This is a genomic window from Flexivirga caeni (genome assembly GCF_003724155.1).
Taxonomy (GTDB): domain Bacteria; phylum Actinomycetota; class Actinomycetes; order Actinomycetales; family Dermatophilaceae; genus Flexivirga; species Flexivirga caeni.
Map to the genome: position 1 here is coordinate 172,236 of NZ_RJJQ01000004.1, position 56,349 is coordinate 228,584.

The following is a 56,349-nucleotide window of genomic DNA, read 5'->3' on the forward strand; positions in this document are numbered from 1 at the left end:
GGCCAGTGCCCAGAACATCACCATGATGTCGAGGATCGAGGTCCGTGACATCACGAACTCGGTGCCCTCGAAGCACAGCAGGATCGAGGCGAGCGTTGCCAGCACGGGCGACCGGAAGAGGTGCCACGCCGCCCGGCCGACCAGGTAGATGCCGAGCGTGCCGAACAGCGCGACGGCGAAACGCCAGCCGAACGAGGAGGTGATGCCGAACAGCTTCTCGCCGATGCCGATGAACCACTTGCCGATCGGCGGGTGCACCACGAAGTCGGCCTGGGTGCCGTAAATGTGCGGGTTGCCCATGGTGAACAGCCCGTCCGGGTTGTTCGTGATCAGCGTCGACTTGTCCTGCTTGCGCTCGTAGCCGTAGAGGAACATCGACCAGCCCTCTTTGACGTAGTAGGTCTCGTCAAAGATCAGCTGGTGCGGGCGGCCGACGTTCCAGAAGCGCATGATGCCGCCGACCACCGTGACGATGGCCGGGCCGAGGAAGGCCCACAGCTTCGCCTCCGCGGTCCGCGGTGCGCCGAGCAGCCGGCGCCGCAGCACCGCGCGGCGGTCGGGCAACGGGTCACCCGCGGTGCTGTCGCCGGTTCCCCGCGCCAACGTCACCGTCACGTGCCGCCCTCCTCGCCGATCGCCGGTGCCTACCTGAAGAAAGTCCCAGGCGAGATTAGCTGAGGAACCTCTGTCCCGGCTCACCGGCGGCGTATGCCGGGAGCCCTCCTCGTCATACCGGCGCTGCCGCCCGCGGCACGCGTGCGAGACTGCGGACCATGACCGAGGGCATGCTGGTGCTGGCGGCGACCCCGATCGGCGACCCTGCGGACGCGGCTCCGCGGCTGGCGCGTGAGCTGGCGGGCGCCGACGTCGTGGCCGCCGAGGACACCCGGCGGCTGCGCCGGCTGCTCGACGAGCTCGGCGTCGCGACGCGGGGCAGCGTGGTCAGCTACCACGAACACAACGAACGCAGCCGCACTCCCGAGCTGCTCGACCGCCTGCGGGACGGGGCACGGGTCGTGCTCGTGACCGATGCGGGGATGCCGTCCGTGTCCGACCCGGGCTACCGGCTCACCAACGTCGCCGTCGAGGCCGGTGTGCGGGTGACCTGTGTGCCGGGGCCGTCCGCTGTGCTGATGGCGCTCGCGGTGTCCGGCCTGCCGACCGACCGGTTCTGCTTCGAGGGGTTTCTGCCGCGCAAGCCCGGCGAGCGTGCGCGGCGGCTGGCGGGTCTGGCGCACGAGCAGCGCACGATGGTGTTCTTCGAGGCGCCGCACCGGCTGGCCGAGATGCTGGTCGCGGTGGCCGAGGCGTTCGGCGGCGACCGCGTCGCGACCGTCTGCCGGGAGCTGACCAAGACCTACGAGGAGGTGCGCCGCGACCGGGTGGCCGCGCTCGCGGAGTGGGCGGCCGAGGGAGCGCGCGGCGAGATCACCATCGTGGTGGCCGGTGCCCCCGCGGTGCAGGCGTCGGTCGAGGAGGTGCTGCCCGGCATACGGGCACGTGTCGCGGCCGGTGAGCGGCTGAAGGCCGTGTGTGCGCAGGTTGCCGAGGCGACCGGATTGTCCAAGAAGGCGTTGTATGACGCAGCCGTCCGCGACCGCTGACACCCCGCGCGCGGCGGCGGTGCGGTGGGGCATCGTCGCCGGTGCCGTCGCGACCGTCTTCTATGCGGTGCTGGCGCTCGGCCGCTGGAACGCCGGCGACAGCGCGGACTACGACCTCGGCATCTTCGCGCAGGGCGCGGAAGCCTGGTCGCGCGGGCACTGGCCGCAGTCGGACATTCGCGGGCTGTCGCTGCTCGGCGATCACTTCAGCCCGATCCTGGCGACCTGGGGTGTGCTGTGGCGGTTCTGGCCGACGCCGCCGACCCTGCTGATCACCCAGTCGGTGCTGCTCGGCGCCGCTCTCGGGGTCGTCGTCGGCTACGCGCGGCGGCGCACGGGTGTGCGGGTCGCGCTGCTGATCGCCGTCGTCGGGATCTTCTCGCGGGCGGTACTGACCGCCGCCATGTTCGACGTGCACGAGGTGGCATATGCCGCAATCGCCTTGGCAGTGCTGTGCATTGCGCTGCTGCAGCACCGTTTCGGCTGGGCCGTTGCCGCGTCGGTCTGGCTGGTGCTGACCAAGGAGGACCTCGGGCTGACGGTCTTCGCCGCCGGTTTCTGCTGGTGGTGGATGTATCGCGGCGAGGGCTGGCGACGGCCGCTGATCCTCGCCGGCATCGGGGTCGCCGGGGTGATCGTCGCGATGCTGGTGATCGGGGCGTTCTCGCCCGGCAGCGGCAGCGGATATCTCGCCTACTTCGGCATCGGATCCAGCAACAAGCTGCCCGTCCCCGAGGACCACAGCCTCAGCCCGCAGCGCCTGCTCCCGGTGCTGATGTACGTCGTGCTGGCCCTGATCGTCGGGGTGCGCTCCAAGCTGACCGTGCTCGCCATACCGACCCTGGTATGGCGGGGCGTCTCGTCCAACATCCACTACTGGGCGCTGGACTTCCACTACGACGTGGTCCTCTGGCCGATCGGGATGCTCGCCTTCGTCGACGTCATCGAGCGGTATGGCGTGCCGCGGCTGCGCTCCTGGCAGTCCGGGTGCGTCGGCGTCGCGATGGTCGCGGGTTTCGCGCTCGCTGTCTCCGAGATGGGCGATCGGTCGGTCGCTCCGGGCTCGTTCTTCCACACCGCGCCGGTCGTCGAGAACATCCGCGCGCTGGCCGCGGCGCACCTGCCGCACGACGCACGGGTCGCGACGCAGGCGGACGTGGGTGCCTATCTCGTGCCGGCATACGACGCGTTCTCGCTGCGGCCCGACCAGCATCCGTCGGTCGACTACGTGATGTTCACCAGCAAGCCGAAGTGGACCTATCAGGTGCCGGTGTGCGCGCGGGAGAAACTCGTGCGCGAGGGCGCTCAGGTATGGCGCCGCGGCACCGTCACCCTGGTGAAACTCCCGTACCGGCAACGCGTGACCCCGACCTGCTGACCTCGCCCCACCCATCCGCCGAATGACGGCTTCCTCGCCGAGTGACGGTCCAATTTCGCCGTCATTCGGGCGAACGACCGTCAGTGAGCGTGCGCGAGGTGGCGCGGATGACGGCGGCGCCGGCGGGCGGCGGCGACCAGTTGCAGCGAGAACCCGATCAGCAGCCAGACTGCGGATACGAGCAGTGGCCGGAGCGCGCCATATCCGTCGAAGAACGCCGTCGCGCGCAGCGCGGTGTTGGTCGCGCCCAGCGGCAGCAGTTGGCCGGCTGCGCCCCAGCCGGTCGGCAGCATCTCGGGCGCCGTGGTGGCTCCGGAGAGTGCATTGCCGGCCAGCATCATCAACGCGGACCCGAGGCCGAGACCCGTTGTGCCGATGAGGCTTTCGAACCCGAGCAAGGTCATCGAGACAGCCCCGACGCCGAGCGCGATGACAGTGGCGTTCGCGAAGTAATTGCCGCTGAGCGTGCCGAGCCAGCCCTGCAGCAGTGCCGTGAGGGCGAGCCCGCTGAGCACGGCGAAGGCGGCCACGACCAGCGCGCGGTCGCGGCGCCGCTTGATCAGGAAGGTGGTTGCGGCGGCGACGACGATCGAACCCATCGCGACCGGCAGCATGGACGCGGCGATGCCGGCGCCGTGCGGGTCGTCGACGGGAGCCGGGACGATGTCGGACTGGACGACCGGCAGATGCTGGCGCGCGCCGGCGGCCGTGCCGATCTGCGCCAGCAACTGAGCGACCGTCGCGGACCGGGCGGACGACGTCAGGACCTGGACGCCCTCGGCCGTGTACACGTAGCCGCCGTAGGCCTCGTGGTGCTTGACGCGTTCGGACGCCGCCGCGGCCGAACCGACGGTGGTGATCGAGAAGGCGCCCGGATCCTGTGCGTTGAGAGCGGTTTTCATCGCGCTGGTCGCTGCGACCGGCCCGCTGACGACGATCGGCAGGTGTCGCGGCTTGCTGTTGATCGCCGGCCAGGCGAAGAGCGTAAGCAGGGCGCTGAGCACGACCGTCAGCGCGAGCACGAGCCCGATGCTGCGGCGTAGTTCGGAGGAGGCGGTGCTGGGGCCGGGCTCGGTGAAAGTCCCAGCGCCGGTCCCGGACCCAGCGCCGGTCCCGGACCCAGCGCCGGTCCCGGTCTTGGTCCGGGTGCCGGTCTCGGTCGCAATGCCGGTCGGGTCGATGGTCTCGGTCGCAATGCCGGTCGGGTCGATGGTCTCGGTCGTCATACATCCCTCCAAAGCGAACGTTCCTTCTATTTGTGCCAAGCCTCGCGCCCTGCCCTCGCTATTGTCAAATAGAACGTTCGTTTTTTTGCTATGGTTGCCGTATGCCCCGCATTTCCGACGAGCGCCGCGCCGCGCGACGTGAGCAGATCATCAGTGCCGCGCTGCGGTGCGCCATCCGGTCCGGATTCGACGGAATGACGATGGCGCAGGTGATCGAGGAGTCCGACCTGTCGGCGGGCGCCGTCTACGGCTACTTCTCCGGGAAAGCCGAACTCATTGCCGCAGTGGTGGATTCGCGACTGTATGACGTCATACAGCTACTCAGTGACGCAGCCGACGCACCGCAGGTGCCGCCCATCCCGGAGTTGCTCAAGACGATCACCACCTCGCTGGAAACCGCTGCCCAGAGCGTGGACGGCGACCTGACCGTGCTGCTGCAGTTGTCCTGGGCGGCGGCAGCCAAGGACCCCGCGATCCTCGATCTGGTCCGCCCGCGGCTGCTCGCGGTGCTCGATGCCTGGGCTGCGATCGTGCGGCGGCATCAGGAGGCCGGCACCATCGACCCGGCGGCGGATCCCGATGATCTCGCCCGGGTGCTGCACAGCAGCGTGCCCGGCTACACCATGCTGCGACTGGTGGGACTGTCCTCGGGCCCGGACCGCTTCGCCGCGGCCTGGTTGGCGCTGATGGGTCCGGCGCAGCAACCCGCCGAGTGACACAGGTGCACCTGCGTCACTCGGCGGCACGTGTCAGTCGCCGTCACCGCTGCCCGCAGAGCTCGTCCTCCGGCAGCCGGATGGCCGCGTTGCCCGCATCGCCGGGCCGGTAGCACACCCACGCGACCTTGCCCTGCGCGTCGAATGCTGCGAGATCAACGGGTTTCGTCACTTCGCGGATGTCGGAGCCGACGCGATAGCGGACCGTCAGCTCGGCGACGCCGTCCTTGGCCGGCCCGAGTTTCACCACGGTCCCGGTGGTCATCGCCGGCCGGGCAGGCCCACTGGGCTGCCGGCCGTGCCACCACTGCGACGCCAGGTAGGCGATGAGCACCACCGCGACCAGGGCGGCAATCTGCTGGCTGCGCGTCAGCTGGATGCGCGGACGCGCGGGTGACGTCCTCGGCATACCTCCTCCTTCGGCGAACGACAACCGGTATGACGATACGTGGTCGCGGGTAGCGCCGGGGTCGCCGACCGCGGGCGTCGCCTCCCGCGAAGAACTGCCGCGACGGCGAGCTGCGCTCCCACCTAGGATGACGAACCATGAAGGTTCTGTCCGCTGTCGCCTGGCCGTACACCAACGGCCCACGTCATATTGGCCACGTCGCCGGATTCGGTGTCCCCGCAGACGTTTTCAGCCGTTACATGCGTATGGCGGGCCACGACGTCCTGATGGTCAGCGGCACCGACGAGCACGGCACCCCGATCCTGGTCCTCGCGGACAAGGAGGGACTGTCCGTCGAGGAGATCGTCGACAAGTACAACGCCGTCATCGCGCAGGACCTCACCGATCTCGGCCTGTCCTACGACCTGTTCACCCGCACCACCACCCGCAACCACTACCAGGTCGTGCAGAACCTCTTCACCCAGATCCGCGCCAATGGCTACATGATCGAGCAGACGACCACAACGGCGATCAGCCCGTCGACCGGCCGCACGCTGCCCGACCGCTACCTCGAAGGCACCTGTCCCATCTGCGGATTCGCCGAGGCGCGCGGCGACCAGTGCGACAACTGTGGCAACCAGCTCGACCCGTCCGACCTGATCAACCCGCGGTCCAAGGTCAATGGCGAGGTGCCGGAGTTCATCGAGACGCAGCACTTCTTCCTCGATCTGCCCGCACTGGCCGACGCACTGCAGCGGTGGCTGGACGAGGTCGACACAGCGGGCACGTGGCGTCCTGGGGTGATCAATTTCGCCAAGGGGCTGGCCAAGGACATGCACCCGCGCGCGATGACGCGCGACATCGACTGGGGCATCCCGATCCCGGTCGACGGGTGGGACACCAAACGGTTCTACGTGTGGTTCGACGCGGTCATCGGCTACCTGTCGGCCGCGATCGAGTGGGCCCGCCGGACCGGGGATCCGGAGTGCTGGCGGGAGTGGTGGAACGATCCGGCCGCGAAAAGCTACTACTTCCAAGGGAAGGACAATGTCACCTTCCATGCGCAGATCTGGCCGGCCGAGTTGCTCGGCTACGCAGGTCTTGGCGACAAGGGCGGCGAGCCGGGGGAGTACGGCGAGCTCAACCTGCCCACCGAGGTCGTCGCGTCCGGCTTCCTGAACATCGCGGGCGAGCAGTTCTCCACCTCGCGGGGGCGGGTGATCTATGTGCAGGACATGATCGCCCGGTATGGCGCGGACGCCCTGCGTTACTTCATCTGCGCGGCCGGGCCGGAGACACAGGACAGCGATTTCACCTGGGACGAGTTCGCCACCCGCAACAACAACGAGCTCGTCGCCGGCTGGGGCAACCTGGTCAACCGCACCGCGTCGATGATTGCGAAGAACTTCGGCGCGATCCCGCAGCCGGGGACGCTCGAACCGATCGACGAGGAGCTGCTGGCCGCGGTTCGCGGCGGGTTCGCAACGGTCGGGGGGCTGCTGGAGAGCCAGCGGCAGAAGGCGGCCATCGCCGAGGTGATGCGGCTGGTGCGTGCCTCGAACAAGTACGTCACCGACACCGAGCCCTTCCGGCTCAAGGGTGACGACCAGCGGGAGCGGCTCGCGACCGTGCTGCACACGCTCGCCCAGGCGATCGCCGACCTCAACACGATGATGGCGCCGTTCCTGCCGCACAGCTCCAACAAGGTGGCCGAAACCTTCGGGGGCACAGGCGAATTCATGCCGATGCCGCGGCTGGAGCAAGTGCGTGACCTGGACGACGACAGTCGCGCCTACCCGGTCATCACCGGCGACTACTCCGGCACACCGCGCTGGGAGTCGACGCCGGTGCCGGTCGGTGCGCTGGTCGCCAAGCCGACGCCGATCTTCGCCAAGCTGGACCCGATCGACCCCGACGACCCTTTCGGTCGCGGCGCCGCGTAACCGATCGAGCGGCACACCAATGCATTGAGCGGCACAGAAGACCCGGGTGGCCAAGTGTGCCGTTCGATGCGGAAGTGTCCCGCTCGATCAGAGTAAGGAGGCAAGGAGTGGGCAAGGGCCACCAGAGCGGGTATGACGGGCCGCCCCCGGCGCCGCAGCCGCTGCCGATCGCCGTGGTCGACAACCACACGCACCTGGACATCGCGCGCGACGGCCACCGCGCGCCGGACGTGGATGCCGCTCTGTCGCAAGCGGTTTCGGTTGGTGTCGACCGTGCCGTGCAGATCGGGTGCGACCTGCCCGGCGCGCGGTTCACCGTCGAGCAGATCGACCGGCACCCGCAACTGCTGGGTGGCGTGGCGATCCATCCCAACGAGGCGGCCGTGCTCGCGAATGCCGGCGCATTGCAGGACGCATGGGCGCAGATCGAGCAGCTCGCGGCGCACCCGCGCATTCGTGTGATCGGCGAGACCGGGCTCGACTACTTCCGCACCGGCCCGGAAGGTGTTCAGGCGCAACAGGATTCGTTCCGATGGCACATAGATCTCGCCAAGCGGGCGGGCAAGGCGCTGCAGATCCACGATCGCGACGCCCATGAAGATGTGATGGCGGTCCTGGACGACGAGGGTGCCCCGGAAAGCACGGTGATGCACTGCTTCTCGGGTGACATCCACCTCGCCCGCCGCTGCGTCGCGCGCGGCTACTACCTGTCGTTCTCGGGCACGGTCACCTTCAAGAACGCGCAGGCGCTGCGCAATGCACTCGCGATCGTGCCGCTCGATCGGTTGCTGGTCGAGACCGACGCACCGTTCCTCACCCCCGCGCCCTATCGCGGCGCGGTCAATGCGTCATACCTGATCCCGCTCACCGTGCGGGCGATGGCCGACGTGCTGACGGTCGACGTGCCCACTTTGTGCGCCGCGCTGTCGGCAAACAGCGAACGCGTCTACGGCTCCTGGAGTGACTGACACAAGCGGCAAGCCTGCGCAAGTGTGACGTAGCTTTCGTTACCAAAAGTTGACCTTTGTGGTGCTCGTCGGTCACTCTCGATGAGTTCAACCCGAGAGCAGGCACCCCGAAATCGGTCGCGCACTGCGACCGGCGAGCCAGGCATCGCGCCGCTCGCTGCACCGCTCCGGCAGCTTCTTCAGAGTCGTTGCCGAGGTGCGCCGCGCCGCTCGGCGGGGTAGCACGACATCGGAGAGATCTTGACCTACGCCTGACCAAGACCGCCCTGCTCGGAGCCACTGCAGTGGCAGTCGGCGTCGGAATCACCGCCTGCGGCGGCGGTTCCTCGGCCGGAGCACACAGCGCCCCGCTCGCGTCGACGACCACCAGCACGACCGCGGCACCGAGCGCATCGGCCACGTCGCGGACACCCACGGCCACAGCCACCCTGCTTGCCGCCCACCGCGCGACCGCGCAGAGCGTGTCCCGCGATGAGGCTCGACCGACCGCGGAGACCCGGCTGGTCACCGCGCAGCCGGTCAACCGGATCCTCGTCATCGGCACGAAGCCCGCGTCGCAGCCGACGACGCAGCCGAGCCCGGTCAGCAGCCCCGCCGGCGGGCTCAACCTGGCCAACGCGGCGATGTGGGACCGCATCGCGCAGTGCGAGTCGGGCGGCAACTGGAGCATCAACACCGGCAACGGCTACTATGGCGGCCTGCAGTTCGACATCGGCACCTGGCTGGGCGCCGGTGGCGGCCAGTTCGCGCCGCGGGCCGACCTGGCCAGCCGCGCCGAGCAGATCACCGTCGCCAACCGCATCTACGCGTCCCGCGGCCTGGGCGCGTGGGGCTGCGCCGGGGCGGCCTGACGCGCCTCACCGCCACTGATTCGCCGGCCGGGCCGGGTCCTTCGGGACCCGGCCCGGTTTTGTCGTGCGGGTGGCCACGACGGCCGCAGCGGACTGAAATTACGAGAACTGGATTAATTACTACATGTGGTAGTAATTTATGAGCGTCACGCACACCAGCACCAGCTGCCCGCCAGAACGAAGGTCCAGATGGCCACCACACGCCAATCGCGCTCCCAGTCGGCGAATCCCTGGGTCCAGTTGCTGATGGCAACTGTCGGCTTCGCCCTGAACTTCTGGGCCTGGGCGCTGATCAGCCCGCTCGGTCCGTTGTTCAGCCCGGACAAGGCCAAGCTGAGCGCCGGCGCTTACCAGCACGCGGTGCACTGGCTGCCGTTCGGCAACCACGTTCCGCTGACCGCCAGCCAGGCCAGCCTGATGGTGGCCGTTCCGGTGGTGGTCGGCTCGGTCGGCCGCATCCCGGTCGGTGCGCTGACCGATAGATACGGCGGCCGGATCATGTTCCCGCTGGTCACCGCGGCGACGATCGTCCCGGTGCTGGTTCTGGGCCTGTGGGCACAGCGCTCCTTCGGGGCGATCCTGGTCGTGGGCGTGTTCCTCGGCATCAGCGGCACCTCGTTCGCAGTCGGCGTTCCCTTCGTGAATGGCTGGTTCCCCCCGGAGAAGCGCGGTATGGCGGTCGGCATCTTCGGTGCCGGCATGGGGGGCACCGCGATCAGCGCGCTGACCACCGTCAGCATCTTCAAGTCGCACGGCAGCGCCGCACCATTCGTCCTCGTGGCGATCGTCCTGGCGGCATACGCCGTCGCCGCGTGGTTCGTCCTGCGCGAGCCCGCCCATCGATCGGTGCCGACCACGCCGCTGCTGCGGCGGCTGGCCGGCACGGTCAAGCTGCCGGTCACCTGGCAGGCGTGCGTGCTCTACACCGTCTCGTTCGGCGGGTATGTGGCATTCTCGGTCTTTCTGCCGCTCTACCTGAAGAACGCCTATCAGCTCTCCGCGGTGGACGCGGCGAACAAGATGGCGGGCTTCGTCATCATCGCCGTGATCATGCGGCCGGTCGGCGGCACGCTGTCCGACAAGCTCGGCCCCATCCACGTGCTGGCAACGTGTTTCGCGCTGGTCGCGGTGTGCGCCGCGATCGCGTCGGGCACCCCGCCATTGCACGGCTACGGCACAGTGATCTTCCTGGTGATGGCCGCGGCGCTCGGTGCCGGCTCCGGCGCGACGTTCGCGCTGATCGCCCAGACGACCGAGCCGTCCAGCGTGGGCAGCGTCACCGGGGTGGTCGGCGCGGCTGGTGGTCTCGGTGGATTCGTCCCGCCCCTCGTGATGGCCTACATCTACTCGCAGACCAGGTCCTACGGCATCGGCATGTGGCTGCTGGCCATCTGTGCCGCACTCACCGTGGTCCTGACGCTGACGATCGTCCGGCACACCGCACGGGCTGCCTTGGTTGCGAAGGAACACGCATGAACACAGGACTCGACGACCCCCTGACCGATGCGCTGGTCGGCACCCGCCGGTTCTTCACCCGCGCCGAAGTCTCCGAGGATCACCGCGCCATGTATGTCGAGGGCGGTCGCCAGGGTGACTCCTTCTACCGGGACAGGTGGAGCCACGACAAGGTGGTGCGCTCCACGCACGGCGTCAACTGCACCGGCTCGTGCTCCTGGAAGGTCTACGTCAAGGACGGCATCATCACCTGGGAGGCGCAGCAGACCGACTATCCGAGCACCGGCGCGGATCGGCCGGAGTACGAACCCCGGGGGTGCCCGCGCGGTGCGGCATTCAGTTGGTACACCTACTCGCCGACCCGGGTCCGCTACCCCTATGTGCGCGCGGCGCTGCTGACCATGTTCCAGGAGGCACGGGCCATGTATGGCGACCCGGTGGTCGCCTGGGCGTCGATCGTGCAGGACCCCGAACAGGCGCGTCGCTACAAGCAGGCACGCGGGAAGGGTGGCCTGGTCCGTGCGTCCTGGGCCGATGCCGTCGACCTGATCGCGGCAGCGCACGTCTACACGATCAAGCGCTACGGCCCGGACCGGATCGCCGGATTCTCGCCGATCCCGGCCATGTCCCAGGTGAGCTATGTCTCCGGCGCCCGATTCCACGAGCTGATCGGCGCCCCGATGCTCAGCTTCTACGACTGGTATGCCGACCTGCCGGTCGCCAGCCCGCAGATCTTCGGCGACCAGACCGACGTGCCCGAGTCCGGCGACTGGTGGGACGCGGGCTACCTGATCATGTGGGGCAGCAACGTCCCGATGACGCGGACCCCGGATGCGCACTGGATGACCGAGGCGCGCTATCGCGGCCAGAAGGTCGTGGTGATGAGCCCCGACTATGCCGAGAACGTCAAATTCGCCGATGAGTGGCTCTCGCCCGCGCCCGGAACGGACGCCGCGCTCGCCATGGCGATGGGCCACGTCGTGCTCAAGGAGTTCTTCGTCGACCGGCAGACCGGTTTCTTCGACGACTACGTCACCACGTTCACCGACCTGCCGTTTCTGATCACTCTCCGAAAGGATGCCGACGGAGGGTGGCGACCGGACAAGAACCTGGTGGCTGCCGACTTCGAAAACCCCTGGCGGACAAGCGAGAACGCGCTCTTCAAGCCGGTCGTCTTCGACGAAGTGAGCGGTGCGCCCGCAGTCCCGAATGGCACCCTCGGCCACCGCTTCGGCGACGAGGGGGTCGGCACGTGGAACCTCGACCTGGAGGGGCTGCGTCCCCGGCTGACCTGCTGGTCCGAGGACGCCGAATCCGTGACCGTCCGGCTGCCACGTTTCGACGCCGCCGACGGGCAAGCCGTGTTCGAGGAACGCGGCGTGCCGGTCATGCGCGTCGGGAACCATCTCGTGACAACAGTTTTCGACCTCATGCTGGCGCAGTATGGCGTCGGCCGTCCGGGCCTGCCCGGCCAGTGGCCGACCGGGTATGACGACTCCCGCGCGCCATACACCCCGGCGTGGCAGGAGGGAATCACCTCCGTCCCAGCCGAGGCATGTGCCCGCATCGCCCGCGAGTTCGCTCGGAATTCCGTTGACACGCAAGGGCGTTCGATGATCCTCATGGGCGCCGGAACCAACCACTGGTATCACTCCGACCTGATCTATCGCGCCATGCTGATGCTGACCACGATCACCGGGTGCCAGGGACGCAATGGCGGGGGATGGGCGCACTACGTCGGCCAGGAGAAGGTGCGGCCGCTGACCGGCTTCCAGAACACGGCGTTCGCACTCGACTGGGTGCGGCCACCACGGCACATGAACCAGACGGCGTATTGGTACGTCAACACCGGCCAGTACCGCTACGACACCTTCGTCGCGGACACCGTGGGCGCCGGGATGGGGGCCTTCCCCGGCCAGACCGTGATGGATCTGCTGCTCACGTCGGTGCGCCTGGGCTGGTCACCGTCGTACCCGACGTTCGACAAGAGCTCGATCGAGATTCCGGAACTCGCGGCGCAGGCCGGGATGGACGTCAAGGAATGGGTCGTCGCCGGTCTGAAATCCGGTGAGCTGAAGTTCGCGCTGGAGGATCCGGAGAACCCCGAGAACTTCCCGCGCGTGCTGAGCCTGTGGCGCAGCAACCTGCTGGGCTCCAGCGCCAAGGGCGACGAATATTTCCTCAAGCACCTGCTCGGCGCCGAGGGGTCGGTCACCGCGCACGAGGCGGCGCCCGACCAGCGGCCGCGTGACGTCGTGTGGGCGGACGAGGTGGCCGAGGGGAAGCTGGACCTGCTGACGACCATCGACTTCCGGATGACCAGCTCGACGCTGTTCTCCGACGTCGTGCTGCCGGCCGCGACCTGGTACGAGAAGCACGACATCAACACCACCGACATGCACCCCTTCATCCATTCGTTCAACCCGGCGATCGACCCGCCCTGGCAGAGCAAGACCGACTGGGACGCGTGGAAGGAGATCGCCCGACGCTTCTCCGAGCTGGCGGTCGACCACCTGGGCACCCGCACCGACCTGGTCGCCAAGCCGTTGTGGCACGACACACCCGAGGCGATGGCCACGCCACACGGCATCGTGCGCGACTGGAAACTCGGGGAGTGCGAGCCTGTTCCTGGCGAGACGATGCCCGCCCTGGTGCCGGTGGAGCGTGACTACACCGCGATCTACGACAAGCTGACCTCGGTGGGCCCGTTGCTGGACACCTTGGGAACGTCCTGCAAGGGCGTCACGTATGACGTGTCGGCTGAGATCGCACAGTTGCGGCAGGACCACGGCATGGTCGCGACCGGTCCGGCGGCGGGCCGTCCCCGGCTGGACACCGACGTGCAGGTGGCCGAGACCATCATGATGTTGTCCGGGGCCACGAACGGCCGCCTTGCGACACAGGGTTTCGAGACTCTGGAGCGGCGGACAGGTCGCCAACTGCACGATCTTGCAGCCGAAAGCGAAGGCAGGAGAATCACTTTCGCTGACACGCAGAATGCGCCGCAGCCGGTCATCACCACTCCGGAGTGGTCCGGGTCGGAGACCGGCGGACGTCGTTACAGTCCGTTCACCGTCAACGTCGAGCGACTCAAGCCGTTCCACACGCTCACCGGGCGTCAGCACTTCTACCTCGATCACGACTGGCTGCTGCGGATGGGCGAGGCACTGCCGACGTTCCGTCCGCCGCTGGACATGACCCGGCTGTTCGGTGAGGCCGAGATCGGCGCGACTGGCGAACTCGGCGTCTCCGTGCGCTATCTCACCCCGCACAACAAGTGGTCGATCCACTCCGAATACCAGGACAACCTGTTCATGTTGTCGCTGTCCCGGGGCGGCCAGACGGTGTGGATCTCCGACCGCGACGCGGCGAAGGTCGGCATCCGCGACAACGACTGGGTCGAGATGGTCAACCGCAACGGCGTGGTCGCCTGCCGTGCCGTGGTGTCCCACCGGATGCCCGAAGGCACCGTCTACATGCATCACGCTCAGGACCGGCTGATCGACGTGCCGCTGACGCAACGGGACAAGAAGCGCGGCGGCATCCACAACTCGATGACGCGCATCATGCTCAAGCCCAGTCACCTGGTCGGTGGATATGCCCAATTGACCTACTTCTTCAACTACATCGGGCCGACCGGCAGCAACCGCGACGAGGTCACCATGATCCGCAAGCGGACGACACCCGTGGAATATTAGACAGGGCAAGGTGTTTCGAAGATGCGAGTAATGGCCCAACTGTCGATGGTGATGAACCTCGACAAGTGCATCGGCTGCCACACCTGTTCGGTGACCTGCAAGCAGGCATGGACCAACCGGGCGGGCACGGAGTACGTGTGGTTCAACAACGTCGAGACCCGGCCCGGGCTCGGCTACCCCCGGACCTGGCAGGACCAGGACCGGTGGAGGGGTGGCTGGAAGCGATCGTCCGGCGGGCGGCTGACGCTGCGTTCGGGCAACCGCTTGTGGAAGCTGGCGAACATCTTCAGCAATCCGAAGCTGCCGAGCATTCAGGATTACTACGAGCCGTGGACCTACGACTACGAGACGCTGCTCGACTCACCGGTCACCAAGAACTATCCGGTCGCCCGCCCCTACTCGCTGCTGTCCGGCAAGCCGATGAACGTCGAATGGTCCGGCAACTGGGACGACGACCTCGCGGGCGGACGTGAACACGCCGTCAAGGACCCGATGCTCAAGGGCATCGAGGACAAGGTGAAGTTCGAGTTCGAACAGACCTTCATGTTCTACCTGCCGCGCATCTGCGAGCATTGCCTCAATCCCGCGTGTGCGGCCTCTTGCCCCAGTGGCGCCATCTACAAGCGCACCGAGGACGGAATAGTCCTGGTCGATCAGGACCGCTGCCGCGGCTGGCGCATGTGCATCAGCGGATGCCCTTACAAGAAGGTCTATTTCAACCATAAGACCGGCAAGGCCGAGAAGTGCACGTTCTGCTACCCGCGGGTCGAGGTCGGGATCCCGACGGTGTGCGCCGAGACCTGTGTGGGCCGGCTGCGCTACATCGGGGTCATGCTGTACGACGCGGACCGTGTCCTCGAAGCGGCCTCCGTGGAGAACGACCAGGATCTGTACGAGGCTCAACTCGGCTGCTTTCTGGACCCGTTCGACCCGCAGGTGCAACGCGCCGCGGAGAGCGCCGGCATACCTGGCGACTGGATCACGGCCGCGCAGCGCTCACCCGTCCGCCGGTTGATCACCGACTACCGGGTCGCGTTGCCGCTGCATCCGGAGTTCCGGACCATGCCGATGGTCTGGTACATCCCGCCACTGTCACCGGTGGTCGACGTCATCAAGGACACCGGGTACGACGCCGAGGACCGGCACAACCTCTTCGCCGCGATCGACGCGCTGCGGATCCCCGTCGAGTACCTCGCGAACCTCTTCACCGCCGGCGATGTCGCCACCGTCGAACGGGTGCTGCGGAAGATGGCCGCGATGCGATCATTCATGCGCGACGTCAATCTCGGTGGCGACCCCGACGAGGAGATCGCCGCCTCGGTCGGGATGAGCGCCGAAGACATGTACGAGATGTTCCGGCTGCTGGCAATCGCGAAGTATGACGAGCGCTACGTCATACCGACCGCGCACGCCGAACAGGCCCATGGGCTGGAGGAATTGGCGACGGAGTGCGCAGTCAGCGGCTACGACGATCTCGGGTCGTCCGCAGCTCCGTTCGGCGAAGGCTCCGGGCCCGGTGCGCTGACACCTGTGGCCGTCGAGAACTTCCGGATGCTGCAGGCACGTCAGACCTCCGACGGCGGCGCCGCCGGTCGGGACAGCCCGAGGAGCGGCCGGGTCAACCTGCTCAACTGGGACGGCCGCGGCGTCCCCGATGGGTTGTTCCCGCCGGATGGCCGAGTAGCGAAGGAACGCAGCGGGAGAGCGTATCGAGGCCACGAGAAGGACAGCCGATGAAGAACCTGCGCTGGCAACGTCATCGCCGCACCACACCCGAGTTGCCGGACGAACTCCTTGCGGCGACCTGGCAGCTCGTCTCGCTGCTGCTGGAATATCCCGATGCCCAAGCAGCGCAACGATTTCCGGCGCTCCGCAAGGTCGCCCAGCGCCTGCCGCCGGATGTCGGCCGTCCGCTGGTGGACTTCCTGGACAACGCGTCCGGTCTGCCACTGACCGCGCTGCAGACCGACTACGTCGACACCTTCGACGTGACGCGCAAGTGCAGCCTGCACCTGACCTTCTTCACCAACGGAGACACTCGCCGCCGGGGTGTGGCGCTCGTGGAGTTCAAACAAGCCTACCGGCGCGCCGGGGTCCGGCTGGCCGACGACAGCGCGGAGCTGCCGGACTTCCTGCCGGTGCTGCTGGAGTTCGGCGCGTTCACCGACCGGGAAGCGGCCTGGAAGCTGCTCAACGCCAACCGGGTCGGTATCGAACTCCTGCACGCAGCGCTGGCGCGGCGCGAATCCCGTTGGCTGCCGGTCCTGGACGCGCTCCGGGCGACCTTGTCGTCGCTCGGTGAGGATGATGAGACCGCGCTTGCTGCGCTCATCGCGGCGGGTCCTCCCTCGGAGGAGGTGGGCATCGACAGTTCGCCATACAGTCTCGACCCGCGCATCAATCCGCGACCCGTGCCGATCAAGGTCGGTGTCTCCACCCGAGGAGTGTCCTGATGGCCCTCTTCCTGTGGGTGATCGTGCCGTACGTCTGCCTCGCAATTTTCGTCGCCGGTCACATATGGCGTTACCGCTACGACAAATTCGGCTGGACGACACGCAGCTCGCAACTCTACGAGAACAACCTGCTGCGCTGGGGGAGCCCGATGTTCCACTTCGGCATGCTCGGCGTGATTGCCGGCCATATCATCGGCCTGGTGATCCCGAAGGTGTGGACCGACGCGCTGGGCATCTCCGAGCACGGCTACCACGTGATCGCGCTGGCGGGCGGCATACCGGCCGGGCTGATCGCGCTGGCCGGCATGGTGATCCTGATCTACCGGCGCCGGGTGACCGGCCCGGTCTTCTCTGCGACGACCCGGATGGACAAGGTTATGTATGTCTTCCTCGGCGTCACGATCGTGCTTGGGGTGTGGAACACGTTGGCATCCGGTCTTTTTCATCTTGGTGGCGAATACAACTATCGTGACGGTGTCAGCATCTGGTTCCGTGGCGTCTGGACCTTCCGGCCGAATCCGTCGCTGATGGCGGATGCGCCGTGGAGCTTCCAGGTGCACGCGCTCGTCGCGATGGTGCTCTTCGCACTGTGGCCGTTTACCCGGCTGGTCCACGTCTTCAGCGCGCCACTGGGTTATCTCACCAGGCCGTACATCGTCTACCGGTCGCGGGACGAGCGGTCCGGTCGAGGCACGGGTTCGCGTGCACCGGGGCGTGGTTGGGACAAACCGACGTTGCAGAAGAAATGATCGCGTTCGACGCGGTCGTCCTCGTCGGCGGCGCCGGGTCCAGGCTCGGCGGAGTCGACAAGGCGGCCGTCGAGCTGGCCGGCCGGAGCCTGGTGTCGCGTTCGCTGGACGCGGTGCGCGATGCCCGCACCCTCGTCGTGGTGGGTGACACGTCCGCGCAGGTACCCGCACATGCGATCCGGGTTGTCGAGGACCCGCCCGGCGCTGGTCCGGCCGCTGCGACGGTGGCGGGGTTGCTGGCGATCGAGGAACCGGCTGCGTGGACCTGTCTGGTGGCGTGTGACCAGCCCGGCGCGGAGGACGCCATCCGGCTGCTGGCGACCACGGAGGCGGGTGACGCCGACGGAGTCGTGATCGCCGAGCCGGGCGGACGGATGCAGTGGTTGCTCGGACGCTATCGCTCGTTCGCGCTGTATGACGCCGCGGAGCAACTCGGCGACCCGACCGACCGGTCGATGCGGTCGCTGCTGGACGGTCTCGACCTGCTCGCTGTGCCCGCTCCCGAAGCTGTCTGGCGTGACGTCGACACCTGGGCGGACCACGCGGAGTGGGTGCAGCGGTTGGCGGCTCGGTCGCTCGACGAGTGATGTGCGGTCGCGGGGTGGTCGAGGGCTCAGCTGGCACCGCGAGGCTTGGCGACGGTGAGCAGGACGACGGAGTCCTCGACAGCGTTGAGCGCGTGCCGCGCGGCCGGGATGATCAGGTGATCTCCGGGTGAGCCGTCCCACGTCGCGGCGGCACTGGTGAGCTGGACGTGGCCCTGGAGCACGACCAGGGTCGCTTCGCCAGGGCTCTCGTGCTCGCTCAGTGCGCTACCCGCGGTCAGGGCGATCAGGGTCTGCCGCAGGGTGTGCTCGTGGCCGCCGTAGACCGTGTGCGCGCTGCGCCCGTTGCCGGCTGTTCGTGCCGCCGCCAGTTGCTGCCTGCCAAGAGCGGTCAGCGATCGCTTTTCCATGGGTGGCCCTTTCTCGAGGGGTGACTGAGTCTCAGGACGGTCCGCGACGGTCCGCGCGGACACCGGCTGTCGTGGGCGAATGGTGTCGGAGGAGGTCCACCAGGACGGCTGCCTGACTGATGTCGGCGCTCTTGGTAGCCGTGAGCAGGGTGAGGGTTCCGTGGGTGGCGAGTTCGCGCAGGTGGGCAAGCGCGGCGCCGGATTCGGGCTGGTCGAGTTCGGCGCGGTAGCGGCGCGAGAACTCGGCAAAGCGCTCCGGGTCGTGGCCGTACCAGCGGCGCAGATCGGTGGACGGGGCGACCGCTTTGCACCACTCGTCGAGATGAGCCTGCTCTTTGCGCAGGCCACGGGGCCAGACTCGGTCGACCAGCACGCGGGTGCCGTCCGTGGCGGTTGGCGGATCGTAGACACGGGCGAGCCTGACGGCGTGGGGCCGGGCGGGCATGTCGGAACTCACTGCGCGCGCGTGCCCGCACGAGGGCCGGTGGCAGTCTTGGTGAAACGGGCGACACAGAGGTTCGGCTCGACGAAGGGATCCAGGTGGGTTGCCTGGAGCGGAGCGTCGAGTTCGGCGAGCATGCCGCGCATGAGCCCGAGATGCAGGGTGCAGACCACTTCGCGGTGTTCCTCGGCAATCTCGCGGAACGGGCATTGACGTAGGAGGATCTGCCGCTCGCGCTGGACCGTCACGGCTTCGGGGGCGAACCCCATCTCGTCGAGAAACCCGACCAGGTGGCGGGTCGCCGCGGACGCGTCGACGTGGTGGAACGGCGCCGGCCGGTCGGTGAGGAATCGGCCCCAGGCCTCACCGGCTTCCAGCGCGGCTCGGCCGGGCTGCTTGGTGCGGGTGGCCAGGTAACTGGTCAGGATCTCGGCCAGCAACCGGTAGCTGCGCTGTCCCGATCGAGGGCTGTCAGCGCTCGCGGTGTAGAGAGCCCGTGGCCGGCCCGGCAGTTCGCGTTGCTCGGTCTCGCGGTGGGCAAGGCCTTGCTCGACGAGTCCGTCCAGGTGGAATCGCGCCGTGTTCGGATGCAGCCCCAGTTGGTCGGCGATCTGGCCAACGGTGGCCGGTTCGGCTGCAGCTTGCAGCAGAGCGAGCACCTGGGTTCGCCGGTCACCGAGAACCGGTCCGGTCGGTGGGTCCGGCCGCATCAACTCCTGGCGTTCCATTCGTCGCATATTTCCATATCCCTTTGGTAGAAACAACGAAACCCGAACGGGCTCGTGCAAACGTTCTGTCGGGTTGCCATGCACTCGCGCCGAACCAGTGACGGATGCGGCCGGCATGTGCAACGCTCCGGTTATGGACAGCACGATGCAGCGCACGCCCCTGCTGATCTCGACCCTCCTGCGCTACGGCGCCGAGGCCCACCCCCGCAGCGAGCTGATCACCTGGACCGGGTCCGGCGCGCGGCGGATCACCTACCGCGAGGTGGGCGCCAAGGCAGCTCAGCTCGCGCACGCGTTGCGCGGTATTGGCATCACCGGTGACCAGCGGGTCGGCACCTTCATGTGGAACAACGCCGAGCACGTCATCGCCTATCTCGCGGTGCCGTCGATGGGTGCCGTGCTGCACGCGCTGAACATCAGGCTCTTCCCCGAGCAACTGGCCTACGTCGCCCGGCACGGCGGCTCGGAGGTCGTGATCGTCGACGACTCGCTCGCCGAGTCGTTCAGCAAGCTGCTCCCGGCGCTGACCCGGGTCCGGCATGTCGTCGTCAACGGGCCGGTGCCGGCGGAGGTCCGCGATGCGCTCGCGGCCCCGGCCCACGTGGAGGCGGTCCACGACTGGGCGGAGTTCCTTGACGGGCAACCGGAGACTTTCGAGTGGCCGGATGTCGACGAAAACGACGGCTGCGCAATGTGTTACACCTCGGGCACCACCGGCAGCCCGAAGGGCGTCGTCTACTCGCACCGCAGCAACTACCTGCACTCGCTGACCGCGGTGTCGATGCTGGGGATCGGGCAGCCCGACCGGCTGCTGATCGTGGTGCCGCTCTTCCACGCCAACGCCTGGGGTTATCCCTACTCCGCCATGATCAGCGGGGCGAGCCTGGTGCTGCCCGACCGCTACCTGCAGCCCGAGCCGCTCGCTCGGATGATCGCCGACCTCAAGGTCACCGGCGGCGCCGGTGTGCCGACCGTCTGGAACGGCTTGCTGCAGCAACTGGAGCACGAGCCGGTCGACGTCTCGAGCTGCCGGTTCCTGATGGTCGGCGGTGCTGCCGCCCCGCCGGCGATGCTGCGGGCCTTCCCGGAGAAGTTCGGCATCGAGATGGTGCAGGGCTGGGGTATGACGGAGATGTCTCCGGTCGGCAGCCTCGCTCTCGCGCCGGGAGATGTGGCTCCGGACTCCCCGGACTACTGGCGCTACCGCGAGTCGCAGGGCCGGCTGCTGTGCGGCGTCCAGGGCCGACTGGCCGGGCCGGACGGTTCGCTGCAGCCCGCCGACGGCGAGTCGGTGGGTGAGCTGGAGGTCCGCGGGCCGTGGATCACCGGCTCCTATTATGCGAACGGTTCGGAGAGCGAGGCCGAACTCGCCGACATGGCAAGCAAATTCGACGACGGCTGGTTGCGCACCGGAGATGTGGGGTCGCTGACCGACGACTCCTACCTGGTGCTCACCGACCGGGCGAAGGACGTCATCAAGTCGGGCGGCGAGTGGATCAGCTCGGTCGACCTCGAGAACGCCATCATGGGGCACCCGGACGTGCTCGAGGCGTCGGTCATCGGCATACCGGACGACAAGTGGCAGGAGCGGCCGCTGGCGACGGTGGTGCTGAAGGAGGGCGCGACCGCGACGGCCGGTGACCTGCGCGCATATCTCGCCGGCAAGGTCGCGCGCTGGCAGCTGCCGGACAAGTGGGCGGTGATCGACGAAGTGCCCAAGACCAGCGTCGGCAAGTTCGACAAGAAGACCCTGCGGCAGCGCTTCGCGGACGGTGCGTTGGAGGTTCGCGAGGTGGACTGAGCGTGCCGTTAGAGTCGGCGGGTGACCGAAGACGCCGCCGCCCTGCTGACTGCGCCGCTGGTCCGCGAGCTCGCCGGCAGCCTGGGCGTGCGGCCGACCAAGCAGTGGGGCCAGAACTTCGTCATCGACCCCAACACCGTCCGCAAGATCGTGCGGCTCGCGGGAGTCGGGCGGAGGGACAGCGTCGTGGAGGTCGGCCCGGGCCTGGGCTCGCTGACGCTGCCGCTGCTGGACGCGGCGGCACATGTCACCGCGGTCGAGGTCGACCCGCGCCTTGCCAAGCAACTGCCGCGCACCGTCGGGCAACTCGCGCCGCAGCTGAGCGACCGGTTGCGCGTCATCCAGCAGGACGCGATGGCGGTCACCGAGCTGCCCGACCCGCAGCCGGTCGCCCTCGTTGCCAACCTGCCCTACAACGTCGCGGTCCCGGTCGTGCTGTCCTTCCTCGCGCGGTTTCCGTCGCTGCAGCGCGTGCTGGTGATGGTGCAGTTGGAGGTCGCCGAGCGCCTCGCGGCCGCGCCCGGCAGCAAGGTCTACGGAGTCCCGAGCGTCAAGGCCGCCTGGTATGCCGACGTGCGGCTGGCCGACCGCGTCGGGCGCAGCGTGTTCTGGCCGGCACCCAACGTCGACTCCGGTCTGGTGTCGATGACCCGCCGTGATCCGCCGCAGACCGCGGCGAGCCGGGAGGATGTCTTCGCGTGCGTTGACGCGGCGTTTGCGGCCCGGCGCAAGACGCTGCGCGCGGCGCTCGCACCGTGGGCAGGGTCGCCCCAGGAGTCCGAGCGCATCGTGCGGGCGGCGGGTGTCGACCCGTCGTTGCGCGGGGAGCGGCTGACGATCGGGCAGTTCGCGGCGATTTCGGCGCAGCGCATAGGGTGACGGGCATGGAAGTGACGTCCACGGCCCCGGTGACGGCACGCGTGCCGGCCAAGGTCAACCTCGAGCTACGCGTCGGGCCGCTCGAGGATGACGGATTTCACTCTCTCTCAACGGTTTTCCACGCTGTCGACATCCATGACGAGGTCAGTGTGCGTGCCGCGGACCAGTGGTCGGTCACCACGACCGGGGTGGGTGAGGACCTGGTGCCGGACGACGACACCAACCTCGCGCTGCGCGCGGCGCGGCTCCTGGCCACTCGCGTCGGCACCGACGACTGCCTCGCGATCGAGGTCGTCAAGCGAATCCCGGTCGCCGGCGGTATGGCGGGCGGCTCCGCCGACGCCGCGGCCGCGCTGGTGGCCGTCGACGCCTTCTGGGCGACCGGATTCAGCCCGCGGGAGCTGCAGGACATGGCGGCCCGGCTCGGCAGTGACGTGCCGTTCGCGTTGGAGGGCGGCACCGCGCTCGGGTCCGGTCGCGGCGAGCACCTGGTGCCGGTGCTGACCCGTGGCACGTTCAACTGGGTCTTCGCGCTGCACCATGAGGGACTGTCCACCCCGGCCGTCTATGCCGAATGCGACCGGTTGCGCGGCAACCGGGCCGTGCCGGAGCCGGCTCCGAACGCCGCGCTGATGGCCGCGCTGCGTGCCGGCGACGTCGATGCCCTCGCGGCCAACCTCTACAACGACCTGCAGGACGCCGCCTGCACGCTGATGCCCCGGCTGACCGAGACCATGACGACCGGCCTCGCAAGCGGTGCGCTCGGAGCGATCGTCTCCGGGTCCGGCCCGACGGTCGCCTTCCTGTGCGCCGACCGCACGTCCGCTCTCGATCTGATGGTGACGCTGTCGGCCAGCAACATCTGCGACGAAGTGGTCAGCGCGAGCGGGCCGGTGCACGGCGCGCACCTGATGCACGACCTGCGGCGCCGATGAGTCGGCACCGTCATACCGGAACGAAGACTGTCTGATGCCCAATCTGCTTTCCGCTGAGTCGATTTCGCTTGCCCTCGGCACCAACCAAGTGCTCGACGGGGTCTCGCTCGGTGTCGGCACCGGCGACCGCATCGGGGTCGTCGGACGCAACGGCGGGGGCAAGTCGACACTGCTGCGGGTGCTTGCCGGCACGCAGCTGATCGACTCCGGCCGGGTGACGCGGGTGGGCGGCCTGACAACCGGCATGCTGAGCCAGGACGACCGGCTCGATCCCGAGGCAACCGTCGGTGCGGCAGTGCTGGGCGACCGCGCCGAGCACGAATGGGCGGGCGATCCGCGCATCCGCGATGTCCTCGGCGGGTTGCTGGGTGGCGTGACCTTCGCCGCGATCGGTGGTCCGGACGCGATCGTCGGCACCAAGTCCGGTGGCGAGAGGCGGCGAATCGCGTTGGCGCAGTTGCTGATCGACGACCCAGACTTGTTGCTGCTCGACGAGCCGACCAACCATCTCGACGTCGAGGGCGTGCAGTGGCTGGCCGAGCACCTGGTGCGCCGCCGGGCCCGGCCGGACAATGCGTTCGTCACGATCACCCACGACCGCTGGTTCCTGGACGCGGTCGCCGAGCACACTTGGGAGGTCGTCGACGGGCGGGTCGAGCAGTATGACGGGGGCTACGCGGCATACGTGCTCGCCAAGAGCGAACGTGCCCGCGTCGCCGCGGCCACCGAGGACCGGCGGCAGAATCTGCTGCGCAAGGAGCTCGCCTGGCTGCGGCGGGGCGCTCCGGCGCGCACCTCGAAGCCGCGATTCCGCATCGACGCCGCCAACGAGCTGATCAAGGGCGAGCCGGACCCCCGCGACGAGGTGGCCCTGGTGCGGTTTGCCACGACCCGGCTCGGCAAGGACGTGATCGACCTGATCGACGCGACGGTCGAGGTGGGCGGCCGGCGGATCCTGGACAAGCAGACGTGGCGGCTCGCGCCGGGGGAGCGCACCGGCATCGTCGGCGTCAACGGCGCGGGCAAGTCGACCGTGCTGCGGGCGATCGAGGGCAGCCAGCCGCTGACCGCAGGCAAGCGCAAGCAGGGTCGCACCGTCGAGCTGGCGTTCCTGACCCAGGAAGTGCGCGAGCTGGACGCGTATGACGGGCAGCGTGTCATCGACGCGATCACCGAGGTGAAGAGCTTCATCATGCTGGGCGGCAAGGAGGTCTCCGCGTCGTCCCTCGCGAAGCGGCTGGGCTTCTCGGGTGCCCGGCAGCAGACGCGGGTCGGTGACCTGTCCGGTGGTGAACGACGCCGGTTGCAGCTGCTGCGGCTGCTGATGACCGAGCCCAATGTGCTGCTGCTCGACGAGCCGACCAACGACCTGGACATCGAGACGCTGACCTCGCTGGAGGACGTGCTCGACGGCTGGGCCGGCACGCTGATCGTCGTGTCCCACGACCGTTACCTGCTGGAGCGGATGTGTGACCGGCAGGTCGCGTTGCTGGGTGACGGGCGCATCCGGGAGCTGCCCGGAGGGGTTGAGCAATATCTCGAATTGCGTGCCGCTGCAACGGTTTCTGTGGCTCCGCAACCCGCTGCGACGGTGCCGGCGCCCGAGGCCCGATCGGCGGTCAGCGCCGCGGAACAGCGTGACGCGCGCAAGGAGATGGGGCGCATCGAGCGCACGCTGAGCAAGCTGGCCGACCAGGAGGAGAAGCTGCACGACGCCCTGGTCGAAGCCGCCACCGACCCTGCTCGCGCGACCGAGCTGGACGGCCAGTTGCGCGCCATACATGTGCAGCGCGAGGAGATCGAGGAACGCTGGCTGGAGCTGTCCGAGCTGGTGGAGTGACTGCGACCCCTTCCTCGCCGAATGGTGGCTCGCTCGGGTCGTAGACTGAGCCGTCGGGCAGCGACAGATTGGGGGCTCGTCGGAATGGCGCAGATCTCTCGCCGCGAGGCATTCGGGTGTATGGCGGGTGGCGTCGGTATGGCGCTGCTCACCGGCTACAGTGCATCAGCGCATGCCCGCTCCGCGCCGGTGACGAGGTCGGTGCGCCCGACGGTTACTGACCCGGCAGCAATTGCGGCTGAAAGTGTTCCCGAGACGCCGTCGGCGCGACTGGCTGCGAGCGGGCTGGATCAGGTGGTGCCGCTCGGTGCCGGTATGACCGCGAAGACCGTGGAGAACACAGTAGCGATCGGGAGCCGGCCGGCTGCCGTTGTCGACACCATCGCTTCCTTGGCCGACGAGTTCGGTGCGCAGGCGGCGGGTCTGGTGGGCCGCGCTGAGGCCCACCCAATCCTGATGCTGGTGCCATCGACCGCGCGCGAGTTCCAAGTCTGGCTGGATGCCGGAGCCGCCAGTCTCACGGAGGTTGCGGGCGTCACGGTGACTCCGCTGTCACCGCAGCTGCCGTGGGTCGTGCTCAACCCGAACATCGATGCTGCGACGACCACAGCAGCAGGAGGGCACCATCTGTCGTTCGAGCACACCATCGCGCACGAGGTGTTCCACGCGGTCACTCTGCCCAGCGGTGATCAGACCGCTCCGCGCTGGCTCATCGAAGGTGCTGCCGAGTGGGCGTCCACAGCGCTGACGGGCACAGTGGAGCGGAAGCCGGCCAGGCGCCCTTACCTTCCGACCGAAACGCAGCTGTACGCACCGGCCACGGGGTATGACGCCTACTTCTTCGCTGAATGGTTCGTCGCCTACCTCATGAAGCGGGATCTGGGCGCAGGTATTGATTTCTACAACAAGGCCATCACGTCCCCAGCTCGTGAGACGAGCCCCCTCGCACGGAAATACTTCGGTAGGTCGCTGGAGCAACTGAAGCGACAGTGGCTGGCCGACTATGACGCCGAGACTGCAGGCCTTGACTAGACGTGCGAACGTCGAGAACCGTTGGCGTCAGGACAGTTTCATCCCGACCGTCGCAGGGTTGACGCCGTTGTCGTTCAATGCGGCGGTCCAGATCGTCTTCCCGGCCCGCCCGTTGAGGCAGTGGCAGACGCGGGCGGTTCGTGCGATTCAGCGGCTCGCTGAGGCTGGATTGGCTGGTATATCTTGTTGATGACGCCCCGGTGGAGCGCTGGCCTTGGCGATAGGGCTACATCTCGCCGGGGCTTTGACATTCCTAAAACCGGATTTGTTGAGGAGTGACGTGACCGACCCAGAACGCCGTAACACGGGCGCATGGGTCGAGACCTGGCTCGCCGAGCCGAGGTCCGCTCGCTACCCGACCGAAGCCGCTGGTAAGAAGACCAGCCGTGTCGATGGGGAACGGTCGATGGCTACATAGGCCGCTACTTCAACCACAATCCGCGGTTCATGCGGGTGGGGACGTGCTTCACTGATGACGTGGGAGCGCGGGCGGCCGCGTTGATGGGCCAGGAGCTGGTCAGCTTCGCGATCAACGGCGACGCGGGCTCGACCTACCCGGCCGGCACGGTCTGCACCGAGGCGTGCACGGCCTCGCCTGGTGACATCGTCATCAGCCATATGAACCGTCCCGGTGGGGGCACCGCACCCGGCTATGCGCGCAAGGTTCCTGCACTGAAGGCCCGCGGGTACAAATTCCGCACGCTGAGCCAGGTCATCGGCGCCACAACCAGCCCGCCGACATCCTGGGTCACCATCGAGTACGGCAGCCAGGGCGCCGAGGCCGTCGGGGTGCAGCGGGTGTTGCACCTCACTGCCGACGGCATCTTCGGGCCGATCACCCAAGCCGCTGTCAAGGCATATCAGGGCAGCCACCACTCGGTCCCCGACGGCATCGTCGGTCCGCTCACTGCGCACACCATGGGGTTGGCGTGACCGGAGTCCACACTGACCGGTCGCGGCTCAGTCGCTCGCGGTTTCCACCGCCGAGAGCAGCATGCGCAAGGAGGCGGCGAGCGCCGACCGGTTGCGCTGGGGCAGGTGTTCGAGGATGGCGCGTTCGTGCTCGAGCAGCTCGGTCATCGCCGAGTCGACGGTGTCCCGGCCCGCGGGGGTGAGCCGGACCAACACGCCACGCCGGTCGTTGGGGGCCGGGTGCCGCTCGACGAAGCCGCGCCCGGCCAGCCGGTCGACGCGGTTGGTCATCGTGCCGCTGGTGACCAGCGTCTGCTGCACGAGGGCGCCTGGCGAGAGTTCGTATGGCGGGCCGATGCGCCGCAACGCGGACAAGACGTCGAACTCCCAGCCTTCGAGCCCGTGGTCGGCAAAAGCGCGTCCGCGTGCCTGGTCGAGCAGCCGCGCCAGCCGAGAGACCCGCGAAAGCACTTGCAACGGCTCGACATCCAGATCGGAGCGCTCGCGGCGCCAGGCATCGACGATCTGGTCGACCTCGTCGCGTTCTCCCGCCATACCCACAGTCTACTCGCGAGTTTCTTGACATCGAGACAACCGGATGTATCTTGATATCAAGATAACCAATGATGAGGAGACGCCGTGGCGACCTGGGATCCGCAGCAGTACGAACACTTCTCCGACCTGCGCAATCGGCCGTTCGCGGATCTGGTGGCACGGGTCGGTGCGGAAGCACCGAAGTCGGTCGTCGACCTCGGCTGCGGCAACGGGCCGCTGACGATCTCGCTCGCGCAGCGCTGGCCGGAGGCGACGATCACCGGCATCGACTCCTCGCCGGCGATGCTGGAGCGGGCGCGCGCTCTCGATGCCGCCGGCCGGATCCGGTGGGAGCAGGGCGATGTCGCGGCGTGGCAGCCCTCCCCGGCGCCCGACGTGATCGTCACCAATGCGACGCTGCAGTGGGTTCCCGGGCACGTGGCGCTGATCGAATCCTGGCTGCGCGCGCTGCCTGCCGGAGGCTGGTTCGCGATGCAGGTGCCGGGCAATTTCGACGCGCCATCGCACCGCATCATCCGGGAGGTCGCACGGGCACACCGACGCGCTGACGACCTGGTCGGAGCGCTGCGAGAGGCTCCGGTCGAGACGCCCGAGCGGTATGCCGAGGTGCTCGCTGCCGCCTGCGGCCACGTCGACGTGTGGGAGACGACCTACCTGCAGATCCTGGATCCGCAAGGCGCGCAGCGCAGTCCGGTGCTCGAGTGGGTAAAGGGCACCGCGCTGCGGCCGTTGCTGGACGTGCTGAACGAGAGCGAGCAGGAGGCGTTCCTGGCTGAACTCACGCAGCGCTTCGACGCGGCATACCCGCGCGCGTCATACGGCGTGGCGATGCCGTTCCGGCGCATCTTCGCAGTCGGCAGGAAGGGCTGAAAACCGTGACTTCGCAAGGCTTTACGGTGACCGGTCTGCATCACGTGCAGCTCGCCTGCCCGGCCGGGTCCGAGGACCGGCTGCGAGTGTTCTACTCCGGGCTCCTCGGGCTGCCCGAGATCGCCAAGCCGCCGGTGCTGGCGGCGCGTGGCGGATGCTGGTTCGCAGTGGGTCCGGATCACGAATTGCATTGCGGCATCGAGGAATCCTTCACTCCGGCCCGCAAGGCACACCCGTGTCTGCTGGTGACCGACGTCGACTCGGCAGCGGCTGCCGTCGCCGATGCGGGAGGAGCCGTGCGGTGGGATGACGCCATACCCGGTGTTCGCAGGTTCCACACCGACGATCCTGTCGGCAACCGGGTGGAGGTCCAGCAGGCTGGTTAGAGCGTCTTCAGCGTGGGATCGCGTTCGATGCCGCCGAGCCCGTTCCAGGCAAGGTTGACCATATGGGCGGCGACGGTGTCACGGGAGAGGGACGAGCCGGACTCGATCCACCACTCGCCGGTGAACCCGATCATTCCGACCAGCATCTGCGCATAGATCGGCACGACCGAGACGTCCAGGTCGTTGCGCTCGAACACCTCCACGACGAGCGTTTCGACGTGCCCGGCGACGGTGGACATGATGCTCGCGGCGGACCCGGCGCCGTGGGATGCCGGCGAGTCGCGCAACAGCACCCGGAAGGCCGCGGGCTGCTCCTCGATGTAGCCCAGCAGTGCCGACGCGCTCCGTTCCAGCAACTCCCGCGAACCCCCACCGCCCGTCAGCGAGCCGACGACCCGGTCGAGCAGCTGCCGCATCGCGCGGTCGACGACCACGGCATACAGGCCCTCCTTGCCGCCGAAGTGCTCGTAGATCAGCGGTTTGGTCACGCCCGCAGCGGTGGCGATGTCCTCGACCGTCGTCGGCTGCACGCCGTTCTCGGCGAAGAGCTGCTGGGCCACGGAGATCAGCTGTTCGCGCCGGTCCGCGGCCGTCAGCCGGGAGCGCTTCTTCGGGGGCATGAGGACATTCAACGGGAAACCGCGCGCTCGCGCCGCCGGTTGCCGGGGACCGAGATGCTCCCAGCGCCTCTTGTGGCCTACCCTGGTCGGCGTCCCCGTGGGGGCGATCCCCGGTTGCTCTGCTGGTAGGGGCCGCCTGACTTTGAATCAGGATTAGCGACGTTGGTTCGATTCCAACCCGGGGAGCTCGCGTGTGAAGGGGGTCCGATGGACGACACGACGCTGGAAGCGGTCGGCGGGGAGCCGACGCTGCGGCTGACGCGTGAGCTGACCGCGCCGATCGCCGAGGTGTGGCCCGCCGTGAGCCAGCCAGGTGTCCTCGCTGAGTGGTGTATGCCGATCGCGCCGTTCACGCGCCCGACCGAAGTCGGCCGGGCGCTCGGTGAGGAACAGGGCGCACCAGAGTCCGTCGATCCGCCGACCCGGGCGACCTGGTTGGTGGACGGGGAGGAGTGGACCTTTCGCCTGGCGGAGACGGCGGCCGGCGGCTGCCGGGTCGAGTTGCTGGTCACGTTGGAGGACCGCGACGAGGCGGCTGTCGCGGCGTCGCTGGTGGGCCGGTTCCTCGATCGGCTCGCGCCATACCTCGCCGGAGAGAAGCTGACGTATGCCGCGTTCGGCGATCTCGATGCGGACGCCGCCCGCCTGGAGGAGTATGCCGAGCGCTTCGGCATCGACCCGACCCCGGGCCGTGAGTCCGTCGCGCGCCGCCGGGCGGCGATTGGCACCGCTGAGGCGGCAGAGAACGACGGCCCCCAGCTGAGCCCGGCGAGCCCGGCGGAACTGGCAGATTTCGAGGCGCGGCTGGCGGCATACCTGCGAGAGCACAAGGAGGCACTCGACGCCGCCATGGCCAGGCGCGGCGAGGACGAGATGATGGAGCGGCTCGAGGACTGGCTGCTGCGTGGGTCGACGACCCAGGCGGAGTTTGCCGAGCGCTATTTCTTCCTGCTCGACTGCTTCCGCGCCGACCAGTCGATCGGTCGCGAGGATCTCGACTCCGCCTGGCGCGCAAGCCATCCCGACGACTGAGGCGGCGACCAGATTACGCGCGGAACTGCGGTGGCACGTAGAAGTTCTCCACCGGGATCTCCCGGCCCGAGGTCACGTCGATGATCCGGATGCCTCCCTCGCGTTCGATCGCCAGGTCGCTGCCGACCGGGAAGTCGTAGATGCCGATCAGGGCGGGCTCGATGGCGCACACGTCGTTGAAGGCCATGATCACGAACGGGTCTCCCTGGTTCATGTACTCCTCGGTGTCGAACTCGCTGAAGATGCGCCAGCCGTTGTCCGCGGGCACCTGCGACTTCTCCCGGACCATGAACTTCACCCGGCCGACGCCGTCGCGGACATGCGTGGTGACCAGGCACGCCCCTGCATCCGGGATGAACTCGATCCGCTCGCTGCCAGCCGCCGGCCGGTTCCCGGACGCCTTCTTCTTGCCGAACCCCAATGCCATCCGACGAGTCTGACACTCATGAGACGGTCTGATCGTGCGGGGATTCCGCTGTCTCGATTGACGGACGCCGAGCAATACTTCGACCTATGAGCAGCGACACGCACGACGTGCGACAGATAATCCGCGCACGACTCGCCCGTGCGCAGGAGAGTCGCTGGCCGGTGCGCGTCGGCAGATTCATTCCTGGGGCGGCTGTGCTCGCCGGGTTACGTCGTGGGCGTCGGCCGGAAGTGGACGCTCCTTGCGAGCATCGCCGAGGACCTCGCGCTGGACGGCTACGTGGCGCTCCGTACCCGCGACATCGCCCGGGTCGGTGCGCCAGTGGGTGGCGATGTGTCGACGCGGGTGCTCGCAGCACGACAGCAGTGGCCGCCGTCCGCGCCCAAGTCGGTGCCGCTCGACCGCACGGGTGCTCTGCTTCGCCGGTTCGCTGACGTCGCACCGCTACTCAGCCTCTACACCGAGACGGATGATCCCGACGAGTGTTTCGTCGGGAAGCCGGTTCGGTGGGCGGATACCGAGGTGTGCCTGCGTGAAATCAGTCCTGCGGCGCGCTGGGAGGACACCGTCTCGGTGTGGCGCTACCGCGAGATCACGCGGGTCGAGGTTGGGGACGGGTATGCCGCAGCGCTCGCCGAGGTCGGCGGAGAACCTCCGCCATACGCACCCGACGCTGAGCGGTAGTCGATGCCGGTTCAGGCGGCAGGCGCGAGCTGGCTCTTGCGGTGCCGGTAGGCCCAGCCGGGGGAGCGCAGCAGATAGGAGCAGCGGTCGGTCCAGGTGGTGGCGCGGGAGACCTCGCCGAACATGTCGACCCACTCGTGGCCGACGATCCGCAGCGGGTTGAACGTGTTGATGTTGGTCGTCAATCCGTAGACGGGCTGGGCGTTTTCGGGCTCGAAGGTGCCGAAGAGCTTGTCCCAGACGATCAAGATGCTGCCGTGGTTGCGGTCCAGGTATTCGCTATTGGTGCCGTGGTGCACGCGATGGTGGGACGGCGTGTTGAGCACGCGCTCCAGCCAGCCGATCGAGCGGATCATCTCGGTGTGGATCCAGAACTGGTAGAGCAGGTTGATCGCGCGCGCCTGGATGATGTGCTCCGGCCGCACGCCGATCAGAGCGAGCAGGCTGTAAGGGACGTAGAGGGTGATCGTGTCGCCCCACGGCTGCCGCAGCGCCGTCGACAGGTTGTAGTGCTCGCTGGAGTGATGCACCTCGTGCATCGCCCACATCCAGCGGACCTCGTGGTCGAGGCGGTGGTTCCAGTAGTAGATGAAGTCCCACCCGAGGACCGCCAAGGTCGCGACGACCGCGCTGTCGCCGAGGTCGAGCGGACTGCGTGCGAAGAACTTCTCGCCGGTCGTGCGGGCGCCCCACTCGGTGGCGACGACCAGCGCCGTCGAGGCGACTGCGACCGCGCCGACCTTGCCGGTGATGCGCTGGAGCACCGGCTTCACCTGCGGCGCAGCCGGATCGCTCGAAACCTGCGGTTGTTGCAGGGCACGGGTATCCCAGTCGGCCACGCCCGCCTCGCCGAAGTCGTCACTGCGCAGTTTGCGGACCACGTCGAGCGCGGTGGTCGCCGCCGTCGCGCCGATCGCGACGGTCATCGCGACCTTGGCGAGCTTGCCCGGGCGAGCGACCGGTCCGAGCAGCCGCTGGGAGACGTATGGCGCCACCAGGCTGCCGATCCCCATCGACAGCGACGCCATCGTGTCCTTGAACTCGTAGTCGCCGGCACGGGTGCCCGGATCGACCGGATGCTTGCGTTGCCAGGCATATTCGGCAGCCATCGCCCCCACAAACGCCGGAATCGCCAGCACCGTCAGGTCCAGTTTCATGCTGCTCAGTGTCGCCGAAAACTCGTCGCGTGGCAGGTGTTTGCGGCGTACCTTCGTGACCCGTGAGCAATGTTCTGCCACCCGGGCAACGCACCGACCTCGGGATCCTGCGGTTGCAGGGCGCGCAGGTATCCGACCGTGGCGACCATCTCGTCATACGGTCGCCGGCCAACCCCGAATTCCATTGGGGCAACTTCGTGCTCGTCACCACGGGCGACCCGGAGGACGCCGACCGCTGGCTGACGGTCTTCGCCGCGGAGTTCCCGCAGGCCGGGCACGTCGCGATCGACCTGCCCAGCCTGCCCCGCACGGATCGGTATGCCGCCCACGGCGTTTCGCTCGACACCGACACCGTCCTGACCAGCTCCGCCATACCCCGGCAACGGCCGCTCGCCGAGGGTTACATCGTCCGCGAACTCGTCACGGACGACGACTGGGAGCGGGTGGTGCACCGGGCGGTCGCCGAGAACGACGTCACGGGGGAGCAGGAGCCGGCAGGTTTCGAGCGGTTCTCCCGGGACCAGGCCGCCGCCCGCCGGGCACTCATCGCGACCGGTAACGCCGCGTTCTTCGGGGTGTTCGCCGGCGGTGACCTGGCCGCCGAGCTCGGCATCGTGCTGCTCGGCGACACGGCGCGCTACCAGTCGGTCGGCACCCAGGCCGAGCACCGCCGCAGAGGGCTGGCCGGCCACCTGCTCGGCGTTGCTGCCCGGTGGGCGGCCGATCGCGGGGCGACGGAGTGGGTGATCGTCACCGAGTCGACCAACCCGGCCGCCCGCCTTTACCGGTCAGTCGGTTTCGCTGACGCGGCGCAGACAGTGCAGGCATACCGCACACCCGGGGCCGAGGCGTCATACCGCCGGCCGCATCCGGTGACAGGATGAATCCATGACGGACACATCGAACAAAGAACTCCAGGCCGAGGCCGCGAAGGCGATCCTCAAGCGGATCAAGGGCCTTGCCCCGAAGGCGGATGCCGGCGAGTTGCGCAAGCTCGCCGACGCCTACACCGCGGTGGCGCAGCAGGAAGGGTCCGATTTCGACCCGCGCACGATCTTCGGGCGGGAGTTCAACCCGTTCGCGCGCTTCGCCGAGCGGGACGTCGACTGACGCCAGCCGAGCGTCGAGTGCCCGGTGCCCGGCCGCGGCTTCGCGGTGGCCGACCCCGGCCGGTAACATCGCGCCGGGTACGCATGCGCACGCGTCCCGTCGTCGCCATCGCCAGGAGTCGGATCCCGTGACTGCTACGCCCGCCGCCGTCATCGTCCTGTCCGCGGGGGACGGCACCCGGATGAAGTCGCGGCGCAACAAGGCCCTCCACTCGATCGGCGGCCGCACCCTGGTCGGGCACGCGGTGAGCGCCGCCGTCGGCACCGGCGCACCGCACGTCGCCGTGGTGGTGCGCGCCCAGAAGGAAGCCGTCGCCGCTGCAGCACGCGAGATCTCCGCCGACATCGTGATCGCCGAGCAGGACGACGTCTACGGCACCGGGCGGGCAGCCGAGTGTGCGCTGCTCGCGCTGCCGGACTCGCTGGCCGGCACCGTGGTCGTGACACTGGGCGACACCCCGCTGCTGACCGCCGAGACTCTGCTCGGGCTGACCGCGGAGCACGAGGCGTCGGGCGCCGCCGTCACCGTGCTGACCGGTGTGCTCGCCGACGCCAGCGGCTACGGCCGCATCGTGCGCGACGCGCGCGGCTCCGTGCGGGCGATCGTGGAGCACAAGCAGGCGACGCCGGAACAGCTGCAGATCGGCGAATTCAACTCTGGCGTCTTCGCATTCGACGTCGCGGTGCTGCGTGATGCGCTGACCGAGATCGGCATCAACGCGCAGGCCGGGGAGAAGTACCTCACCGACGTCGTCGAGGTGGTCGCCGGGCGCGGACTGCTCGTCAACGGCTACGTCCTGGACGACCTGTGGCAGACCGAGGGCGTCAACGACAAGTCCCAGCTGGCCCGGCTCGGCAAGGAGCTCAACCGCCGCGTGCTCGACGCGCTGATGCGCGAAAGCGGCGCGATCGTCATCGACCCCGACAGCACCTGGGTGGACGTCGGCGTGAGCGTGGGCGCCGACACCGTCATACATCCGGGGTGTCAGTTGCACGGCGCCACCACCATCGGCGCCGACTGCGAGATCGGCCCGGACACCACACTCACCGACACCGAGGTGCAGGACGGCGCCAGCGTGATCCGCACGGTGGCGAACGTCGCCCTCATCGGCCCAGGCGCGACCGTCGGGCCGTTCTCCTACCTGCGCCCCGGCACCGAGCTGGGCAGGGAGGGCAAGATCGGCGGCTTCGTCGAGACCAAGAATGCGCAGATCGGCGACGGCGCGAAGGTGCCGCACCTGACCTACTGCGGCGACGCGACCATCGGCGAGGGCAGCAACATCGGCGCCGGCACCATCTTCGCCAACTACGACGGCGTCACCAAGAGCCACACGAGCGTCGGCAAGCATAGCTTCGTCGGCAGCAACTCGGTCATCGTCGCGCCGGTCACGATTGCCGACGGCGTGTATGTCGGCGCCGGCTCCGCAGTCGTCAAGAGCGTCGGCCCCGGCGAACTCGCCGTCACCCGCGCACAGCAGCGCAACATCCCCGGGTGGGTCGCGCGGCGCCGGGCGGGCACCGACTCGGCGGCAGCAGCAGCCGCTGCGCTCGCCGCAGACCACCCGGACGACACCGCATCGGGCATGTCCCAGCAGGAAGGCACCGACGTATGACGACTGGCATGAAGCGCACCACGGAGAAGAACCTGATGGTGTTCTCCGGCCGGGGTCACCCGGAACTCGCCGAGGCGGTGGCGGCGGACCTGGGCACCGGCTTGGTGCCCACGGAGTTGCGCGACTTCGCCAACACCGAGATGTATGTGCGTTTCGAGGAGTCGGTCCGCGGCTGCGACGCCTTCGTCATCCAGAGCCACACCGCGCCGATCAACAAGTGGATCATGGAGCACTTGATCATGGTCGACGCGCTGAAACGGGCCAGCGCCAAGCGGATCACCGTGGTGACACCGTTCTACGGATACGCCCGGCAGGACAAGAAGTCGCGCGGTCGCGAGCCGATCAGTGCCCGGCTGATGGCGGATCTGTTCAAGACCGCCGGCGCCGACCGGCTGATGGCGGTGGATCTGCACACCGACCAGATCCAGGGCTTCTTCGACGGCCCGGTCGACCATCTGCAGGCGCTGCCGATCCTCACCGACTACGTGGCCGGCAAGTACGGCACCGAGGAGCTCACGGTCGTCTCACCGGACGCCGGCCGGATCAAGGTTGCCGAACAGTGGTCCCGGCGGCTGGGCGGCGCACCACTGGCCTTCATTCACAAGACGCGTGACGTGACCCGCGCGAACACGAGTGTCGCCAACCGGGTGATCGGCCGGGTCGAGGGCCGGACCTGCGTGCTGGTCGACGACATGATCGACTCCGGCGGCACGATCTGTCACGCGGCGGACGCGTTGCTGAACGACGGCGCCGGTAGCGTCGTCATCGCCGCGACGCACGCAATTTTCTCCGAGCCGGCCGTGCAGCGGCTGCGCGACTCGGTCGCCCGCGAGGTCGTGGTCACCGACACGCTCCCGATCACCGCGGAGAAGAAGTTCGAGAAGCTGACCGCGCTGTCGATCGCGCCGCTGCTGGGCCAGGCGATCCGCGAGGTGTTCGAGGACGGCTCGGTCACCTCGATGTTCACTCCCTGACGGCTCGCTGGTGTCCCGGAGTCGCGACCGTCGCGCTTTGGGGACGGGTTTGGTGTGGTTTGGTGTCCCGGAGTCGCGACCGTCGCGCTTTGGGGACAGTTTTCGCGAAGCTGCTGCGGGAGTATGCCCAGCGCGCGGTGGGGCGCGCGCTCGGCATACTGGGCGGGGCGCCACCACCGCTACCCCACCGCGCCGACACCGCGCCCCGCACGCCGCTCGATTTGAGTGCTGAGCGGCTCCCGGCATACCATCGACGGCGCCAGCCTCGGCGAGGGACGTTGCACGAACGTCCGTGATCGACAAGGTGTGCACCGCGGCAGTCGTTGCCGCTTCCTGCGCATGTATGTCGGCCGCTCGCGCCGCGTCCCACGTCGAGGCGACTACCTATCAGTTGCTCGACGAAGCGAGGAAAACCCATGGCACAGATCGAACTCCGCCTCAACGCGGAGCTGCGCACCGAGTTCGGCAAGGGCGCTGCCCGCCGCATCCGCCGCGACCACAAGATCCCGGCAGTGCTCTACGGGCACGGTACTGAGCCAGTGCACCTGACCCTGCCGGGCCACGACACGATGCTGGCGCTCAAGCACGTCAACGCCATCCTGACGCTCGACTTCGACGGCAAGGAGGAGCTCGCGCTGGCCAAGGACGTGCAGCGCGACCCGATCAAGCCGGTCATCGAGCATGTCGACCTGGTGATCGTCAAGCGCGGCGAGAAGGTCACCGTCGACGTGCCGGTGCACGTCGAGGGCGAGGCCGGCCCGGACACCAACGTCATCGTCGAGAACGGCACCCTGGCCGTCGAGGCTGACGTCCTGTCCATCCCGGAGCTGCTCACCGTGTCGGTCGAGGGCCTCGAGGCAGGCAGCCAGATCCTGGCCAAGGACGTCCAGCTGCCGGCCGGCGCCACCCTGGCCGCCGACGAGGACCTGCTCGTCGTGAACATCAGCCAGCAGGTCGCTGCCGAGGAGCTCGAGGACGAGCTCGCCGAGGCCGAGGAAGAAGCCGGTATCGAGAAGGACGAACCCGCCGCTGAGTCCGGCGACGAGGCCTGAGCCACCTGCCAGCACCACGCACTGCGGCCCCGCTCCGGACTTCCGGAGCGGGGCCGCAGTGCATTCGGCGCCGAGAGTCAGCTGCGCGAGATCGTCACCGACGCCCCTGCTGTGCCCAGCACGATGATCTTCGCTGTGCCGCTCTTCTTCGGGGTGAACGTGACCGTCTGCATGCCGTCATCGTCCATGTCCGGGCCGGACAGCGCGGAGTAATCCTCGGAGCCATCGGTCGAGAAGTCCGTCGGGAAATCGGTCGACGAGCCGGAGCCCAAACCGGTGGCCGAGCCGGACGGTGCGTCGTCGGTCGGGTAGCCCGACGGGTAGGCCGTTGCGTCGGTCGGAACGCCGCCATACCCCTCACCGCTGTCCTCGTAGCTCCCGGCATAGGCGAAGGAGCCGAACGACCCGTCGTCCGCCCATCCGTCCGGGGTGGCGACCGTCATCCCCACGACATCGTCGTCGCGTGCGGTCTTCGCCATCAGCGTGACCTTCTGCCCGGCCTTCACCTGCAGCCCCACGACCGCCGTGCTGTCCGCGCGCAGCTTGACCGTCACCGAGTTGCCGGAGAGCGTCGCGTCGGGCGTGAGGTTCTGCGCCACCTGCAATACGTGGAAGTAGGCGCCGACCGTGCGGTTGAACTGGTTGTCGCTGAGCTTCGCGGTCGAGATCCGCAACGACTGCAAGAGCGTCTGCTCCGGGTCGACGTGCCACCCGGCGGCGTCCTTCGTCGTGACGACACCCGGTGCGTCGATCACGTCGCCGAACGGGCCGACGGCGTCGTTCAGCGCCTGCTCCGAGCACTGCTTGGCGCGATCGGAGAGCTGCACGCAGTTGCCGTCGATCGTGCCGGACAGGTGCTCCCCGTTTGTGCCGTCAGTAGCGGTGAACGTCAAGTGCTTGATCTCCACCAGCGTCGTGCCGTCGACCACCCGGGTGCCGCACCGGGAGCGGCCCGTTCATCGTGTCGTCTTTCCGACCAGCCGTCGGTAGAGGTCGCCGATCCCGTTCCGAGCGTGTACGCCGATGCCGCCCGCAGTGAGTGCGGCGAACAGCTCGTCGAGGGTGGCGTCGCCGAGTTCGACGTCCACGGTCACGTGCCCGGCCGCGTCCGCGCCGGGTCGAGCCCGTTGGCCGGTTCGTCGAGGATCAGCAGGTCGGGCAGCCCGAGCAGCGCGCCGGCGATCGCCAGCCGCTGCTTCATGCCCTGGCTGTAGTCGCGCGCCCGCCGGTCCAGGTATGGCGTGAGCCCCGCCAGCTGTGCCGCCAGGTCGAGTTGCGCCTCGTCCGCCGGCCGGCCGCTCACTCGCCACAGCGTCTCCAGGTTGGCGCGGCCGGTCAAGTGCGGCGCGAAGCCGGGTTCCTCCAGCGCGATGCCTGCCCGGCGCAGCACCGCCGAGCCCGGCGCGACGCGCTCACCGAGCACGTATGCCGCACCGGCACTGGGCAGCGCCAGGCCCGAAATCAATTGCAGCAGAGTCGTTTTACCCGCACCGTTCGGGCCCATAAGCGCAAGCACCGCGCCACGCGGCAGGGCGAAGGTCACGTCGTCCAGCGCGACGCGCTCGCCATACCGCTTGGTGAGGCCGTGGACCCGCAGCACCGCGTCGTCGGCGACCGTCGTGACCGGTGCCCGGCGCAGCCGGTAGGCGACGATCGTTACCGTCCAGGCGACGACGAGGATCGCGGCACCGGCCAGCGGAAGTGCCGCGTCGTGCAACTAACCCCCGACGAACATGCTGCTGGACACCACCTGTCCGCCCGCTGGTCGCGGGTGAGCCGTCCGCATTCGGCCGTGTCCGTCCGGCAGGGATCTTCCGGAATGCGTTATCTTCGATGGCGATTCCGGCACCACGTGAATGGACGAGAAGTGACTGGCGAGGCACCCTGGCTGATCGTCGGTCTCGGCAACCCCGGGCCCCAGTACGCCGGCAACCGGCACAACGTGGGTGCGATGGTGATCGATCGTATGGCGCGCGATGCCGGCACCTCGTTGCGCGCGCACAAGGCGGGTGCGCTGGCAGCGTCGATCCGCCTCGCCGGGCAGCCGGTCGTCATCGCGACGCCGACGAGCTACATGAACGAGTCCGGCGGGCCAGTCGCCGGGCTGATGCGCTTCTTCAAGGCGCCGCTCGAGCGGCTGATCGTCGTCCATGACGAGCTGGACATCGAGTTCGCGACGCTGCGGCTGAAGCGCAGCGGCGGCGAAGGCGGGCACAACGGACTGAAGTCGATCAGCAAATCCGTGGGCAGCAAGGACTATCTGCGGGTGCGGGTCGGCATCGGGCGGCCGCCGGGCCGGATGGACCCCGCGGCATACGTGCTGAAGAACTTCACCGCGACCGAGCGGGCGGAGCTGGAGTTCCTCGTGCCGGAAGCCGCCGAGGCTGCGGAGCTGTTGACCGTCAAGCCGCTGAACGACGTACAGAACGTCGTGCACGCGCGGTAGGCGGCCGGTACAACTACAGTGACCGCGTGCGCCGGGTAGCTGTCGGATTGCTCTGGGTCGTGGTCGTGCTCGGCGTCCTGATCGGCGTCGGTATGGCGATCGGCGGACTGGTTTCCGGCGTGGCAGCGTCTCACCGCGCACCGCACGAGACCGCGACGGCCACGGGCATGGTCACCACTGCCGGCAAGTGCGCGGGCCGTGCCACGTCCTACGGTCGGGCCGTCTTCACCGCGGGCGGCTCGCCCTACACCGCGACGGTCGCCTGCAACACCCACAAGGGGGAGCGGGTTGCCGTGAAGTACAACCCGGCGGATCCGGCTCACAACAACGACAGGGAGAACTCCGTGCACCACTTCGTGATCGCGGGGATCGGCGCTCTGCTCGCGCTGGTCGTAGCGGGCAGGGCCGCTCCCGCACTGCTGCGCGAGCGGCGCCGCAGCATGTCGGGCAAGCGCCGGTCGCCGCGGCACGGCCGCGCATGAATGTCACGGGCACCACTTAGGCTGGCCGTATGACCGAGAGCCCTGCGCTGGGGCGCATTCACATCGAGGGGTTTGCGTCCATCGCTGACCTCACCCTCGACGTGTCCTCCCCGGTCACGGTCCTCATCGGGCCGAACGGCAGCGGCAAGTCGAACATCGTGACGGCAATCGAGCTGATCGCCAAAGTGGTCGACGGCGGTTTGCAAGATCACGTGGCGCGCAGGGGCGGGCTGGACCGGATGCTGCACGAGTCCGCGGCGGGCACCGCGAGCCAGATCGTCCTCGAGATCCGCAATGCGCCGGTGAGTGGCGAGCTGGAAAGCGGCTACCGCGCGGTCGTCTGGCCGGACGACACCGGAGAAGCTCTCCTCAGGGAGCAACTGCTCACCCGTGATGCAGCCAAGTTCGCCGTGGACCACCCGTACGACAAGGTGCTGGCAACCGCGGCGCGCGAGAGCCGCCTTGCGCAGACTTCTCGAACGGGCGGGGACCCCAGGCTGCGCGCGTTCGCCAGACACGTACTGGATGTCGTGGGGTCCTGCCGTGTCTATCACTTCGACGACGTGAGTTCGGATGCTCCACCCAAGCGGGCTTCGACGATCGGCGATGATGTCCAGTTGCGGTCGGATGCCGGCAACATTGCCGCCTATCTCCATCACGTTCGGGACTCGGATCCCTACGCGTACGACCGGATCGTGGGCGCGATACGCACCGTCACTCCGTTCTTCGGCGATTTCGTCCTCGAACCAACTGTCCCTCGTGGGGATTCGATCCGCCTCCGGTGGAGGCAGCGTGGACTCGAACGTGTCTTCACGGCGGACGAAATCAGCGATGGGACACTGCGATTCATCTGCTTGGCGACGCTGTTGCTCGGACCGGAGAGACCCGCAACGATCATCCTGGACGAGCCGGAGCTCGGCTTGCATCCCTTTGCGATCCATCAACTTGCGGCGATGGTGCGCAGCGCCTCGATCGACCGGCATCGTGTCATCCTTGCGACGCAATCGGTGACGCTGCTTTCACAGTTCACGATCGAGGAGACCGCCGTCGTCCAGCGCGGGGACGACGGGACGACTGCTGAGCGCGTCGATCCGGACTCCTTGGCCGCCTTTCTCGACGATTTCTCTCTCGGTGCGATGTGGGAGATGAATCTGCTGGGAGGGCGACCCCGACTCGGGGAGCCATCGGCATGAGGCAGACCGTCATCGTTGTCGAGGGCCAGTCGGAAGAAGCATTCGTCACCCAGGTTCTTGCTCCCCGCGCGGCGGACGCGGGGGTCTATCTGACGCCGATCGTGGTCAAGCACCTTCATGGTGGAGCTGTCGTGGGGAGGGGCGGTGGGAGCTGGAAGCACTACGAGAAGCTGCTGGCTCCGTTGATCCACCAGACCCACTGGGATCGGGTTGGTCTGATGTGCGACTTCTATGGCTATCCACCAGCAGCCCCGGGGGCGGATTGCCCAGGGGCGACGCCGCATGCTCGCAGGGAAGCCATCCACGCGTCATTGCGGCAGGCCTTCCCCGACCCGCGCTTTCGTCCATGCGTGGTCCTGCACGAATTTGAGACGCTTGTCCTGGCTGCGCTGCGAGCCGATCGAGCGCTGTTCCCCCAGACGCCCGAACTCGATCAGCTCGTCACAGACCTTGATGGATTCGATGACCTCGAGCTGGTGAACGACTCGGTAGCGACGAGCCCGTCGCATCGGATTGCCACGGCATGGCCGGAGTACCAGAAGGCGATTGATGGCATCCGCATCCTGACCCGAGCGCCCTTGTCAAGGGTGCTTTCCGAGTGCGCTACCTTCCACGGGTGGTGGGCGGAACTGGTCAGAACCGCCCCGTAACTCCGGGGCCGTACGGCTCTCAGCGACGGCGACTAGAATCAGCTGTGTCAACCCCGTCTCGCCTGCGAACGGGGCCCTTTTGCGTGTCCGCCCCGGCGGTCCCGATGCCCGAGGAGCTCACCGGTGAGCCTGCAACCCATGCTCGACCTGCTCGCGCGTGACGACGCCGTCGCGCGGTTGCTGTCGCACGTCGGCACGGCGAACGTCGTCGACATCGCATGCGCGCCCGGCGCTCGCGGTCCGGTGACGGCGCTTGTCGCGCAAGGTGGTCCGGACCGCCCGGCGCGCACCGTGCTCGCCGTCACCGCGACCGGCCGGGAAGCGCAGGACCTGGCCGCGTGCCTGCGGGGCTTCCTGCCGGCCGAGCAGGTCGTGGAGTTCCCGAGCTGGGAGACGCTGCCGCACGAGCGGCTGAGCCCACGCAGTGACACCGTCGGCCGGCGGCTCGCGGTGTTGCGCCGGCTGGCGCACCCGGACACCGAGGACGAGGCGTACGGCGAGATCGCGGTCGTCGTCGCCAGCGTGCGCGCACTGATGCAGCCGATCGCCAAGGGGCTCGGCGATCTCGCTCCGGTGTCATTGCGGGTCGGCGACGAGGCAGCGCTGCCGGATGTGGTTGCGGCGCTCGCCGGAGCGGCATACACCCGCACCGACCTGGTAGAGCGACGTGGCGAATTCGCAGTGCGCGGAGGCATTCTCGATGTCTTCCCGCCGACCGAGGAGCACCCGGTCCGCGTGGAGTTCTGGGGTGACACGGTCGAGGAGATCCGCTGGTTCAAGGTCGCCGACCAGCGCAGCCTCGACGTCGCCGAGCACGGCCTGTGGGCCCCGCCCTGCCGTGAGCTGCTGCTGACCGACGACGTGCGCGCCCGCGCGGCCACGCTGGCGACCCAGCTGCCCGGCGTGCAGGACATGCTGCTCAAGGTCGCCGAGGACATCGCCGTCGAGGGCATGGAGTCCCTCGCGCCGATCCTGCTGGCCGGGGACACCTCGGGCGGGATGGAGACCCTGCTCGACGTTCTGCCGGGCGGCACCCACATCGTGGTCAGCGACCCCGAGCGGGTCCGCCGCAGGGCACACGACCTGGTCGCGACCAGTGCCGAGTTCCTCGATGCCAGCTGGGCAAACGCCGCAGCGGGCAATGCCGTCCCGGTCGACCTGCAATCCGTGCTCGGGGCGGCGTCCTACTGGTCGATCGCCGAGCTGCGCGATCACGCACTCACCAAAGGCCTTGCCTGGTGGTCCTTTTCGTCATTCTCCAGTGACGCCGAGCTGGCGGAGTTCCAGGAGGACGACGCCCTGTCCGGCGAGCAGGTCACCATCGGCACGGCAGAGGTGCCGCTCTATCGCGGCAACACCGAGGATGCCGTCGGCGACATTCGCGACTGGGTCGCGGGCGGCAACCGTGTGCTGATCGTCACCGCCGGCCCCGGTCTGGGTCATCGCATCGGCGAGGTCCTGCGCGACCACGACATCGCGTCGCACCGCATCGACCACCTCGCGTCCGGCGCGGTCGAACTCGCCACTGGTGCCCTCGGCAGCGGATTTGCGCTGGCATCAAGTGAATTCGTGCTGCTCACGGAGAACGACCTGACCGGCTCGTCGGCGCACGGCGGCAGCACCAAGGACATGCGGCGGATGCCGTCCCGCCGGCGGAACGTCGTCGACCCCTTGCAACTGCACCCCGGCGACTACGTGGTGCACGAGCAGCACGGCGTCGGCCGTTTCGCGAAGATGATGCAGCGCACCGTCGGCGGCGCGACCCGCGAATACCTCGTCATCGACTATGCGCCAGCCAAGAAGGGTCAGCCCGCCGACCAGCTCTTCGTCCCCACCGACCAGCTCGACCAGGTCACCAGGTATGTCGGCGGGGAGCAGCCGAGCCTGAACAGGATGGGCGGATCCGACTGGCAGACAACGAAATCCCGCGCTCGACGGCATGTGCGTCAGATCGCTGCCGAGCTGATCCAGCTCTACTCCGCGCGGATGGCGACGCAGGGGCACGCCTTCGGCCCGGACACGCCGTGGCAGCGCGAGCTCGAGGACGCCTTCGCGTATGTCGAGACGCCCGACCAGGCCAGCAGCATTGACGAAGTGAAGGCCGACATGGAGAAGTCGGTGCCGATGGACCGGCTCATCTGCGGCGACGTCGGCTACGGCAAGACCGAGATCGCCATCCGGGCCGCGTTCAAGGCGATCCAGGAGGGCAAGCAGGTCGCCGTGCTGGTGCCGACGACCCTGCTGGTCAAGCAGCACCACCAGACGTTCACCGAGCGGTATGCCGGCTTCCCGGTCGTCGTGAAAGCGCTGTCCCGCTTCCAGAGCGACCGTGAAGCGCGGGAGATCATCGACGGATTGCGTTCCGGCGCAGTCGATTTGGTGATCGGCACGCACCGGCTGCTGTCGAACGAAGTGAAGTTCAAGGATCTCGGCCTGGTCGTGATCGACGAGGAACAGCGCTTCGGTGTCGAGCACAAGGAGCAGCTCAAGCAGATGCGCACAGCCGTCGACGTGCTCGCCATGTCGGCGACGCCGATCCCGCGCACGCTGGAGATGGCGGTCACCGGCATTCGCGAAATGTCCACTCTCGCAACGCCCCCCGAAGAACGCCACCCAGTGCTGACATTCGTCGGTGCCTACGAGGAGAAGCAGATCGCGGCCGCCATACGCCGTGAACTGATGCGTGAAGGGCAAGTCTTCTTCGTGCACAACAAGGTCGGCACCATCGAGAAGGCGGCGTCGCGGCTGCGCGAGCTGGTGCCGGAGGCACGCATCGCGACGGCCCACGGGAAGATGTCCGAGCACCGGCTGGAGGACGTCGTCACCGGTTTCTGGGACCGCGAGTTCGATGTGCTGGTCTGCACGACGATCATCGAGACCGGGCTGGACATCTCCAACGCCAACACGCTGATCGTGGACCGCGCCGACCAGCTCGGGCTCTCCCAGCTGCACCAGTTGCGGGGGCGCGTGGGCCGCGGCCGGGAGCGTGCCTACTCCTACTTCCTGTTCCCGCCGGAGAAGCCGCTCACCGACACCGCACACGACCGGCTGCAGACGATCGCCAGCCACACCGACCTCGGTGCGGGCATGCAGGTCGCGATGAAGGACCTGGAGATCCGTGGCGCCGGCAACCTGCTCGGCGGCGAACAGTCCGGGCACATCGCGGGTGTCGGCTTCGACCTCTACGTCCGCATGGTCGGCGAGGCCGTCGCCGATTTCCGCGGCGACGGCACCTCGGCGGCACCGACCGAGGTCAAGATCGAGCTCCCCGTGGACGCGCACCTGCCGCACGATTACGTGCCGGGGGAGCGGCTGCGGCTCGAGGCATACAAGAAGCTCGCCACGGTCGAGGACGAGGCGGCGCTGGGCGAGATCGAGGCCGAGCTGCGCGATCGGTATGGCGCCCCGCCCGAGCCGGTGCAGCACCTTTTCGAGGTGGCCAGGCTGCGCACCATCGCCCGGCAGGCCGGGATCGGCGACATCGGGGTGCAGGGCCGGATGGTGCGCTTCGGCCCGGTCGACCTGCGCGAGAGCCAGCAGCTGCGGCTGGAGCGCATCTACCGGGGCACGATGATCAAACCCGCGGTGCGTCAGATTCTGGTGCCGCAGCCGAAGACGGCGCCGGTCGGAGGCCAGCCGCTGCGCAATACCGAGGTGCTGCGCTGGGCGGCGCAGCTGATCAAGGCGATCCTGCTGGACGACATCGCCGCAGCCGGCCGGGCCTCCTGAGCGCACGGGTGGCCCAACGCGGCCACCCCCACCCAGGCACCGCCCGGCACAGTCGGTGCTGGCATGATGCAGGGTGCGCGCCGGACTCCGGCGCCGGTCAGGACATCGCAGAACGAAAGGCCGTCTCCATGCCCAGCTTCCACCGCGGACGGTTCGCCGTGGGCGCCGCAGTCGCGCTCAGCACCCTCGCACTCGCAGGTTGCGGCGCCGGCGGTGTGATGCACGACGGCTCCACCGCGCTGAAGTATGACGGCCAGACGGTGACCAGCGCACAGTTGCAGACGGCGACAGACGAGATCAACAAGGCCACCGGTTTCGGCATCGACCCGGCGAACGTGGCGCAGGTGCTTTCGATCGGGCCCGAGATCGTCAAGGTCGGCCAGGAGCACGGGGTCGTCTTTTCGGACGGCTACCTGCGCGCGAAGTACAGCAAGGCGACGCTGTCCGCAGTCGCGCTCCAAGCGCTGCGGGTCAATGACGTCTCGCAGAGTCTCCACAATGCCGGCAACCTCACCACGGCCGACACCAAGTTGATCGCTGACCAGGAAGCCACCCTGAACCCGCGCTACGGCAAATGGGTCAAGGGCGCCGGACCGGTGCAGGCGCCCGAACCCTGGATCAGCCCGACCCCGACCGGCAATGCCGCCGCCCCGGGCAACGGGCACCCCGCCGAGTGAGTGATCCGCGGCCGCTGCTGACGGTGCTGGTCACCAGCCCTCGGGTCGCCGCGGGTCTGCTGTCCCGGGATGCGTGGGACGCGCTGGCAGCGGCCGATCAGGTGCTGGCCGCCGACCCCGAAGACCCGGTGCCCGCAGCGGTCTCTGCGTCCGGCATCACGGTGACGGCTGCGCCATACGACGTGGCGGCGGAGGCCGCACGCACCCTGGTCGAGGCTGCCGGCGCCGGCCCGGTGGTCTGGATCGGCTCGCCCGACGCCGACCCCGGCCTCACCGATGCGCTCGCCGAAGAACTCACCCGGCTGGACGAGCCGCCGCAGATCGAGGTGCTCGTCGGCTCGTGGGACCTGCCGGGTGCGCGGCTGCTGGACGCCGTTGCCGTGATGGACGCGTTGCGGTCGCCGGGCGGCTGCCCGTGGGATGCGCAGCAGACGCACGAGTCGCTGGCGAAGTATCTGATCGAGGAAGCCCACGAGACGGTCGAAGCGATCGAGACCGGGGACGCCGACCACGTCGCCGAAGAACTCGGCGACGTGCTGTTGCAGGTGCTCTTCCACGCACGGATCGCCGCCGACGAGGATCCCGGCTACACCGTCGACGACGTTGCAGGACTGTTGGTGGAGAAGCTGATTCGCCGTCACCCGCACGTCTTCGGCGACGGCGACGCGAGCACGCCCGAGGAAGTCGAGCAGTCCTGGGAGCAGATCAAGGCCGCGGAGAAGTCCGACCGGGACTCCGATGACCTGCTGGCCGGCATCCCCCCGTCGTTGTCGCCGCTGCTCGTCGCCGAGAAGGTGCTCTCGCGGGCGCGACGGCGCGGCATACAGCTGTCGTATGACGCGAGCGCGGACGTCGGCGCGCAACTGCTGGCTCTGGTGGAGCGGGCCCAGGCGGAGGACGTCTCGGCGGATGCCGCGCTACGGGCGACCCTGCGCGACGTGGCGCGGAAGCGCTCGATCGCCGAGTGACGCACCTCGCACCGAGTGACGCAGGTGCTTGCCTGGAGGCCGCCGGCTACGCCGCGGTGCCGGTCTCACTCCGCTTCGTTCCGCTAGCGCTCCACTTCGCTGCATAGGCCCGGCCCGACGACGCACCCGGCGCCTGGTCGGCTCACCCTGGTCCATTGCTGGGCGGGTCGTCAGTGGTCGCCATGTCGTCGTGACCCTGGGTCGCGATCAACGCGTGGGGTCCAGCCGTCCCAGTCGCCCCACCAGCGGGTGCCATCGATCAGGAGTTGCTCCACATCGGCCGCCGCTGCGAGGAGGTCCAGCACGGTCTGCGCGTCGATGCGTCCCTGGGCCCGCTGATGGTGCAGGTCCGCGATGTCCTTCCATCGCCAGCTCCCGTCTGGCGCGATGACGATGTCGAGGCCGTGGTCGTCGGTGTCGACGCCTGCCTTCGTGCGGATGACCGGTGCCTCGAAGTTGACGTACCAGTGCCGGAAGTCGCCCTCCGGGCCGAAGAACTTCCAGACGGAGTAGCGCAGCCGCGGCCGGTAGAGCTGCAGGACGGTCGTCTCACCCCATGCGGTGCGCGGCGCCCACGGGTGCGTTCCGAACGGGTGCTCCGGGTAGGTCATCGGCATCCCGGGGTCGACACGCACGGCGAGGGTGGCACCGGTGTCGCCGACGATGGTCACCGGAGAGGTCAGCCAGGTGCGACCGTGCAGCACTTCTCGGCGCTCGATGACGGCGCCGGTTTCGAAGAGCGGCATGATGCGAGGTTACGCGGCAGGTAAGGCCCGTCGCCTTCGCCCGGGGGGAGGGGCGGCTGTCGCTGCGGGTCGCTCTGCCAAGCTCGGGGGTATGACGACGAAACCCTCGCTCGCACAAGCAATCGACGCTCGTTGCCGGCTGGCAGGTGAGTTCACCCTCCGGTCCGGGCAAGTGGCGACGGAGTACTTCGACAAGTACCTTTTCGAAGCCGACCCGCAGCTGCTGCGCCGCGTCGCGGAGGCGATGCTGCCGCTCGTGCCGCAGGACGCGAACGTCCTCGGCGGGCTCGAGCTCGGCGGGGTGCCCATCGCGACAGTCCTGAGCCAGCTCGCCGACAGGCCAACAGTTTTCGTCCGCAAGAAGGCGAAGGAGTACGGGACGTGCAAACTCGCCGAAGGCGGTTCGGTGGAGGGTAAGTATGTCGTGCTCGTCGAGGATGTCTTGACGACCGGTGGCGCGGTGCTCGCGGCGACCGATGCGCTGCGGCAGCTCGGCGCCCGAGTCGACCTGGTGCTGTGCGCCATCGATCGACGACCGCCGGCAGCGCTGGGCCTCGCGGACGCCGGGATCGAGGTCCGCTCGGTGCTCACCCGAGCTGACCTGGACGCCGTGCGTGTGCCGTCGAAAGGTCAGTAGTTGTCGCTAGAAGCCGGGTTTCGCAGCAACTACTGACCTTTCGGCGAATCGGAACCGAGTGCACCCACGCCTCAGCCCGCGAATGACGGCCTCCTCGGCGAATGACGGGGTAATCTCGCCGTCGCTCGGCGAAGAAGCCGTCACTCACGGAATTCCGGTGGCGAAGCAGCGTCGCCCCCTGCCGATCGGCGAAGGGAAACGGCGCGCTGACCCACGGCGCGACGTGCGACCATGGCCAGATGGTCTACCTGCCTGCCCACGACGCCGCGCCGGGCGCTGCGGAAGTCGCGGACCTGATCGACGCCGTACCGCTCGCGACGCTCGTGACGTCGGACGGAAATGCGTTGAGCGCCAACCATATTCCGCTGTTGCTGGAGCTGGGCGAGGGTGGCGACCGGCTGGTGGGTCACGTCGCGCGTGCCAATGAGGTATGGCGCGAGGGCAATCACGAGGGCGAGACACTGGTGGTCTTCAGCGGCGCCGAGCACTACGTGTCGCCGACCTGGTACCCGTCGAAACAAGAGCACCACCAGGTGGTGCCGACCTGGAACTATCTGGTGGCTCACGTGTATGGCGAGCTCGTCATCCACGACGACGTGCGGTGGACACGTGCCGTCGTGGCGAAGCTGACACAGCGGATGGAGCGCGGGCGGCCCGACGCCTGGCACATGGGCCAGGCACCTGCGGACTACCTGGCCGGTCAGCTGGACAAGATCGTCGGCGTCGAGCTGCGAATCTCGAGGATCGTCGGCAAGTTCAAGGTGAGTGCGGGCCGCAGCGCGGCAGATCGCGGTGGTGCCGCCGACGGCATCGAAGCGGACGCCGGTCGCTCACCGCTGGTCGACGCGATGCGCGCGGTCGAACAGCGCGGCTGAGCAAGCCCGAGCCGCAGCCTCAGCCCTGCCGCATCGCCGCAAGCCGGTGCTGCTCGAGCGCGAACTCGGTCACCCGCACCAGCGCGGCCTTCGCCGACGCCCGGTCGCGTGCGTCCACCCGCATCAGCGGAATGTGCGGCGGCAGCGCGAGCGCGTCGGCAATCTCGGCCTCGGAATGCACTCGGGTGCCGTCGAACTGGTTGACGGCGACGATGAACGGCAAGCCCTTCGCCTCGAAGTAGTCAATGGCCGAGAACGCGTCGCCGAGTCGCGCGGTGTCGACCAGCACGATCGCGCCGATGGCGCCGCGGACCAGGTCGTCCCACATGAACCAGAAACGCCGCTGGCCCGGCGTGCCGAAGAGATAGAGCACCAGGTCGTTGGCGAGCGTGATGCGCCCGAAGTCCATCGCCACGGTGGTGGTGTTCTTGTTCGGTGTCGACATGAGGTGGTCGGTGCCCTCGGACAACTGCGTCACGGTCGCCTCGGTTCGCAGCGGGATGATCTCCGAAACTGCGCCGACGAGCGTCGTCTTGCCGACGCCGAAGCCACCGGCGACAACGATCTTCGTCGACGTCGTATGACGGTGCTGGCTAGAGGTCGCGGAGTCCACGCAAGGTCCTTTCGATCAGGCTGATGCGCTCGTCGTTCGACGTGCTGTCGGTCATGGTCTGCTGCAGTTGCACGCTGCCCTCTGCGGCGAGATCGCCGACGAGGACACGCGCGACACCGAGCGCAAGGTCCGCACGGGCTGCGATCTCGGCCACGGAGAGCAGTTCGCCGGAGCACAGGTCGATGATGCGGCTGTTGGGGTCGTGCGCCGGCCAGTGCCGTGCACGCCCTTCCTCGGTGAGTTCGACGGTAGCTTCGAGCGGGACGTCCACCCGGGAGGTCGTGCGGCCTGCCGTGAACGTGTAGGGGCGGACCACACTTGCGACCGGTTCGTCGGTGTCGTCCCACTCGGGAGGATCCTCAGTCATTGGTCCGCAACCGCGCTCGGCTCGGTGCCTGCTCCCGGGGCTCGGTCATCTCATCCGGGGGGCCGCGTCCACGGCGCGTCCGACGCGCTCGACCATGATCGCCATCTCGTATCCGATCTGTCCGATGTCCGCGGACGGGCCGGTCAGCACGGCGAGGTGCGAGCCGTCGCCGACGCTCATCAGCAGCACGAACCCGTGCTGCATCTCGATGATCGACTGCAGCACCGCGCCGCCGTCGAAGAGGCCGGCTGCGCCCGCGGCCAGGCTCGCCAGACCGGACGACACCGCTGCCATCTGCTCGGCGCGGTCGATCGGCAACTCGGCGTTGCGGGCGATCACGAGTCCGTCGACCGACACCAGCACGGCGTGGGCGACTCCGGTCGTCTCATGCACGAATCTGGAGACCAGCCAGTCGTATTGGCCGTTCGGGCCGGCAGGGGTGGAGTGGTCGGTCACCATGACCTCGATCCGTTGTCGTCGTGGGATTGGTCGGGAGCGCCCGTGGCGGCTCGCCGCGCACGTTCGACGCCCTGCTTGTAGCGGCTCAGTTTCGCGCGCAGCGCCTCCGGATCGCGCAGGGGGGCGCCTTCCGGCTGCGGGCTGTGCGGTGCGGTTGCGGCGCCCGTCGGCTCGATGCTGCCCGGCACGATGTACCGGCCCGGCTGGCGGCCCGGCAACGGGCTGTCGCTGTCGCCTCCGCTCCGCGAGTGCTCGTCGGTCGCAGCCTGCGCGGCCCGCCACGCCCGGTCGGTGGGCTCGGACGACCACGGCAGGTCGCCGTCGGTCCGCAGCCAGCGCGAGCTGATCGACTGGAAGATCGGGGTGTCCTCGACACGTGGCGGGGCGGGTGCTGGGTCCGCGGCCGGTGGATGGCGCTGGACGGGAATCTCGACAGTTGCGGGCCGCGCCTCGCGAGTCCCGGTGAAGAACGCCACCGCGCCCAGCGAGCGTTCCGGCGCCGATGCCGACCCGGCGATCGGCGAGACCCACTCCTCGCCCGTGGACCGGTCGGCATCGGGTGACGGGGGTCCTCCCGCCGGCGAACCCGCAGCCGGCGGGCGTGCGGCGGCAGCGCCGCTGAACGAGCCACCGAACGAACCGCCCAGCGACGCCGCGCCGGTCTGTGTGGTGACCCCGGTCGCGCCGGGGCGCCGCCGTGGCAGGCCGGCCTCGGTCTGCTCGAACTGCTGCTGCGGCTCGGCGCCGGCCACAGCAGTGGCCGGCTGCGCTGCGGGTGCTGGCTCAACCGCTGGTTGTCCGGCCGGAGCCGGCCCGGCCTCCGGAGTCGGCTCAACTGCGGCAGGCGCACGCCATACCGGAGCCGACGTGGTGTCCGGGGCGCGCAGCACCTCGGCCGGCACGTGCACCGCGGCGACGGTGCCAGTGGCTCCGGCAGCGGTCTTCCGGCCGGATTTCCCGCTCGCGGTCGAGCGCAGCCGCACCCGTATGCCGTGGCTCTGACTCAGCCGGCCGACCACGAAAAGGCCCATGTGGCGCGTGGTTTCGACTCCGAAGCGGCCGCCGGCCTGGAGGTCTTCGTTCAGCTTCTCCAGTGCGGCAGCCTCGATGCCGAGCCCACTGTCCTCGATCTCCAGCAACACCCCGCCGTCGATGGCGCGGGCGCCGCTGACCTGCACCCGAGTGTGCGGTGGCGAGTAGCCCAGCGCGTTGTCCACGAGTTCGGCGACGATGTGGACCAGGTCGGTGGCGACGTCCGGATCGACGATCTGGTCGGGGACCTGGCCAACATCCACCCGCTGGTAGTCCTGCACTTCGGAGATGGCGGCGCCGATGACCTGTGCGGCAGCGAGTGCCTCGTTGCGGTGCCGCCCCTCGTTGCCGGCGAGCACCATCAGGCTCTGTCCGTTGCGGCGCATCCGGGCCGCCAGGTGGTCGAGCCGGAAGAGGCTGTCCAGGCGGGCCGAGTCGTCTTCGCTGCGTTCCAGCTGCTCCAGCAGGTTGAGCTGCTGGTTGACCAGCGAGGTGTTGCGCCGTGACAGGGTCTCGAACATGTCGGTCATCTGGCGGCGCAGGCTGGCTTGCTCGGAGGCGAGCCGGATCGCCCGGTGCTGCATGCCGTCGATTGCGCGGGACAGCTGGCCGATCTCCTCGCGGTTCGGCAGCGCGACACTCTGGATGCGGCCCAGCCCCTGGCCCGACTGCACCCGCTCGATCGCGGCCGGCAGGTGTTCCTCGGCGACGTCGATCGTGCTGCGGCGCAGTTGCGCGATGGGCCGCACGAGCAGCCGTCGCGAGATCCACAGCGCGAACAGCACGGTGAGCAGCAGCAGCGCCAGGATCAGGGCGATCTGCAGCAGCGCCGATCGCCGTGCGGTGTCGGTCTGCCGGGAGACGTGAGCGGACGCCTCCTTGACCGCTGCCTGGTAGATGGGCCGGTAGGACTGGGTCACCGGCGGGGTGATGTTCTTGACGTCCTGGAGCGTGCCGTAGCTGCTGAGCGTGAGCCGGGACGATGTCGCCGACTGCTGCGTCGTGATGTCCACGTCGGGCAGGTCGGCCTGAACCCGGTCCAGCGAGTCCCGTTCACCACCGACGTCTGCGGACAACTGGATGCGCAGATCGTTGGTGAAGCTGTCGGCCGTCGCCAGGTCCATGCGTTCGCCGGCCAGGTGGCTCTGTGCGGTGACGACGTCGTGCAGCGCGCTCAGCTTCGGGTCCGAGCGGATCGCATTGAGGTCGTCGACGACCGCAAGCACGTCGGAACTGACTGCACCGGGCGCGATGCTGGCCGTGTTCGCGCTGGGGGAAGATGAGTCGAGCGGCCCTGCGGTGCCGAGCGCGCCGTCCAGCAGGCTGCGCTGGTGGGCGGTGAGCTGGGAGGAGCCGATGGCGTCCTGCAACGCGCTGCGGGCCGTGCGGAAGCGCGCGCGATCGGCCTGGATGGCTTCGGCGTCGGACGGTGTGCGCACGATCTCCGTCGCCAGGTCCTGAGTCGCGGCGAGAAAGTCGATCGCCGGTTCGAGGACGTGGTAGCGGGTTTTCGCCTGTGACGCGGACTCTGCCTGCGACCTGGCGTTGACCGCCCGCAGTCCGACCAGCACGGTCGCGAAGATCAGCGGCAGTGCGAGCGCGGCGACGACCTTGCGCCGCAGCGACCAGTCCATCGGTGGCCAGAAGGTTCTGGTCGGTGCGTTGGCAGGGGTGGACGCAGACGCCGTCGCCTCGGGGGGTGGTTCGGGCATGTGTCGTTCGTCTCTTCCGATCGGGTGGCGCACCGGAGCACTCCGTCTCCGGGAGCGCGCGACGAATCTCACCGCAGCGGATGCGCCGCAGCTCGAATGCGTATGCCGACAGAGGGGTCGCCTCGGCAAACCTTCGATGAAGGCCCGGAACGGCGCACGCGTCCACCAGCATGCACCACAACGCAGGCGCGCGGGGCGGAATGGTGCAGAACGCCTCGGCCGAGGCTTCAGGCACTCGGCAGGGCCACGGCCCGTGCCGCCGCCGCGAGCGTGGCCGCGACCGCATCCACCGCGCGTGGTCGCGGCGGGGCGCCATACGTCACCACGTGCACCTGCCGGGTGGCCGGCAGCCGCGTGACGCGGACCCCCGGATGCTGGTGTACGGACAGTGCGAGGCCGGGCAGGATGCTGACCAGCGATCCGTGGGCGACGAGCGCCTGCACCGCGAGGTAGTCGTCGGTCGCGAAGCTGATCTCGGGTTCGAAACCGGCGTCGGCGCACAGTTGCACGAGCTGGGCCCGGCACCGTTCGCACCCCGCGACCCAGGAGGTATGACGGTGCGCTCGCAGCGCACGCCGTGCCGTGCGGATGGGCAGGTCACCTGGTTCGACGAGGTACAGATGGTCGGCGAGCACGGTCTCGGTGCGCAGCAGCTCGCTCTCACCCGACTCGTAGGTAAAGGTGACCGCGAGGTCGACGCGTCCGGCGCGCACCAGTTCGATCGCGTCCGGCGGCTCGGCTTCGACCAGTTCGATCGCGACGCCCGGTGCGCTGGTGCGCAGGTCGGCGAGCGCCGCGGGGACCAGGGTGGCTGCGGCGGACGGGAAGGCGGCCAGGCGGACCAGGCCCGATCGCAGCCCGGCGGCGAGCAGCAGCTCGTCCTCCGCGCGCTGGCTGAGCGCGAGGATCTCCTCGGCCCGGCGGGCCAGGGCAAGGCCGTCCGGCGTGAGCCGCACACCGCGCCCGGCGCGCTGCACCAGAACCGTGCGCGTCTCGGCCTCCAGCCGCCGCAGGTGATGGGAGATGGTCGGCTGGCCGTAGTGCAGTTCTCCGGCGGCGGCGGACACCGAGCCGGTGCGGGCGACCGCGACGAGTGCTTGGAGGCGGCGCAGGTCCAGCATTCCGGCAATATATCGACATCATCGTGGAAATATCACTAAAAGATCTATTGGACCGATGTGACATCCGGGCTGCACACTCGAGTGCGTGAGCAACCTGAGCTTTGCCGGAGTCCTGCATGCTGCCGACGTGATCGGCGCCGAACTGCCGCCGACACCGTCCTGGAACTATCCGGCGCTGGACGCCGCGACCGGCTGCCAGGTCGTGGTGAAACACGAAAACGTCCAGCCGACAGGCGCGTTCAAGGTTCGGGGTGGCGTCTCACTGAGTGCTGGACTCACAGCCGAGGAGCGGCGTGCCGGCTTGGTCAGCGCGTCGACCGGTAATCACGCACAGAGCGTGGCGTATGCCGCGCGCCTTGCCGGAGCGCCGGCGGTGCTGGTGATGCCGGTCACCGCGCCCGAGGCGAAGGCACACGCGACCCGGCTGCTGGGCGCCGAGGTGGTCCGGCACGGCGCGACCATGGGCGAGGCGTGCGACTTCGCGGTGTCCCTCGCGGCCGAGCGTGGCATGCGGTACGTCAGTCCCGGTGACGAACCGGCGGTCGTCCACGGGCACGCCACGATCTATCTCGAGCTGCTGCAACGTCATCCGGACCTGGAGGCGATCTACGTGCCGGTCGGCAGTGGTTCGGGTGCGGCGGGCGCGTGCCTGGTGCGTGACGAACTCGCGCCGTCGTGCCGGGTCGTGGGGGTGCAGAGTGCGGCGGCGCCGGCGGCATACAACTCCTGGCGCAGTGGCCGCGTCGAGCAGGCGGAGTGCCGGACTCGCTTCAGCGGGGTGGCCACCTCCCGTGGTTCGCAGTTGCCGCTGGCCGTCATGCACGAGCGCCTCGACGACTTCCTGCTGGTGGACGACGACGAAATCCTCTCTGCCATGAGACTTTTCAGCACAGCGGCGCACACGCTCGCAGAGGGTGCGGGTGCGGCGGCGCTCGCCGGACTCCTCGCTGACACGCGCCGGCCGCAGCGCTGCGCGGTCGTGTGCACCGGCGGCAACGCCGATGCTGGTGAGATCGCCGACATCGGCGCGCTCGCGGCCGTCGGCTGAGCTCCGTCCACTGGGCGGGTCGTGCGGGGCCGGCGGGCGTTTCGGCGATAGTCTGACGGGCAGAGTGCGGGCGGTGACTGGCCTCCCGCAGGCCCCGACGAAGTGCCAGGAGACTGCCAAGTGGCCACGATTGACGCCCTGCTCGCCCGCGAGATCCTCGAC

57 protein-coding genes and 1 tRNA gene (2 of these 58 running past the window's edge) are annotated in these 56,349 nt (G+C 68.6%); 39 read left to right on the top strand and 19 right to left on the bottom strand.

Annotated elements, in window-relative coordinates:
* Nucleotides 1-615 carry the 5' portion of a dolichyl-phosphate-mannose--protein mannosyltransferase gene (locus EFY87_RS06455; protein WP_123270644.1) on the bottom strand. It extends 1,041 nt beyond the left edge of the window, so the window shows 615 of its 1,656 coding nt (coding positions 1-615); it begins with the start codon at nt 613-615; the stop codon falls past the left edge of the window.
* 158 nt (nt 616-773) lie between these two features.
* Here EFY87_RS06455 and rsmI point away from each other — a divergent pair, with 158 nt between their 5' ends.
* A complete protein-coding gene (rsmI, locus tag EFY87_RS06460; protein WP_123270645.1) occupies nt 774-1,604 on the top strand; it encodes a 16S rRNA (cytidine(1402)-2'-O)-methyltransferase in 831 nt (276 codons plus the stop codon).
* Nucleotides 1,579-2,982 carry a DUF2079 domain-containing protein gene (locus tag EFY87_RS06465; protein ID WP_123270646.1) on the top strand — a complete coding sequence of 468 codons (1,404 nt, stop codon included), beginning with the start codon at nt 1,579-1,581 and terminating at the stop codon, nt 2,980-2,982. Before rsmI ends, EFY87_RS06465 begins: the two co-directional genes overlap by 26 nt.
* Nucleotides 2,983-3,062: 80 nt before the next feature.
* On the opposite strand, the gene EFY87_RS06470 is transcribed toward EFY87_RS06465, so the two are convergent.
* On the bottom strand, nt 3,063-4,208 hold the full coding sequence (locus EFY87_RS06470) for a hypothetical protein (protein WP_123270647.1): 1,146 nt from the start codon (nt 4,206-4,208) through the stop codon (nt 3,063-3,065).
* 101 nt (nt 4,209-4,309) lie between these two features.
* Here EFY87_RS06470 and EFY87_RS06475 point away from each other — a divergent pair, with 101 nt between their 5' ends.
* On the top strand, nt 4,310-4,924 hold the full coding sequence (locus tag EFY87_RS06475; RefSeq protein WP_123270648.1) for a TetR/AcrR family transcriptional regulator: 615 nt from the start codon (nt 4,310-4,312) through the stop codon (nt 4,922-4,924).
* A 43-nt stretch (nt 4,925-4,967) separates the two neighbouring features.
* On the opposite strand, the gene EFY87_RS06480 is transcribed toward EFY87_RS06475, so the two are convergent.
* Nucleotides 4,968-5,333, bottom strand: coding sequence for a hypothetical protein (locus EFY87_RS06480; RefSeq protein ID WP_123270649.1), 366 nt, complete (start codon nt 5,331-5,333; stop codon nt 4,968-4,970).
* 137 nt (nt 5,334-5,470) lie between these two features.
* Here EFY87_RS06480 and metG point away from each other — a divergent pair, with 137 nt between their 5' ends.
* The 9 genes from metG (at nt 5,471) to mobA (ending at nt 18,016) form a co-directional block, all read left to right on the top strand.
* Nucleotides 5,471-7,255, top strand: coding sequence for a methionine--tRNA ligase (metG, locus tag EFY87_RS06485; protein ID WP_123270650.1), 1,785 nt, complete (start codon nt 5,471-5,473; stop codon nt 7,253-7,255).
* A 107-nt stretch (nt 7,256-7,362) separates the two neighbouring features.
* Nucleotides 7,363-8,223, top strand: coding sequence for a TatD family hydrolase (locus tag EFY87_RS06490; protein ID WP_123270651.1), 861 nt, complete (start codon nt 7,363-7,365; stop codon nt 8,221-8,223).
* Between the two features lie 284 nt (nt 8,224-8,507).
* Nucleotides 8,508-9,074, top strand: a complete 567-nt coding sequence (locus EFY87_RS21255; RefSeq protein ID WP_342769104.1) for a transglycosylase family protein — start codon at nt 8,508-8,510, stop codon at nt 9,072-9,074.
* Nucleotides 9,075-9,263: 189 nt separating this feature from the next.
* Nucleotides 9,264-10,550 carry an MFS transporter gene (locus EFY87_RS06500; protein ID WP_123270653.1) on the top strand — a complete coding sequence of 429 codons (1,287 nt, stop codon included), beginning with the start codon at nt 9,264-9,266 and terminating at the stop codon, nt 10,548-10,550.
* Entirely contained in the window at nt 10,547-14,227 is a 3,681-nt protein-coding gene (locus EFY87_RS06505) for a nitrate reductase subunit alpha (protein ID WP_123270654.1), read from the top strand. Before EFY87_RS06500 ends, EFY87_RS06505 begins: the two co-directional genes overlap by 4 nt.
* A gap of 21 nt (nt 14,228-14,248) precedes the next feature.
* Nucleotides 14,249-15,964, top strand: coding sequence for a nitrate reductase subunit beta (gene narH, locus EFY87_RS06510; protein ID WP_123270655.1), 1,716 nt, complete (start codon nt 14,249-14,251; stop codon nt 15,962-15,964).
* Nucleotides 15,961-16,680 carry a nitrate reductase molybdenum cofactor assembly chaperone gene (gene narJ / locus EFY87_RS06515; RefSeq protein WP_123270656.1) on the top strand — a complete coding sequence of 240 codons (720 nt, stop codon included), beginning with the start codon at nt 15,961-15,963 and terminating at the stop codon, nt 16,678-16,680. Before narH ends, narJ begins: the two co-directional genes overlap by 4 nt.
* Nucleotides 16,680-17,429 (top strand): respiratory nitrate reductase subunit gamma, encoded by a 750-nt coding sequence (narI, locus tag EFY87_RS06520; protein WP_123270657.1) that lies wholly within the window; start codon nt 16,680-16,682, stop codon nt 17,427-17,429. Before narJ ends, narI begins: the two co-directional genes overlap by 1 nt.
* On the top strand, nt 17,426-18,016 hold the full coding sequence (gene mobA / locus EFY87_RS06525; protein ID WP_123270658.1) for a molybdenum cofactor guanylyltransferase: 591 nt from the start codon (nt 17,426-17,428) through the stop codon (nt 18,014-18,016). The genes narI and mobA overlap by 4 nt, the downstream gene beginning before the upstream one ends.
* 26 nt (nt 18,017-18,042) lie before the next feature.
* Here the strand turns inward: mobA and EFY87_RS06530 are convergent, their stop codons facing one another.
* From EFY87_RS06530 to EFY87_RS06540, 3 genes are read right to left on the bottom strand one after another with little or no spacing between them, the layout of a single operon-like run.
* Nucleotides 18,043-18,384, bottom strand: coding sequence for a cupin domain-containing protein (locus EFY87_RS06530; RefSeq protein WP_123270659.1), 342 nt, complete (start codon nt 18,382-18,384; stop codon nt 18,043-18,045).
* 31 nt (nt 18,385-18,415) lie between these two features.
* Nucleotides 18,416-18,829 (bottom strand): DUF488 domain-containing protein, encoded by a 414-nt coding sequence (locus tag EFY87_RS06535; protein ID WP_123270730.1) that lies wholly within the window; start codon nt 18,827-18,829, stop codon nt 18,416-18,418.
* An 8-nt stretch (nt 18,830-18,837) separates the two neighbouring features.
* On the bottom strand, nt 18,838-19,563 hold the full coding sequence (locus EFY87_RS06540) for a helix-turn-helix transcriptional regulator (protein ID WP_220093536.1): 726 nt from the start codon (nt 19,561-19,563) through the stop codon (nt 18,838-18,840).
* Nucleotides 19,564-19,687: 124 nt separating this feature from the next.
* Between EFY87_RS06540 and EFY87_RS06545 the strand changes: the two genes are divergently transcribed.
* The 6 genes from EFY87_RS06545 (at nt 19,688) to EFY87_RS06570 (ending at nt 26,974) form a co-directional block, all read left to right on the top strand.
* The gene (locus tag EFY87_RS06545) at nt 19,688-21,355 is read left to right on the top strand and encodes a fatty acid--CoA ligase (protein ID WP_123270661.1); all 1,668 of its coding nucleotides are present in this window, start codon (nt 19,688-19,690) and stop codon (nt 21,353-21,355) included.
* Between the two features lie 21 nt (nt 21,356-21,376).
* Nucleotides 21,377-22,234: a 16S rRNA (adenine(1518)-N(6)/adenine(1519)-N(6))-dimethyltransferase RsmA gene (gene rsmA, locus EFY87_RS06550; protein WP_123270662.1), complete on the top strand. Its 858-nt coding sequence runs from the start codon at nt 21,377-21,379 to the stop codon at nt 22,232-22,234.
* A gap of 5 nt (nt 22,235-22,239) precedes the next feature.
* Nucleotides 22,240-23,169, top strand: coding sequence for a 4-(cytidine 5'-diphospho)-2-C-methyl-D-erythritol kinase (locus EFY87_RS06555; protein WP_123270663.1), 930 nt, complete (start codon nt 22,240-22,242; stop codon nt 23,167-23,169).
* Between the two features lie 34 nt (nt 23,170-23,203).
* Nucleotides 23,204-25,009: an ABC-F family ATP-binding cassette domain-containing protein gene (locus EFY87_RS06560; protein ID WP_123270664.1), complete on the top strand. Its 1,806-nt coding sequence runs from the start codon at nt 23,204-23,206 to the stop codon at nt 25,007-25,009.
* Between the two features lie 84 nt (nt 25,010-25,093).
* On the top strand, nt 25,094-26,041 hold the full coding sequence (locus EFY87_RS06565) for a hypothetical protein (RefSeq protein WP_123270665.1): 948 nt from the start codon (nt 25,094-25,096) through the stop codon (nt 26,039-26,041).
* Nucleotides 26,042-26,518: 477 nt separating this feature from the next.
* Nucleotides 26,519-26,974 carry a peptidoglycan-binding protein gene (locus EFY87_RS06570; protein ID WP_158607532.1) on the top strand — a complete coding sequence of 152 codons (456 nt, stop codon included), beginning with the start codon at nt 26,519-26,521 and terminating at the stop codon, nt 26,972-26,974.
* Nucleotides 26,975-27,001: 27 nt separating this feature from the next.
* Here the strand turns inward: EFY87_RS06570 and EFY87_RS06575 are convergent, their stop codons facing one another.
* Complete coding sequence (locus tag EFY87_RS06575) at nt 27,002-27,508, bottom strand: MarR family winged helix-turn-helix transcriptional regulator (protein WP_123270667.1); 507 nt, start codon at nt 27,506-27,508, stop codon at nt 27,002-27,004.
* An 84-nt stretch (nt 27,509-27,592) separates the two neighbouring features.
* Between EFY87_RS06575 and EFY87_RS06580 the strand changes: the two genes are divergently transcribed.
* Together EFY87_RS06580 and EFY87_RS06585 are read left to right on the top strand one after the other, a co-directional pair.
* Nucleotides 27,593-28,378: a methyltransferase domain-containing protein gene (locus EFY87_RS06580; protein WP_123270668.1), complete on the top strand. Its 786-nt coding sequence runs from the start codon at nt 27,593-27,595 to the stop codon at nt 28,376-28,378.
* A 26-nt stretch (nt 28,379-28,404) separates the two neighbouring features.
* Nucleotides 28,405-28,764 carry a VOC family protein gene (locus tag EFY87_RS06585; protein WP_123270669.1) on the top strand — a complete coding sequence of 120 codons (360 nt, stop codon included), beginning with the start codon at nt 28,405-28,407 and terminating at the stop codon, nt 28,762-28,764.
* Here the strand turns inward: EFY87_RS06585 and EFY87_RS06590 are convergent.
* A complete protein-coding gene (locus EFY87_RS06590; protein ID WP_123270670.1) occupies nt 28,761-29,384 on the bottom strand; it encodes a TetR/AcrR family transcriptional regulator in 624 nt (207 codons plus the stop codon). The genes EFY87_RS06585 and EFY87_RS06590 overlap by 4 nt on opposite strands.
* Nucleotides 29,385-29,491: 107 nt before the next feature.
* Between EFY87_RS06590 and EFY87_RS06595 the strand changes: the two genes are divergently transcribed.
* A tRNA-Gln gene (locus EFY87_RS06595) sits at nt 29,492-29,570 on the top strand.
* Between the two features lie 21 nt (nt 29,571-29,591).
* Nucleotides 29,592-30,416 carry an SRPBCC family protein gene (locus EFY87_RS06600; protein WP_123270671.1) on the top strand — a complete coding sequence of 275 codons (825 nt, stop codon included), beginning with the start codon at nt 29,592-29,594 and terminating at the stop codon, nt 30,414-30,416.
* A 13-nt stretch (nt 30,417-30,429) separates the two neighbouring features.
* Here the strand turns inward: EFY87_RS06600 and EFY87_RS06605 are convergent, their stop codons facing one another.
* Nucleotides 30,430-30,843 carry a DUF2185 domain-containing protein gene (locus EFY87_RS06605; RefSeq protein ID WP_181445456.1) on the bottom strand — a complete coding sequence of 138 codons (414 nt, stop codon included), beginning with the start codon at nt 30,841-30,843 and terminating at the stop codon, nt 30,430-30,432.
* Nucleotides 30,844-30,981: 138 nt separating this feature from the next.
* Between EFY87_RS06605 and EFY87_RS06610 the strand changes: the two genes are divergently transcribed.
* A complete protein-coding gene (locus EFY87_RS06610) occupies nt 30,982-31,527 on the top strand; it encodes a hypothetical protein (RefSeq protein ID WP_148043267.1) in 546 nt (181 codons plus the stop codon).
* Nucleotides 31,528-31,538: 11 nt separating this feature from the next.
* Here EFY87_RS06610 and EFY87_RS06615 read toward each other — a convergent pair whose 3' ends face one another.
* On the bottom strand, nt 31,539-32,684 hold the full coding sequence (locus EFY87_RS06615; protein WP_123270673.1) for a sterol desaturase family protein: 1,146 nt from the start codon (nt 32,682-32,684) through the stop codon (nt 31,539-31,541).
* Nucleotides 32,685-32,746: 62 nt separating this feature from the next.
* Between EFY87_RS06615 and EFY87_RS06620 the strand changes: the two genes are divergently transcribed.
* The 5 genes from EFY87_RS06620 to EFY87_RS06635 all read left to right on the top strand — a co-directional run bounded on the left by EFY87_RS06620 (nt 32,747) and on the right by EFY87_RS06635 (nt 37,432).
* A complete protein-coding gene (locus tag EFY87_RS06620; protein WP_123270674.1) occupies nt 32,747-33,568 on the top strand; it encodes a GNAT family N-acetyltransferase in 822 nt (273 codons plus the stop codon).
* Between the two features lie 4 nt (nt 33,569-33,572).
* On the top strand, nt 33,573-33,794 hold the full coding sequence (locus EFY87_RS20855) for a DUF922 domain-containing Zn-dependent protease (protein WP_245988505.1): 222 nt from the start codon (nt 33,573-33,575) through the stop codon (nt 33,792-33,794).
* 127 nt (nt 33,795-33,921) lie between these two features.
* Entirely contained in the window at nt 33,922-35,406 is a 1,485-nt protein-coding gene (gene glmU, locus EFY87_RS06625; RefSeq protein WP_281276174.1) for a bifunctional UDP-N-acetylglucosamine diphosphorylase/glucosamine-1-phosphate N-acetyltransferase GlmU, read from the top strand.
* Nucleotides 35,403-36,380, top strand: coding sequence for a ribose-phosphate diphosphokinase (locus EFY87_RS06630; protein WP_123270676.1), 978 nt, complete (start codon nt 35,403-35,405; stop codon nt 36,378-36,380). The genes glmU and EFY87_RS06630 overlap by 4 nt, the downstream gene beginning before the upstream one ends.
* Nucleotides 36,381-36,796: 416 nt before the next feature.
* On the top strand, nt 36,797-37,432 hold the full coding sequence (locus EFY87_RS06635; RefSeq protein ID WP_123270677.1) for a 50S ribosomal protein L25/general stress protein Ctc: 636 nt from the start codon (nt 36,797-36,799) through the stop codon (nt 37,430-37,432).
* A gap of 77 nt (nt 37,433-37,509) precedes the next feature.
* On the opposite strand, the gene EFY87_RS06640 is transcribed toward EFY87_RS06635, so the two are convergent.
* The 3 genes from EFY87_RS06640 to EFY87_RS06645 are packed head-to-tail and all read right to left on the bottom strand — an operon-like array spanning nt 37,510 to nt 39,149.
* Entirely contained in the window at nt 37,510-38,361 is an 852-nt protein-coding gene (locus EFY87_RS06640) for a hypothetical protein (protein WP_123270678.1), read from the bottom strand.
* A gap of 27 nt (nt 38,362-38,388) precedes the next feature.
* Complete coding sequence (locus EFY87_RS20270) at nt 38,389-38,526, bottom strand: hypothetical protein (protein WP_158607533.1); 138 nt, start codon at nt 38,524-38,526, stop codon at nt 38,389-38,391.
* Nucleotides 38,523-39,149 (bottom strand): ATP-binding cassette domain-containing protein, encoded by a 627-nt coding sequence (locus EFY87_RS06645; protein WP_123270679.1) that lies wholly within the window; start codon nt 39,147-39,149, stop codon nt 38,523-38,525. The genes EFY87_RS20270 and EFY87_RS06645 overlap by 4 nt, the downstream gene beginning before the upstream one ends.
* A 150-nt stretch (nt 39,150-39,299) precedes the next feature.
* On the opposite strand from EFY87_RS06645, the gene pth reads away from it, so the two are divergent.
* From pth to EFY87_RS06680, 7 genes are all read left to right on the top strand, one after another.
* A complete protein-coding gene (gene pth, locus EFY87_RS06650) occupies nt 39,300-39,878 on the top strand; it encodes an aminoacyl-tRNA hydrolase (protein WP_245988506.1) in 579 nt (192 codons plus the stop codon).
* A 26-nt stretch (nt 39,879-39,904) separates the two neighbouring features.
* The gene (locus EFY87_RS06655) at nt 39,905-40,360 is read left to right on the top strand and encodes a hypothetical protein (protein ID WP_148043268.1); all 456 of its coding nucleotides are present in this window, start codon (nt 39,905-39,907) and stop codon (nt 40,358-40,360) included.
* A gap of 29 nt (nt 40,361-40,389) precedes the next feature.
* Nucleotides 40,390-41,553, top strand: coding sequence for an AAA family ATPase (locus tag EFY87_RS06660; protein ID WP_123270682.1), 1,164 nt, complete (start codon nt 40,390-40,392; stop codon nt 41,551-41,553).
* On the top strand, nt 41,550-42,203 hold the full coding sequence (locus EFY87_RS06665) for a DUF4276 family protein (RefSeq protein WP_123270683.1): 654 nt from the start codon (nt 41,550-41,552) through the stop codon (nt 42,201-42,203). The genes EFY87_RS06660 and EFY87_RS06665 overlap by 4 nt, the downstream gene beginning before the upstream one ends.
* Nucleotides 42,204-42,326: 123 nt before the next feature.
* Nucleotides 42,327-45,932, top strand: coding sequence for a transcription-repair coupling factor (mfd, locus tag EFY87_RS06670; RefSeq protein ID WP_425459355.1), 3,606 nt, complete (start codon nt 42,327-42,329; stop codon nt 45,930-45,932).
* A 128-nt stretch (nt 45,933-46,060) separates the two neighbouring features.
* Nucleotides 46,061-46,609 carry a YgdI/YgdR family lipoprotein gene (locus tag EFY87_RS06675; protein WP_123270685.1) on the top strand — a complete coding sequence of 183 codons (549 nt, stop codon included), beginning with the start codon at nt 46,061-46,063 and terminating at the stop codon, nt 46,607-46,609.
* Complete coding sequence (locus EFY87_RS06680) at nt 46,606-47,577, top strand: nucleoside triphosphate pyrophosphohydrolase (protein ID WP_245988507.1); 972 nt, start codon at nt 46,606-46,608, stop codon at nt 47,575-47,577. Before EFY87_RS06675 ends, EFY87_RS06680 begins: the two co-directional genes overlap by 4 nt.
* A 170-nt stretch (nt 47,578-47,747) precedes the next feature.
* Here the strand turns inward: EFY87_RS06680 and EFY87_RS06685 are convergent, their stop codons facing one another.
* On the bottom strand, nt 47,748-48,323 hold the full coding sequence (locus EFY87_RS06685; RefSeq protein ID WP_123270687.1) for a ribonuclease FAU-1 family protein: 576 nt from the start codon (nt 48,321-48,323) through the stop codon (nt 47,748-47,750).
* 91 nt (nt 48,324-48,414) lie between these two features.
* Here EFY87_RS06685 and pyrE point away from each other — a divergent pair, with 91 nt between their 5' ends.
* Nucleotides 48,415-48,960 carry an orotate phosphoribosyltransferase gene (gene pyrE / locus EFY87_RS06690; protein WP_123270688.1) on the top strand — a complete coding sequence of 182 codons (546 nt, stop codon included), beginning with the start codon at nt 48,415-48,417 and terminating at the stop codon, nt 48,958-48,960.
* Nucleotides 48,961-49,199: 239 nt separating this feature from the next.
* Nucleotides 49,200-49,835: an FMN-binding negative transcriptional regulator gene (locus tag EFY87_RS06695; protein WP_123270689.1), complete on the top strand. Its 636-nt coding sequence runs from the start codon at nt 49,200-49,202 to the stop codon at nt 49,833-49,835.
* Nucleotides 49,836-49,854: 19 nt separating this feature from the next.
* Here EFY87_RS06695 and EFY87_RS06700 read toward each other — a convergent pair whose 3' ends face one another.
* From EFY87_RS06700 to EFY87_RS06720, 5 genes are all read right to left on the bottom strand, one after another.
* Nucleotides 49,855-50,448, bottom strand: a complete 594-nt coding sequence (locus EFY87_RS06700; protein ID WP_123270690.1) for a GTP-binding protein — start codon at nt 50,446-50,448, stop codon at nt 49,855-49,857.
* Nucleotides 50,429-50,815 (bottom strand): DUF742 domain-containing protein, encoded by a 387-nt coding sequence (locus EFY87_RS06705; RefSeq protein WP_123270691.1) that lies wholly within the window; start codon nt 50,813-50,815, stop codon nt 50,429-50,431. The genes EFY87_RS06700 and EFY87_RS06705 overlap by 20 nt, the downstream gene beginning before the upstream one ends.
* 45 nt (nt 50,816-50,860) lie before the next feature.
* Nucleotides 50,861-51,274 carry a roadblock/LC7 domain-containing protein gene (locus EFY87_RS06710; RefSeq protein ID WP_123270692.1) on the bottom strand — a complete coding sequence of 138 codons (414 nt, stop codon included), beginning with the start codon at nt 51,272-51,274 and terminating at the stop codon, nt 50,861-50,863.
* Nucleotides 51,268-54,018 carry a sensor histidine kinase gene (locus EFY87_RS06715; RefSeq protein WP_148043269.1) on the bottom strand — a complete coding sequence of 917 codons (2,751 nt, stop codon included), beginning with the start codon at nt 54,016-54,018 and terminating at the stop codon, nt 51,268-51,270. The genes EFY87_RS06710 and EFY87_RS06715 overlap by 7 nt, the downstream gene beginning before the upstream one ends.
* Nucleotides 54,019-54,245: 227 nt before the next feature.
* Complete coding sequence (locus tag EFY87_RS06720) at nt 54,246-55,139, bottom strand: LysR family transcriptional regulator (RefSeq protein ID WP_123270694.1); 894 nt, start codon at nt 55,137-55,139, stop codon at nt 54,246-54,248.
* 85 nt (nt 55,140-55,224) lie between these two features.
* On the opposite strand from EFY87_RS06720, the gene EFY87_RS06725 reads away from it, so the two are divergent.
* Together EFY87_RS06725 and eno are read left to right on the top strand one after the other, a co-directional pair.
* Nucleotides 55,225-56,187: a threonine ammonia-lyase gene (locus tag EFY87_RS06725; protein WP_123270695.1), complete on the top strand. Its 963-nt coding sequence runs from the start codon at nt 55,225-55,227 to the stop codon at nt 56,185-56,187.
* 120 nt (nt 56,188-56,307) lie between these two features.
* Nucleotides 56,308-56,349 carry the 5' portion of a phosphopyruvate hydratase gene (gene eno / locus EFY87_RS06730; protein WP_123270696.1) on the top strand. It continues 1,239 nt past the right edge of the window, so 42 of the gene's 1,281 nt are visible here — the first part of the coding sequence; its start codon is at nt 56,308-56,310; its stop codon lies beyond the right edge, outside the window.

Coding starts and splice junctions, on each gene's coding strand:
- rsmI (WP_123270645.1), top strand. CDS start 774: ATGACCGAGGGCATGCTGGTGCTGGCGGCGACCCCGATCGGCGACCCT.
- EFY87_RS06465 (WP_123270646.1), top strand. CDS start 1,579: ATGACGCAGCCGTCCGCGACCGCTGACACCCCGCGCGCGGCGGCGGTG.
- EFY87_RS06470 (WP_123270647.1), bottom strand. CDS start 4,208: ATGACGACCGAGACCATCGACCCGACCGGCATTGCGACCGAGACCATC.
- EFY87_RS06475 (WP_123270648.1), top strand. CDS start 4,310: ATGCCCCGCATTTCCGACGAGCGCCGCGCCGCGCGACGTGAGCAGATC.
- EFY87_RS06480 (WP_123270649.1), bottom strand. CDS start 5,333: ATGCCGAGGACGTCACCCGCGCGTCCGCGCATCCAGCTGACGCGCAGC.
- metG (WP_123270650.1), top strand. CDS start 5,471: ATGAAGGTTCTGTCCGCTGTCGCCTGGCCGTACACCAACGGCCCACGT.
- EFY87_RS06500 (WP_123270653.1), top strand. CDS start 9,264: ATGGCCACCACACGCCAATCGCGCTCCCAGTCGGCGAATCCCTGGGTC.
- EFY87_RS06505 (WP_123270654.1), top strand. CDS start 10,547: ATGAACACAGGACTCGACGACCCCCTGACCGATGCGCTGGTCGGCACC.
- narH (WP_123270655.1), top strand. CDS start 14,249: ATGCGAGTAATGGCCCAACTGTCGATGGTGATGAACCTCGACAAGTGC.
- narJ (WP_123270656.1), top strand. CDS start 15,961: ATGAAGAACCTGCGCTGGCAACGTCATCGCCGCACCACACCCGAGTTG.
- narI (WP_123270657.1), top strand. CDS start 16,680: ATGGCCCTCTTCCTGTGGGTGATCGTGCCGTACGTCTGCCTCGCAATT.
- mobA (WP_123270658.1), top strand. CDS start 17,426: ATGATCGCGTTCGACGCGGTCGTCCTCGTCGGCGGCGCCGGGTCCAGG.
- EFY87_RS06530 (WP_123270659.1), bottom strand. CDS start 18,384: ATGGAAAAGCGATCGCTGACCGCTCTTGGCAGGCAGCAACTGGCGGCG.
- EFY87_RS06535 (WP_123270730.1), bottom strand. CDS start 18,829: ATGCCCGCCCGGCCCCACGCCGTCAGGCTCGCCCGTGTCTACGATCCG.
- EFY87_RS06540 (WP_220093536.1), bottom strand. CDS start 19,563: ATGCGACGAATGGAACGCCAGGAGTTGATGCGGCCGGACCCACCGACC.
- EFY87_RS06545 (WP_123270661.1), top strand. CDS start 19,688: ATGGACAGCACGATGCAGCGCACGCCCCTGCTGATCTCGACCCTCCTG.
- EFY87_RS06555 (WP_123270663.1), top strand. CDS start 22,240: ATGGAAGTGACGTCCACGGCCCCGGTGACGGCACGCGTGCCGGCCAAG.
- EFY87_RS06560 (WP_123270664.1), top strand. CDS start 23,204: ATGCCCAATCTGCTTTCCGCTGAGTCGATTTCGCTTGCCCTCGGCACC.
- EFY87_RS06565 (WP_123270665.1), top strand. CDS start 25,094: ATGGCGCAGATCTCTCGCCGCGAGGCATTCGGGTGTATGGCGGGTGGC.
- EFY87_RS06575 (WP_123270667.1), bottom strand. CDS start 27,508: ATGGCGGGAGAACGCGACGAGGTCGACCAGATCGTCGATGCCTGGCGC.
- EFY87_RS06590 (WP_123270670.1), bottom strand. CDS start 29,384: ATGCCCCCGAAGAAGCGCTCCCGGCTGACGGCCGCGGACCGGCGCGAA.
- EFY87_RS06600 (WP_123270671.1), top strand. CDS start 29,592: ATGGACGACACGACGCTGGAAGCGGTCGGCGGGGAGCCGACGCTGCGG.
- EFY87_RS06605 (WP_181445456.1), bottom strand. CDS start 30,843: ATGGCATTGGGGTTCGGCAAGAAGAAGGCGTCCGGGAACCGGCCGGCG.
- EFY87_RS06615 (WP_123270673.1), bottom strand. CDS start 32,684: ATGAAACTGGACCTGACGGTGCTGGCGATTCCGGCGTTTGTGGGGGCG.
- EFY87_RS20855 (WP_245988505.1), top strand. CDS start 33,573: ATGACGGACACATCGAACAAAGAACTCCAGGCCGAGGCCGCGAAGGCG.
- EFY87_RS06630 (WP_123270676.1), top strand. CDS start 35,403: ATGACGACTGGCATGAAGCGCACCACGGAGAAGAACCTGATGGTGTTC.
- EFY87_RS06635 (WP_123270677.1), top strand. CDS start 36,797: ATGGCACAGATCGAACTCCGCCTCAACGCGGAGCTGCGCACCGAGTTC.
- EFY87_RS06660 (WP_123270682.1), top strand. CDS start 40,390: ATGACCGAGAGCCCTGCGCTGGGGCGCATTCACATCGAGGGGTTTGCG.
- EFY87_RS06665 (WP_123270683.1), top strand. CDS start 41,550: ATGAGGCAGACCGTCATCGTTGTCGAGGGCCAGTCGGAAGAAGCATTC.
- EFY87_RS06675 (WP_123270685.1), top strand. CDS start 46,061: ATGCCCAGCTTCCACCGCGGACGGTTCGCCGTGGGCGCCGCAGTCGCG.
- EFY87_RS06685 (WP_123270687.1), bottom strand. CDS start 48,323: ATGCCGCTCTTCGAAACCGGCGCCGTCATCGAGCGCCGAGAAGTGCTG.
- pyrE (WP_123270688.1), top strand. CDS start 48,415: ATGACGACGAAACCCTCGCTCGCACAAGCAATCGACGCTCGTTGCCGG.
- EFY87_RS06695 (WP_123270689.1), top strand. CDS start 49,200: ATGGTCTACCTGCCTGCCCACGACGCCGCGCCGGGCGCTGCGGAAGTC.
- EFY87_RS06705 (WP_123270691.1), bottom strand. CDS start 50,815: ATGACTGAGGATCCTCCCGAGTGGGACGACACCGACGAACCGGTCGCA.
- EFY87_RS06710 (WP_123270692.1), bottom strand. CDS start 51,274: ATGGTGACCGACCACTCCACCCCTGCCGGCCCGAACGGCCAATACGAC.
- EFY87_RS06715 (WP_148043269.1), bottom strand. CDS start 54,018: ATGCCCGAACCACCCCCCGAGGCGACGGCGTCTGCGTCCACCCCTGCC.
- EFY87_RS06720 (WP_123270694.1), bottom strand. CDS start 55,139: ATGCTGGACCTGCGCCGCCTCCAAGCACTCGTCGCGGTCGCCCGCACC.